Source organism: Paraburkholderia sp. CNPSo 3274 (genome assembly GCF_024206475.1).
Lineage (GTDB): Bacteria > Pseudomonadota > Gammaproteobacteria > Burkholderiales > Burkholderiaceae > Paraburkholderia.
In genome coordinates this window covers 55583-113253 of the sequence record NZ_JAMBPR010000012.1, presented here as the reverse complement: position 1 = coordinate 113253, position 57671 = coordinate 55583, and the positions used below count along the sequence as shown (strand labels likewise).

General features: G+C 65.6%; 39 protein-coding genes and 1 pseudogene (2 of these 40 running past the window's edge). 20 read left to right on the top strand and 20 right to left on the bottom strand.

Features of this window, described 5'->3' with window-relative positions:
- Window positions 1–1714, bottom strand: the 5' portion of a protein-coding gene (locus M3I54_RS10570) for a hypothetical protein (protein WP_375542123.1). It extends 245 nt beyond the left edge of the window; 1714 of the gene's 1959 nt are visible here — the first part of the coding sequence; its start codon is at window positions 1712–1714; its stop codon lies off the left edge, out of view.
- 627 nt (window positions 1715–2341) lie between these two features.
- On the opposite strand from M3I54_RS10570, the gene M3I54_RS10565 reads away from it, so the two are divergent.
- The 7 genes from M3I54_RS10565 (at window position 2342) to M3I54_RS10535 (ending at window position 12450) form a co-directional block, all read left to right on the top strand.
- Window positions 2342–3346, top strand: a complete 1005-nt coding sequence (locus tag M3I54_RS10565; protein ID WP_254335489.1) for a GlxA family transcriptional regulator — start codon at window positions 2342–2344, stop codon at window positions 3344–3346.
- Between the two features lie 89 nt (window positions 3347–3435).
- A complete protein-coding gene (locus M3I54_RS10560) occupies window positions 3436–4971 on the top strand; it encodes a mannose-1-phosphate guanylyltransferase/mannose-6-phosphate isomerase (RefSeq protein WP_254335487.1) in 1536 nt (511 codons plus the stop codon).
- 42 nt (window positions 4972–5013) lie between these two features.
- Window positions 5014–6405, top strand: a complete 1392-nt coding sequence (locus M3I54_RS10555) for an undecaprenyl-phosphate glucose phosphotransferase (RefSeq protein ID WP_254335485.1) — start codon at window positions 5014–5016, stop codon at window positions 6403–6405.
- A 62-nt stretch (window positions 6406–6467) separates the two neighbouring features.
- The gene (locus tag M3I54_RS10550) at window positions 6468–8699 is read left to right on the top strand and encodes a polysaccharide biosynthesis tyrosine autokinase (RefSeq protein ID WP_254335483.1); all 2232 of its coding nucleotides are present in this window, start codon (window positions 6468–6470) and stop codon (window positions 8697–8699) included.
- Between the two features lie 99 nt (window positions 8700–8798).
- Entirely contained in the window at window positions 8799–9917 is a 1119-nt protein-coding gene (gmd, locus tag M3I54_RS10545) for a GDP-mannose 4,6-dehydratase (RefSeq protein WP_254335472.1), read from the top strand.
- Between the two features lie 6 nt (window positions 9918–9923).
- A complete protein-coding gene (locus tag M3I54_RS10540; protein WP_254335471.1) occupies window positions 9924–10883 on the top strand; it encodes a GDP-L-fucose synthase in 960 nt (319 codons plus the stop codon).
- A gap of 178 nt (window positions 10884–11061) precedes the next feature.
- Window positions 11062–12450 carry a glycosyltransferase WbuB gene (locus M3I54_RS10535; RefSeq protein ID WP_254335470.1) on the top strand — a complete coding sequence of 463 codons (1389 nt, stop codon included), beginning with the start codon at window positions 11062–11064 and terminating at the stop codon, window positions 12448–12450.
- A gap of 58 nt (window positions 12451–12508) precedes the next feature.
- Here M3I54_RS10535 and M3I54_RS10530 read toward each other — a convergent pair whose 3' ends face one another.
- Window positions 12509–13156: a hypothetical protein gene (locus tag M3I54_RS10530; protein WP_254335468.1), complete on the bottom strand. Its 648-nt coding sequence runs from the start codon at window positions 13154–13156 to the stop codon at window positions 12509–12511.
- Window positions 13157–13385: 229 nt separating this feature from the next.
- On the opposite strand from M3I54_RS10530, the gene M3I54_RS10525 reads away from it, so the two are divergent.
- Entirely contained in the window at window positions 13386–14087 is a 702-nt protein-coding gene (locus M3I54_RS10525; RefSeq protein WP_254335466.1) for a DapH/DapD/GlmU-related protein, read from the top strand.
- 87 nt (window positions 14088–14174) lie between these two features.
- On the opposite strand, the gene M3I54_RS10520 is transcribed toward M3I54_RS10525, so the two are convergent.
- From M3I54_RS10520 to M3I54_RS10510, 3 genes are all read right to left on the bottom strand, one after another.
- Window positions 14175–15323 carry a polysaccharide biosynthesis/export family protein gene (locus M3I54_RS10520; RefSeq protein WP_254335464.1) on the bottom strand — a complete coding sequence of 383 codons (1149 nt, stop codon included), beginning with the start codon at window positions 15321–15323 and terminating at the stop codon, window positions 14175–14177.
- Between the two features lie 268 nt (window positions 15324–15591).
- Complete coding sequence (locus M3I54_RS10515; RefSeq protein ID WP_254335462.1) at window positions 15592–16821, bottom strand: glycosyltransferase; 1230 nt, start codon at window positions 16819–16821, stop codon at window positions 15592–15594.
- Window positions 16818–18215: a sulfite exporter TauE/SafE family protein gene (locus tag M3I54_RS10510; RefSeq protein ID WP_254335460.1), complete on the bottom strand. Its 1398-nt coding sequence runs from the start codon at window positions 18213–18215 to the stop codon at window positions 16818–16820. The genes M3I54_RS10515 and M3I54_RS10510 overlap by 4 nt, the downstream gene beginning before the upstream one ends.
- Window positions 18216–18528: 313 nt before the next feature.
- Between M3I54_RS10510 and M3I54_RS10505 the strand changes: the two genes are divergently transcribed.
- Window positions 18529–19692 carry an acyltransferase gene (locus M3I54_RS10505; RefSeq protein WP_254335458.1) on the top strand — a complete coding sequence of 388 codons (1164 nt, stop codon included), beginning with the start codon at window positions 18529–18531 and terminating at the stop codon, window positions 19690–19692.
- A gap of 51 nt (window positions 19693–19743) precedes the next feature.
- On the opposite strand, the gene M3I54_RS10500 is transcribed toward M3I54_RS10505, so the two are convergent.
- Window positions 19744–21042: a glycosyltransferase gene (locus tag M3I54_RS10500; protein ID WP_375542122.1), complete on the bottom strand. Its 1299-nt coding sequence runs from the start codon at window positions 21040–21042 to the stop codon at window positions 19744–19746.
- 407 nt (window positions 21043–21449) lie between these two features.
- On the opposite strand from M3I54_RS10500, the gene M3I54_RS10495 reads away from it, so the two are divergent.
- The gene (locus tag M3I54_RS10495) at window positions 21450–22697 is read left to right on the top strand and encodes an oligosaccharide flippase family protein (RefSeq protein ID WP_254335454.1); all 1248 of its coding nucleotides are present in this window, start codon (window positions 21450–21452) and stop codon (window positions 22695–22697) included.
- 54 nt (window positions 22698–22751) lie between these two features.
- Here M3I54_RS10495 and M3I54_RS45110 read toward each other — a convergent pair whose 3' ends face one another.
- Window positions 22752–23918, bottom strand: a complete 1167-nt coding sequence (locus M3I54_RS45110; RefSeq protein WP_254335452.1) for a glycosyltransferase — start codon at window positions 23916–23918, stop codon at window positions 22752–22754.
- Between the two features lie 436 nt (window positions 23919–24354).
- Between M3I54_RS45110 and M3I54_RS10485 the strand changes: the two genes are divergently transcribed.
- The gene (locus M3I54_RS10485) at window positions 24355–25293 is read left to right on the top strand and encodes a glycosyltransferase family 2 protein (protein ID WP_254335450.1); all 939 of its coding nucleotides are present in this window, start codon (window positions 24355–24357) and stop codon (window positions 25291–25293) included.
- 56 nt (window positions 25294–25349) lie between these two features.
- On the opposite strand, the gene aroG is transcribed toward M3I54_RS10485, so the two are convergent.
- The 4 genes from aroG to M3I54_RS10465 all read right to left on the bottom strand — a co-directional run bounded on the left by aroG (window position 25350) and on the right by M3I54_RS10465 (window position 33844).
- Window positions 25350–26423 carry a 3-deoxy-7-phosphoheptulonate synthase AroG gene (aroG, locus tag M3I54_RS10480; RefSeq protein WP_254335448.1) on the bottom strand — a complete coding sequence of 358 codons (1074 nt, stop codon included), beginning with the start codon at window positions 26421–26423 and terminating at the stop codon, window positions 25350–25352.
- A 414-nt stretch (window positions 26424–26837) separates the two neighbouring features.
- Window positions 26838–28304: a metalloprotease TldD gene (gene tldD, locus M3I54_RS10475; protein ID WP_254335446.1), complete on the bottom strand. Its 1467-nt coding sequence runs from the start codon at window positions 28302–28304 to the stop codon at window positions 26838–26840.
- 151 nt (window positions 28305–28455) lie between these two features.
- Window positions 28456–29283 (bottom strand): carbon-nitrogen hydrolase family protein, encoded by an 828-nt coding sequence (locus M3I54_RS10470; protein ID WP_254335444.1) that lies wholly within the window; start codon window positions 29281–29283, stop codon window positions 28456–28458.
- An 88-nt stretch (window positions 29284–29371) separates the two neighbouring features.
- Window positions 29372–33844, bottom strand: coding sequence for a YhdP family protein (locus M3I54_RS10465; protein ID WP_254335442.1), 4473 nt, complete (start codon window positions 33842–33844; stop codon window positions 29372–29374).
- A gap of 307 nt (window positions 33845–34151) precedes the next feature.
- Between M3I54_RS10465 and glnE the strand changes: the two genes are divergently transcribed.
- Complete coding sequence (glnE, locus tag M3I54_RS10460) at window positions 34152–36971, top strand: bifunctional [glutamate--ammonia ligase]-adenylyl-L-tyrosine phosphorylase/[glutamate--ammonia-ligase] adenylyltransferase (protein WP_254335440.1); 2820 nt, start codon at window positions 34152–34154, stop codon at window positions 36969–36971.
- A 57-nt stretch (window positions 36972–37028) separates the two neighbouring features.
- Here the strand turns inward: glnE and recN are convergent, their stop codons facing one another.
- Window positions 37029–38708, bottom strand: coding sequence for a DNA repair protein RecN (gene recN / locus M3I54_RS10455; RefSeq protein WP_254335436.1), 1680 nt, complete (start codon window positions 38706–38708; stop codon window positions 37029–37031).
- Between the two features lie 96 nt (window positions 38709–38804).
- The gene (locus tag M3I54_RS10450; RefSeq protein ID WP_254335435.1) at window positions 38805–39716 is read right to left on the bottom strand and encodes an NAD kinase; all 912 of its coding nucleotides are present in this window, start codon (window positions 39714–39716) and stop codon (window positions 38805–38807) included.
- Window positions 39717–39976: 260 nt separating this feature from the next.
- Between M3I54_RS10450 and hrcA the strand changes: the two genes are divergently transcribed.
- From hrcA to pabB, 7 genes are all read left to right on the top strand, one after another.
- Window positions 39977–40996, top strand: coding sequence for a heat-inducible transcriptional repressor HrcA (gene hrcA / locus M3I54_RS10445; protein WP_254335434.1), 1020 nt, complete (start codon window positions 39977–39979; stop codon window positions 40994–40996).
- A 196-nt stretch (window positions 40997–41192) separates the two neighbouring features.
- Window positions 41193–42260, top strand: a complete 1068-nt coding sequence (hemH, locus tag M3I54_RS10440; RefSeq protein ID WP_254335432.1) for a ferrochelatase — start codon at window positions 41193–41195, stop codon at window positions 42258–42260.
- 36 nt (window positions 42261–42296) lie between these two features.
- Entirely contained in the window at window positions 42297–42704 is a 408-nt protein-coding gene (locus M3I54_RS10435; protein WP_254335430.1) for an RNA-binding S4 domain-containing protein, read from the top strand.
- 550 nt (window positions 42705–43254) lie between these two features.
- Complete coding sequence (grpE, locus tag M3I54_RS10430) at window positions 43255–43857, top strand: nucleotide exchange factor GrpE (protein ID WP_254335427.1); 603 nt, start codon at window positions 43255–43257, stop codon at window positions 43855–43857.
- A 239-nt stretch (window positions 43858–44096) separates the two neighbouring features.
- Window positions 44097–46058, top strand: a complete 1962-nt coding sequence (gene dnaK, locus M3I54_RS10425; RefSeq protein ID WP_254335425.1) for a molecular chaperone DnaK — start codon at window positions 44097–44099, stop codon at window positions 46056–46058.
- 282 nt (window positions 46059–46340) lie between these two features.
- Window positions 46341–47477, top strand: a complete 1137-nt coding sequence (gene dnaJ, locus M3I54_RS10420) for a molecular chaperone DnaJ (protein ID WP_254335423.1) — start codon at window positions 46341–46343, stop codon at window positions 47475–47477.
- 54 nt (window positions 47478–47531) lie between these two features.
- Window positions 47532–49415 (top strand): aminodeoxychorismate synthase component I, encoded by a 1884-nt coding sequence (gene pabB / locus M3I54_RS10415; RefSeq protein ID WP_254335422.1) that lies wholly within the window; start codon window positions 47532–47534, stop codon window positions 49413–49415.
- Window positions 49416–49496: 81 nt separating this feature from the next.
- Here the strand turns inward: pabB and panB are convergent, their stop codons facing one another.
- The 6 genes and pseudogenes from panB to hda all read right to left on the bottom strand — a co-directional run.
- Window positions 49497–50312 carry a 3-methyl-2-oxobutanoate hydroxymethyltransferase gene (panB, locus tag M3I54_RS10410; protein ID WP_254335420.1) on the bottom strand — a complete coding sequence of 272 codons (816 nt, stop codon included), beginning with the start codon at window positions 50310–50312 and terminating at the stop codon, window positions 49497–49499.
- Window positions 50313–50379: 67 nt separating this feature from the next.
- On the bottom strand, window positions 50380–51072 hold the full coding sequence (locus M3I54_RS10405; RefSeq protein ID WP_254335418.1) for a deoxynucleoside kinase: 693 nt from the start codon (window positions 51070–51072) through the stop codon (window positions 50380–50382).
- Window positions 51069–51608, bottom strand: a complete 540-nt coding sequence (folK, locus tag M3I54_RS10400; RefSeq protein WP_254335416.1) for a 2-amino-4-hydroxy-6-hydroxymethyldihydropteridine diphosphokinase — start codon at window positions 51606–51608, stop codon at window positions 51069–51071. Before folK ends, M3I54_RS10405 begins: the two co-directional genes overlap by 4 nt.
- A 76-nt stretch (window positions 51609–51684) precedes the next feature.
- Complete coding sequence (pcnB, locus tag M3I54_RS10395) at window positions 51685–53316, bottom strand: polynucleotide adenylyltransferase PcnB (RefSeq protein ID WP_254335414.1); 1632 nt, start codon at window positions 53314–53316, stop codon at window positions 51685–51687.
- Entirely contained in the window at window positions 53313–53999 is a 687-nt protein-coding gene (locus M3I54_RS10390; protein WP_254335412.1) for an HAD family phosphatase, read from the bottom strand. Before M3I54_RS10390 ends, pcnB begins: the two co-directional genes overlap by 4 nt.
- Window positions 54000–54619: 620 nt before the next feature.
- Window positions 54620–55321: pseudogene (hda, locus tag M3I54_RS10385) on the bottom strand (DnaA regulatory inactivator Hda); the annotation flags it as partial.
- 283 nt (window positions 55322–55604) lie between these two features.
- Between hda and purM the strand changes: the two are divergent.
- Complete coding sequence (purM, locus tag M3I54_RS10380; protein WP_254335411.1) at window positions 55605–56678, top strand: phosphoribosylformylglycinamidine cyclo-ligase; 1074 nt, start codon at window positions 55605–55607, stop codon at window positions 56676–56678.
- 77 nt (window positions 56679–56755) lie between these two features.
- Here the strand turns inward: purM and kynA are convergent, their stop codons facing one another.
- Window positions 56756–57671, bottom strand: the 3' portion of a protein-coding gene (gene kynA, locus M3I54_RS10375; protein WP_254335409.1) for a tryptophan 2,3-dioxygenase. The gene runs 89 nt beyond the window's last position; only the last 916 of its 1005 coding nucleotides appear in the window; its start codon lies off the right edge, out of view; its stop codon occupies window positions 56756–56758.

Genomic DNA, 57671 nt, shown 5'->3' with positions numbered 1-57671 from the left:
AGCGCGCGTTGTCGTGGGTCCACAGCGCCGTGATCACCTTGCCGCCGCCCGGACGCGCGAAGGCATAAGCGTAGACGCCCGCGGGCGCGCCGCGCAGCGGACCGAGTGTATACGTACCGTCGACCAGCCGCGTCATGGTCGCGACCGCGAGCGCGGCCGGCTTCGGGCTGATGTTCGACGCGCCGTACATGCCCTTCGGATGCTCGAGTTCGAAGAACACGCCATAGCCAGGCGTCGTCTCCGGCATGTCCGCGCCATAGAAGATGAACGTGGTGTCCGCGCCTTCGCCGAGCAGGATCAGATGCGCGCGCGCCACGACCGCGCCCTGCGCGTAGAGCGTTTGCGCATCGGGATAGTTGGCCGCGTAGTTCGTACCGATGTCGTAACTAATACCCGTTTCGGTCACGAAGAGCGCGGCGCCCGGCTTGAGCATGTCGCGCATCGTCGTGCGCAGCTCGCGCATGGCTTCGGCCAGCGAAAGCGTGCCTTTTTCGGGCGTGCCGTACAGACGCTCGGGCGGATGCGAAGGACTCGTGCCGAAATCGTAGTAGCCGTGGATCGTCACGCCATCGAGATATTTAGCAATGCCAAGCGGTGCGAACTTCTTGAGCCACTCCGTATTGCCCTGCACGCCTGCATAGGTCGGGCCCATCACGATCGCCGACGGGTCGGTGGAGTGGATGCCCTCATAGACGGTCTTGTAGAGGTCGACGAAATGTGCGTCCGTATCTTTCCACGGCAGCCCGCCGTCCTTGTCGGGCTCCCATGTGACCTGATAGTAGTTGTGCGCCTGGCGCGGGAAGACGCGCGCACGGATGCGTGCGGACTCCGCGCCTACGCGCGACATGTAATCGCGCAACTGGGCCAATGACGAAGGCACGTAGCTATGGGTTTCCTGGCCGTTCGGACTTGCCCACCCGGGAAAGCCGTCGAGGGTGATCAACCGCATGATGTCGCCGGGCTTGAACTGGAGATCGAGCTGGGAGGCGGCAGCGTCGAACGTATTCGGACCTTTTGGCTCCATGACGTACCAGCCCCGCTTGTCGTTGGCCCAGGCAAGACCGAGGTCCGTATAGAGCGGACGCAAGCCGTCGCCGCCGCAGCAGTGCTGTCCGGGCGCGATATATGCTGAGCCTTGCCCACCGAAGCGGTGCAGGTCCTGGCGCGCGAAGGTGGCGGCGGGGAGTGCTGCGCTCACATCGGGCAGCACGCCGAACGTCGTGATGCCGGCCGGCCGCGTGCCGCGCTGGGGCAAACCCGTAGAGGGCTGCGAAGCCAGCGACGCGGAAAACGCGAAGTAGCCCGCGAGCGGCAGTGTGCAGGTGAGCGACGTGACGCGCGGGCCCGCTGCCACCGCGAAGTTGCCGCTGGCTTGCGGGCGGCTCCACGTATCCGTGATCTGCCATTGCACCTTGTCGTCGCGCGTCGCGCGCGTGGCCACATCGATACGCACGCTCTTGCCGCGCGCAAAGAGGCGTGTTCCATCGCTGCCGGGCGTATCGGCGGAGACGGGATCGTCGCTTGCGTCTGTCGCCGCACGGCCGGCGGCGCTCCTGCAAACGGGCGCGTCGGCGGCGCGGCAACTCATTGCCGGGAGCAGCACGCCGAGTACGCCGAGCGCGAGCGTTGCGGCCGGCACCCATGAAAAAGCGCGCGAGCCGCGCCCGGGGGGACGGTTCACAAGTGCGGATGCAAGGGCTGGGCGCAACGTCATTGGCAGGTTCCTCACAGCATAAAAGGGTAAGCCTAGTTGGTCGAGCAAGTCGTTTGACGCCAGCCTCCAGGCTTTTTGCGCAATTTTCCCTGGAAGCGCCGCGCGAGAGTTGTGCAGTGCTCGCGGAGCCCAATCATATAAAGCGGCTTTTTGTGAATTTTTTTATTGTGCAGCGCAAACAGGATTTAACAGGTTTAAAATGCGCTTCGGATGTTCGAAATCTGAGCACAAAGCTTCTTAAACATCATTTAATCAGACGAATGGAGTCGCGGTCTTTTATTGCCCGTTTCGCTTCCATCCCATGCGAGCGCATAGATCGGAAGGCGCCAAATGATTTTGTAGTAACAAAGGCGAAAATACCTGCCTGCAACGGTTATCCGGCACTTTTGCCGAATCGATGTAATCGAACCAATTGCCTTTCACGCAGTTTGCTTTTTGTCATTTAGCTTGGCGCCCAAGCTTCTAATCGGTCCTCGACCGGACTAAATGCGCCAATGTCTCGCCAGTTTCGGTCAGTCGTCGTTGCGGCAATTGTTCTCTGCATATGATGCACTGCACATGGAATGCTATCGAAATGCTATTACCGGGACTTTTCGCTTTGTACGGGGGATTGTTTAGGGGAAAAGCATGGCGTACGCAAGTCTGGATTTACCGTCGTTCAGCCGCCCGCATCTAGTGACCGCGGGCATCAGTCGAGAGGTGCGTCATATCGCAATTCTGCTGTTCGATGGTTGTTCGCTGCTCGGCGCCGGTATTGTGGCTGAAGTGTTTCATGTAGCGAATGAACTCTCGACAGACACCGCTCGCAGTTCACCTTACGATGTAAGCATCCTTTCGGCCGATGGCGGCAACGTAACGTGCTCGTCGTCGGTACGGGTCTGGACAGATGGACTCGATGCACGCCACTACGTCGGCTTCGACGCACTGTTCGTGGCGGGTGGAAAGGGCGCCTTCGCGGCTGCCAACGACGAGCGTCTCATTGCATGGCTGCGTCGCGTGCATGCGAATACCGGCACCATTCGTCCGATTGGTGAAGGCCGTTCGCTGCTCGAAGCGGCGAGTCTGTGCGGCCAGCGCACGCAGCACGAGTTCGGCTCGTATGCGATGCAAACGGGACGCGAGGAAGCGGGCGGCGACGCCGGCGACCGGCTCGAGTCAATGAAGAGCGCGCTCACGCTCGTCAAGCGCGACCTGGGCGTGGATGTTGCGCGCGCTGTGACCGAGCGGCTCATGCCCGATTCGGGTGGCAACCTCTTGCCGTTTCTCGGCGATGCGCTTGGCAGCGCACCGGCTGACAAAGTGCGTGCAGCGGCGCGTTGGCTGCAGGAAAACTGTCAGCGGGCCATTTCGATAGCGGACGCGGCGCAGGTCGCTGCAATGAGCGAGCGTAACTTTCTGCGCCGCTTCAAGCTGGAGATGGGCATCACGCCATCTGATTACTTACTGCATGCGCGCCTCGCGATTACCTGCAGCCTGCTCACCGATTCGGAATTGCCGGTCGACAAGATCGCGCGCCGCACCGGTATGGGCAACGGCGACCGCCTCGCCAAGATCTTCCGCAAGCGCATGATGATTTCGCCCACCGAATACCGCGAGCAAAGCCGCCGCGAGGCCGGCGTAGCTGTCTCGTAACGCCGCGGTAACAACGGTCGCACTTCGTTGCAAACGGGGTCGCTATTGGCGAGCCAAAGTGATCCTGCCCGATATGAAGGAGTCCGAAGATGAATGAAAGGTCATCGATTCATGAGGGACAAAGTCAGGCCCGTGCAGAAAGCGAGCCGGGGACAGCGCGCGAAGACACTACCCCTTGCACTCGCATCGTGCCGGTGGTGCTGGCGGGCGGCTCCGGTACGCGTTTGTGGCCGATGTCGCGCGAGCATTTCCCTAAGCAGTTAATTGGTGTGGTGGGCAGCGACACGCTGCTGCAGGCGACGGTGCACCGCCTCGACGGCTTTTCGTCAGAGTGGCAGGTCGCGAGTTCGCCAATCGTCGTATGTGGTGAAGAACACCGCTTCGTGATCGTCGATCAATTGCGTGCGTGTGGCATGGACGCGCGGCTCGTGGTCGAGCCGGCGCGGCGCGACACGGCGCCGGCGCTCACACTCGGCGCGGCGCTTGCGTGCGCGAACGGTGACGACGCGATTCTTATCGTGATGCCGTCGGACCATGCGATCGCCGACGTGGACGCCCTGCAGCGCGCGCTTGAATGCGCAGCACGCCACGCGCAGCGCGGCGCGATCGTCACGCTGGGCGTGCCGCCGCGTTCGCCCGAAACAGGGTTTGGTTACATCCGCATCGGCGAGGCGATCGCCGATGGCGCGCACCGTATCGACGGCTTTGTGGAAAAGCCCGCACCCGAACTTGCTACGCAATACATCACGCAGGGCGGCTACTGGTGGAACAGCGGCATCTTCGTGATGCGTGCGAGCGTCTGGCTCGATTCGCTGCGCGCGCTGCAGCCCGACATGCACGCAGCGTGCCTTGCCTCGTTCGTCGACGGCCAGCAAGACGGTCCCGTGTTCCGGCCGGCCACAGACGCCTTCAAGCGCGCCCCGTCCGACTCGATCGATTACGCGGTCATGGAGCGGCTATCGGGTAGCAACGGCTGGACGCCCGAGGGGGTGGTGGTCGCGCTCGACGCGGGCTGGTCCGACCTCGGCTCGTGGGACGCCGTGTGGGCCGCGATGGAAAAGGACGACGACGGCAACGTCGGACGCGGGCGTGTGGTGTTCGAGGGTGCGGTGGCGACTTACGCGCATTCCGACGGCAGGCTCGTGGCGTGCGTGGGGACTTCGAACCTCGTGGTGGTCGAAACCGCCGATGCGGTGCTCGTCGCCGACCGCTCGAAAGTGCAGGACGTGAAGGGGCTCGTTGCGCGCATCAAGGCGGAGCGCGCGCCCGAGGCGGATTCGCATCGCAAGGTGCAACGTCCGTGGGGCTTCTACGATTCGATCGATTCGGGCGAGCGCTTCCAGGTCAAACGCATCGTCGTCACGCCGGGCGCGCGACTCTCGCTGCAACTGCATCACCATCGCGCCGAGCATTGGACGGTTGTGCGCGGCACTGCGCTCGTTACGCGTGGTGAGGAATCCTTTCTTCTGACGGAAAACGAGTCCACTTACATTCCGCTCGGTGTGCGTCACCGGCTGGAAAACCCGGGCAAGGTGCCGCTCGAGATCATCGAGGTGCAGTCGGGAGCGTATTTGGGAGAGGACGACATCGTCCGTCTCGACGATACGTACGGCCGCTGCGGCTGAGGGCAGCGGCACGGCCTGCAGGGAGATAAAAAGGGAGAAAGCATGCGCGAGCTACAAAATCTGATGGCGAGAGTGCTCGACGTATCTGCCGTGATGATCGGCGCGAGCGTGGCTTCGGAGATCCGCTTCGAAGAAATCGTGCCGCGCGGCGTGAACGAAGCCTTCGTGCTGCTCGCCGCGGCGTTCGCGCTCGTGATCTTTCCGGCGTTCGAGCTTTACCAGTCGTGGCGCGGCCGCTCCAAGGCACTCCTCGCGGGCCAGGTGTCGCTTGCCTGGCTCGTTGTGCAGGGCTGCGCGCTGATCTCGATGTACTCGACGATGCATCACGTCGATCTCGTTTCGCGCTTGTGGTTTGCTTACTGGACGGCACTTGCAGGTGGCTTGCTCATCACGTGGCGCTTCCTCGCGCACGGCGTGCTTTCGCACATGCGGCGCGCGGGCATGAATCTTCATCAAGTCGCCATTGCGGGTTCCGCTTCACAATGCGACGAGATCATGCGGCGCATCGATGCGGAGCCAGGCTCCGGCTTTCGCGCGAGCGCGCTCTACAACACGATGCCGCAATCGGCGAGACCCGCGAGGGAGAAAGACGCGCCGGTGTGCGACACGATCGAGGCGTTCGCGCATTACATCCGCGAGCATGACGTGCACGAGTTGTGGCTCGCCCTTTCGCTCGCCGAAGAACGCACCGTGGTGCGGCTCGTGAGCGAGTTTCGCAACGACCTCGTGAACATCCGCTTCATTCCGGACGTGCGCTCGTTGGCCCTGTTCGACACCAGTACGGTGATCGATCTGCTCGGCGTGCCCGCCATCAACCTCGTCGCCTCGCCGCTGCCCGCGAGCGCGCAGTTCAAGAAGGCCATGTTCGACCGGGCGTTCGCAACGCTTGCGCTCGCCAGCCTCACGCCGCTCCTCATCGGCATTGCCATCGCGGTGAAGTTTTCCTCGCCTGGGCCCGTGTTGTTCAGGCAGCGCCGCAAGGGCGCCGACGGCCGCGTGTTCACGATCTACAAGTTCCGCACGATGCGCGAGCACAAGGAGGCGCCCGGCACGGTGAGCCAGGCGACGCGCCATGACCCGCGCGTGACGCGTCTCGGCGCGTTCCTGCGCCGCACGAGCCTCGATGAATTGCCGCAGTTCTACAACGTGCTGCGCGGCGACATGTCGGTGGTTGGACCCCGCCCGCATGCGCTCGAGCACGACGATCTTTATCAGAGCGTGGTGAAGGGCTACATCCACCGCTATCGCATCAAGCCCGGCATCACCGGCTGGGCGCAAGTCAACGGATTTCGCGGCGAGACCGATCACCTCGAAAAGATGGAAATGCGCGTAGCGCACGATCTGTATTACCTCGGCCATTGGTCGTTCTGGCTCGACATGCGCATCATCGCGGCCACGATCGTTCACGGGCTGGTAGGCCGCAACGCGTACTGAGCGCTGCGGCGCATTCGAGCAAGCATCACCAGCAAGCAACACCAGGTTTCGGGAGAAGCAAGATGGCGATGAATTATGACGGCGCTTACTATGGCGCGGCAGGCGCCGAGGAGCGATACCTAGGCGACTACCTGCAAACGATGGTGGCGAACTGGCGCGCCATCGCGGTCGTGACGCTCGCCGTCACGCTGCTGGGCGCGGCCTATGCATTCCTCGCCACGCCGACCTACCGTGCCGATGTGCTGTTCCACCTCGTCGACAAAGGCGACGCCAGCAAGAAGGACAGCAGCCTGCCGCCGCTCACGGGCATGTTCGACGAGAAGTCGACCGCGAACGGCGTCATCGAAATGCTGAAGTCGCGCAATGTGACCGAGGAAACGGTGCGCAAGCTGCACCTCGACATTTCGGCGCGGCCGCGCGAAATGCCCGTGATTGGCGGCATGCTTTCCGGCATCCTGGGCTCGCCCTGGGCGCAGAAGCTGCCCGGGTTCATGCGGCCGTCCGGCTATGCATGGGGCGGCGGCGACATCACGGTGTCGCGCTTCGATACGCCCGAAGCGATGTATGAGCGCGACTTCACGATCGTCGCCGGCGAAGAGCCCGGCACCTTCACGCTGCGCGACCCCGACGGCATTCCGCTTCTGCAGGGCCGCGTGGGCGAGGACGTGAGCGCCAACACTTCAGTCGGACCGATCGCGCTGCACGTGGACAGTTTGAGCGGGGCGCCCGGAACGCCTTTCCTGCTCACACGCGCCTCGACGCTCACCACCGTCGACCGGCTGGAGAATGCGCTCCAGATCCAGGAGGTCGGGCTGCAATCCGGCGTGATCCGCGCGAGTCTCGAAGGCCACAACAGCAAGACGACGGCCGCGATCCTCAACAACGTGGCGCACGAGTTCATCAAGCAGGACATCGCAAGCCGTTCGGCCGAAGCGGAACACATGCTCGCGTTCCTCGACGACCAGCTGCCGCAACTGCGCGCGCAAGTCGACGCGGCCGAGCAGAAGTACAACAAGTTCCGTAACGAGCACGGCACCGTCGATCTCGGCGAAGAAAGCCGGCTGTTGCTCCAGCAAGTGAGCGACAACAAGATCCGCCTCGAAGACCTGCGGCAGCAACGCGCGGAACTCGCGCAGCGTTTCACCGAACATCACCCGGCCGTCCAGGCGCTCGATGCGCAGATCGGCACGCTGCAGGCCGCGCAGTCGCAGCTCACGCGTAATGTGGCGCAACTGCCGGACACGGAACAGTCCGCTGTGCGTCTCTTGCGCGACGTGCATGTCAGCACGGAGCTTTACACGAGTCTCCTGAACAGCGCGCAGCAACTGCGTGTGGCGCGCGCGGGCCAGGTGGGCGACGTGCGCGTGGTCGATTTCGCCGAAGCGCCGGATGATCCGGTGCGTCCGAAGAAGCTGCTCGTGATTGCGCTCGCGATCGGGGCGGGGCTCGTGCTGGGCGTACTCGTCGCGTTCGTGCGCAAGTCGCTGTACGGCGGCGTGGAGCGTCCGGACGAACTCGAAGCCGCGCTCGGCGTGCCGGTCTTCGCCGTGGTGCCGCGCAGCCCGCAACAGCTGCGGCTGCAGCATCACGTGGCGTCGCGCCGGCGCGGGCTGCACGTGCTCGCGCAGCAGAACCCGCAGGACGTGGCGGTGGAAGGCGTGCGGAGCCTGCGCACCTCGCTGCAGCTCACGCTCAACGATGCGCGCAACAACATCGTGATGCTCACGGGCTCGCGGCCCGACATCGGCAAATCGTTCCTCTCGGTCAATCTCGCCGCGCTGGTCGCCTCGGTGAACAAGCGCGTGCTGATCGTCGATGGCGACATGCGGCGCGGCGACGTGCACTCGCACTTCGGCATCGCGCACCAGCCGGGTCTCTCCGACGTGCTGCTCGGCGCGGAGCTGGAGCGCGCGATCCAGCACGAGGTGCTGCCTGGACTCGACGTGCTGGCAAAGGGCTCGCTGCACTCGCATCCGTCTGAACTGCTGATGAGCCCGCGCTTCGAGTCGCTGCTCGAGGAACTGGGGGCGAAGTATGACCTCGTGATCGTCGATACGCCGCCGGTACTCGCGGTGACCGACTCGACGGTGATCGGACGGTACGCGGGCACGACGCTTCTCGCGATCCGCCACGGCCGCCACCCGATTTCGGAGCTCGAGGAAACGGTCAAGCGCCTGCGCATTGGCGGCGTGAATCTACGCGGCGTGCTGCTCACCGACGTGCCGAAGACTGGCGCATTCATCGGCGGCGGGTATCGCGGCGGTTACTACGGTTACGAAAGCGTTTCAGGGTAGAGCAAGGTAACAGCAGGTTGACGGTCGGTTTTCGGGCTGGCGGTCGATGATGAAAACCACCGAATCCCATTTCGCACACGCGAGGAGAGAACGATGGCAATGGCTCGTAAAGTTGCTTTGATTACCGGCATCACCGGTCAGGACGGTTCGTATCTGGCAGAACTGCTTTTGAACAAAGGCTATGAGGTGCATGGCATCAAGCGCCGCTCGTCGCTCTTCAACACGGACCGCATCGATCACCTGTATCGCGATGCACACGACTCGGAGCCCGGCATCCACCTCCATCACGGCGAAATGACGGACACCACGGCCCTGTTGCGCGTGGTCCAGGAGATCGCGCCCGACGAAGTCTACAACCTCGCCGCGCAGAGTCACGTGGCCGTGTCGTTCGACGAGCCCGAGTACACCGCGAACGCGGACGGCCTCGGTACGCTGCGCCTTCTGGAAGCGATCCGCATTCTCGGCCTCGCGAAGAAAACGCGCTTCTACCAGGCTTCGACGTCCGAGCTGTATGGGCTCGTGCAGGAAGTGCCGCAGCGCGAAACCACGCCGTTCTATCCGCGCAGCCCTTATGCGGTCGCGAAACTGTTCGCCTACTGGACCACGGTCAACTACCGCGAGGCGTACGGCATCTACGCGTGCAACGGCATTCTCTTCAACCACGAGTCGCCGCAGCGCGGCGAGACCTTCGTCACGCGCAAGATCACGCGTGCGATTGCCCGCATCGCCGTCGGATTGCAGAAGGAGGTGTATCTCGGCAACCTTTCGGCCATGCGCGACTGGGGCCATGCGCGCGATTACGTCGACATGCAGTGGCGCATGCTCCAGCAGGAAAAGCCCGAGGACTTCGTGATCGCAACGGGCGTGCAATACAGCGTGCGCGACTTCGTGCGCGCGGCGGCGACGGAACTGGGCATCACGGTGCGTTTCGAGGGCAACGGTGTCGAAGAGGTCGGCATTGTCGACCACGTCGACTCGCGCGAGATGCGGCTCGAAGCGGGTCAGGTGATCCTGCGTGTCGACCCGCGCTACTTCCGCCCGGCCGAGGTCGAGACGCTGCTTGGCGACGCCTCCAAGGCGCAGGAGAAGCTGGGCTGGAAGCCAGCCACCTCGTTCCAGGCGCTCGTCAAGGAAATGGTGCGAGCCGACTATCAGGCCGCCCGGCGCGACGCGCTCGTCACGCTGGCCGGCTTCAAGGCTCTCGAACATCACGAGTGAGATGCCATGGACAAGAACTCCCGAATCTTCGTTGCTGGCCACCGCGGCATGGTGGGCTCGGCGCTCGTGCGCGCGTTGCAGACGCACGGCTACCGTAATCTCGTCACGCGTCCTCACGGGGAGCTCGACCTCACCGATCAGGCTGCGGTCGACGCCTTTTTCAAAGGCGAGCACATCGACGCGGTGCTGCTCGCGGCCGCACGTGTGGGCGGCATCCTCGCGAATTCGACGCAGCCCGCCCAGTTCGCCTGGGATAACCTGGCGATCGAAACCAACGTGATCCGGGCGTCGTACAACGCGGGCGTGCAGCGCCTCGTGTTCTTCGGCTCGTCGTGCATTTATCCGCGCGAATGTCCGCAGCCGATCCGCGAGACTTATCTGCTCACCTCGCCGCTCGAGCCGACCAACGAGGCCTACGCGATCGCGAAGATCGCGGGCCTGAAGCTCTGCGAAGCGTACAACCGCCAGTACGGCACGCATTTCGTCTCGCTCATGCCGACCAACCTGTACGGCCCCAACGACAACTACGACCTCGGCAGCAGCCATGTGCTGCCCGCCCTGATCCGCAAGGCGCACGAGGCGCGCAGCAACGGCCAGCGCACGTTGACCGTCTGGGGTTCGGGCAGGCCGCGCCGCGAGTTCCTGCACGTCGACGATCTCGCCGATGCGACGATCTTCGTGCTGGAGCACGAGACCGGCGACGGCGTGTACAACGTCGGCGTTGGCGAGGACCTGTCGATCCACGACCTCGCGCAGCGCGTGTGCGACGTGGTGGGCTTCGAAGGCGAGCTGGTGTTCGACTCGACCAAGCCCGACGGCACGCCGCGCAAGCTGCTCGACGTGTCGCGCCTGGGCGACTTGGGCTGGCACGCGCACATCGGCCTCCAGGAGGGGCTCGCCCGCACCTACGACGACTTTCTTCAAACCCATGCCGCGCCGGCGTACGAGGCGGGCATGCGGGCTTGATGTGGCCTGAAGGGACCGATGGCTTTCAACCAATCGGCTCAAAAGGACGAAAGGGAAGAGGCGTCTGGTTGGTGGTGGGCGTCGTGCGCGGACCGGATGCACGACGCCCGCTTTTTTTCGCCCGGCGCGCGAGACGATTAAAAGTGGCACAGAGCAGTTCAGGGACGGAAGCAACGCAATGAGAATCCTGATCTACGGACTGAATTACGCGCCCGAAGTCACAGGCGTCGGCAAATACACAGCCGAAATGGCGGAACTGCTCGCGACGCACGGTCATGAGGTGCGCGTGATCTGCGCGCCGCCTTATTACCCGCAATGGCGCGTGCATGAAGGCTATCGCGCGGGGCAATACCAACGCGAAACGTTGCGCGGCGTGAGTGTCTGGCGTGCGCCGCTGTGGGTGCCTGCGCAGCAGGGCGGCTTGAAACGCATCGTGCATCTGGCGAGCTTCGCGCTCTCGTCGCTGCCGCTTCTCGCGCGGCTCGCGGCGTGGCGGCCCCAGGCCGTCATGTTGATCCTGCCAACGCTCTTTTGTGCGCCCGGCGCGCTCATGCTCGCGCGCGCCGTCGGCGCGCGCAGCTGGCTGCATATTCAGGACTTCGAAGTCGATGCGGCATTCGATCTGGGGCTTCTGCGCGGCGGCCAGGGGTCGCGTCTCGGGCGCGCGGCCCTCGCCGGCGAACGCTGGCTGCTGCGGCGCTTCGACGTCGTCTCGTCGATTTCGGCGCGCATGGTCGAGCGCGCCATCGACAAGGGTGTGGACGCCTCGCGCGCCGTGTGCCTGCCGAACTGGGTCGATACCCGGGCGATCTTCCCGCTGCCGTATCCGAGCGCGTTCCGGCGGCGCCTCGGCATCCCGCAGGACAACACCGTCGTGCTCTACTCGGGGAACATGGGGGCGAAGCAGGGCATCGAAATCCTCGCGGATGTTGCAACGGCGCTCGCCTCGCGGCCCGATATCAGCTTCGTGTTCTGCGGCGACGGCGCGGCCAGGCGAGAGCTGTTGGCGCGTTGCGAGCCGCTCTCGAACTGTCATGTGCTGCCGCTGCAGCCGTCTTCGATGCTCAACGAACTGCTGAATGTGGCCGATATCCACGTGCTGCCGCAGCGCAACGACGCCGCCGACCTCGTGATGCCCTCGAAGCTCACCGGCATGCTCGCAAGCGGCCGTGCGGTGGTCGCCATGGCGAGGCCCGGCACGAGTCTCTTCGACGTGGTCTCGGACCACGGGATCCTGGTGCCGCCCGAGGATGGCGCAGCGCTGGCCGCGGCGATCGTCGATCTGGCGGGCGACCCCGCGCGCCGCGCCGCGCTTGGCCGTGCCGCGCGGCGCTACGCGAAGCGCATGCTGTCACCGCAAGCGATCTTCGACGTGCTCGAAGCGAGGCTTGCCGGGCTCGCGGGTGAGGTTCCCGAGTCGGCGGGTCAGACGCAGGTTGAGCCGCCGACCGCGGTAAGTGGCGCTTCTTCGGCGCAGCAAGGTGCGGGTCAATCTGCGAATCAACCTGCGCGTCAAACGGGTAAAGGCGGATCGACGTTGCCGGAGGTCGAGCAGTCCGATGTGTGATCGTCAGCGCCCAAGGCCGCGACTGCGGCCTTGGGCTGTCTCGGACCGCTAGCAGAACCTACCAGGGCGACTTGTACAGATCCGAGCTGGACTGGTCCGGCGACCCGTACGGGCTGCTATACGGATTGCCATAGACCTGGGCGGTTGGAGAGGTTTGGGCAGCGCCGTAATCATAGCCGGCCGTCGAGCGACTTCCCCTCGCACCGCCACCGGCAGTGCTCCTCGTCACCGCGCTGCCGGCGCGCGACATGCCGTTAGAGCCGATCCTGCTGTGATTCGCGGCGCTCCTGCCGCCGCCGCTCGAAGCGCTGCCTCTGTCACTGCCGCCAGAGGCGCTCGCCGCGCTCGCTGCGTAATCCCCTGGCGTGACGACGTGCATGTGCTTTTCGTTCGTGAGCGCGTCTTGCGCGTCGTCTGGCGAAGCGCCGTTGCTGTTGTACGGGGTCACGCTGTATGGGTTGCCCGAAGTGCGCGGGCCGCCGAGCAGGCGCTGTTCGTCCAGTTGCTGGCGCTGCACGGCGTTGGAGAGGGTGTCGCCCTGGGTGCTCTGGCTACTCTGGCCACTCGCAGCAGCGGGGGAGCCGCCGGTGGCGGTGCCGGGCGGGGCGTTTTGTGCCAACACCGCGCACGGCCATGCGGCGCACGCGGCTTGCAGCGCGGCGGCGAACATATAGGGTGCAAGCTGATGACGATAAAAGCTGGACATGGCATTGATCCCGCGCGCCGCGAACCATGCGGCGTCAAGCCTTCATGTTGCCCACGCCGCGTCGCGCCGCTGCGCCAAAACCCCTGCCGTGTCGGCCACGCGTGCGAGGCGATGCGGTGGCCGCCCGATAATGAAATCGTGGTTTGATGCGTCCCGTTGTGCTGGCCGTCAGGGCTTGCAACCCTCAGGAAGACAATAGGGAACCGACCCGGATGGGCAAGGAGCGTTCATGACGGAAGCGGTCGAAGGTCTAGGGGCCCTCAACGGGAGCGTCGGCGCGGCCGGGCGCAGGGATGGGGCGGACGAAGCGCCGCCCGCAGGCGTCGCGCCGCCGCGCGCCGCAAATGACGCACGAACCGCGGAAATCCGCGTGATCGATTTGAGTCATGCGAGCAAGGGCAACTATGTCGCGCGCCGTGGCAAGCTCGTACAGGCCGCGTGGTATCTGGTCGAGACCTGCGTGCTCGACAATCGTCTGCTGCCGCTCTCCGCGCTGCGCGTGGGCTTGCTGCGCCTGTTCGGCGCGAAGGTCGGCGAGGGCTGCCGCCTCGTGCACCCCATGCGCGTGAAGGCGCCGTGGAATCTGGAAATGGGCGACAACTGCTGGATTGGCGTGGACGTGTGGATTTACAACCAGGCGCCTATCCGCATCGGCTCGAACGTCTGCCTTTCGCAGGGCGCGTTTCTCAGCGCCGGCTCGCACGACATGCGCACGAACATGGATCTGCACGTCGCGCCGATCGTGATCGAGGACGGTGCGTGGGTCTCGTCGAAATGCGTGGTGCAGATGGGCGTGACGATCGGACGCTCGGCGGTCGTCACGCCGCTCTCCGTCGTGCATCGTTCACTGGAAGCCGGCGGCGTGTATGGCGGCAATCCGTGCCGCTTTATCCGCTGGCGTTTTGAGGAAAGCAAGCCGCCCAAGACATAAGGCGGCGCGAGGCTGGCTCACTTCAAGCAGATTCATTCGTCGTATGAGCAGGCCCGAAGGCCTGCTCATACTCATACGAACCCCCGGCTAGAACCCGCCGTAACCCACCGCCCGGCCCGCCGCGGCCGCCTGCGTACTCGGCAGGATCAGGTTGATGACGCGGCTCCACTTCACGAGCGCTGACGCGTCGACGAACACGACATCGTTCGGCTGCAGCTCGAACTCGTCGGCCGTGGCCATGGCTTCCGGCGACGACGCGTCGAGGTGGAAGACCGTACGGTGCCCTTCCTTTTGCCCGCGCACCACATACACTTGCGAGGCGTCGCCCGAACCCTGGCTGACGCCGCCTGCGTTGCCTAGCGCGTCGTTCAGCGAGAGGTGGCCGTTATCGAACGGAAGGGGCCCAGGGTGCCCGACTTCGCCCAGCACGAACACGCGGCTTTCGTTCGCCGAATACACGCGCACGAGGTCGCCGTTCTGCAGCAGGATTTTGTCCGGGTTCACGCCTTTTTTGATCATGTCGGGAATGTTCACCATGATCGTCTTGTCGTCGCGTGTCACGCTAACCCGTGAGCGGTCGCCAGCCGCCGTGAAGCCGCCCGCGCGGTTGATCGCCTCGGGCAGTGACATCGTCATGTCGTTGAGCACCATGAGGCCAGGCGTGCGTACTTCGCCGTCCACATACACGCGCCGGCTGCGATACGACTCGATGCGCAGCGTCACCTGCGGTTTGTTCAGGTAGTAGGCGAGCTTCTTCGACACCAGGTCGCGGGCTTGCATCTCGGTGAGCCCCGCCACGTGGATCGGACCCACGTAGGCCACCTGGATCGCACCCGACGAGTCGACGGTATAGCCCGACTGCACCTGGCTCGCACTCTGATCCTGCGCGCCGTTGCTGCCACCACCGCCGTTCGTCGGCAGGTTCATCTCGGGGTGATCCCACACGACGATGCTGAGCACGTCGCCGGGCCCGAGCGTATACGGCTTGGGCGTGCCGAACAGCGTCTCGACGTTTGTCGGGACAGTCGTCGGTCTCGACGCCGCTTCCTTCGCGACCAGTTCGTTGTTGATCTCGACGAGCGCGCCTGGTGGTGGTTGATCGCCCTTTGCGCCCGTGCGCGAGGCGTCGGTCGCGGCCCTTGCCTGTGTGACGCTCGATGGCGCCGTCATGCCAGGCGAGAGCCCGCAGCCCGAAATCAGGGTCGCGGCTGCCGCCATGGTCACCATCGTCGCCATGGCCGCCCGTGCGCGGCCCGCCAATGATCTGCGCAAACTGCGTGCGTGCTGCTTCGCGGTTGCTGCAGTTGCATCCGCGGCCAAGCCGCCGGAACAATCAGGTGTGCTGTTTAACATAGTCTCGCCCCCTTACTAACAGGATTCGCACATCGCCACGAAAGTGCAACGCGGGCTCATCGTTCGACTCGTTATGACGCTTCAGCTGCGTTGCTTCGTCACCCCTGCCAATCCCTACTATTTCCGCTACCTAACGCCGCTTTTTTTCCGCTTATTCAGCCTGCTCCGCGGGTTCGCCCTGCGCCATGGCGCTCATCGGGCGCCCTGGGCGAAATCGCGCGCCAGCGTGCGACGGATGTTCCTGCAACAAGCCCAGCAGCGATCGCACCATGCCGTCCATCGCGAAGCGCGCGTCGAACGTGCGCCGCGCCTGAGCGCGCATCGTGTCGCGCGCGCGCTCGTCGAGAGCGCGCCATGAGGCGAAGTTCCGCTGCGTGCCGGCGACCGTGTCGGGCGCAACGAACCCCGCGCCGTCCTCGTCGATCTCGCGCCAGACGCCTACCTTGTCCGAGACCAGTGCGGGCAGCCCGCACGCCAGCGCCTCCGCTACGGAAACGCCGAAGTTCTCCTGGTGCGAAGGCAGCACGAACACGTCGCTAGCAAAAAACGCGCCCCACTTCAGGTTGCCCTGCAGCATGCCCGGCCAGCTGATGCGATGCGTGATGCCGTGCGACTGCGCCATCGCTTGCAGCGCGGGTTGCCAGTTGCCCTTGTCGGGCCCCGCGATCAGTAGGTGCGCATCCGGCGTTTCGCGCGCATGGTCGGCGAACGCGTGAACCAGCACGTCGCAACCCTTTTTCGGGTGCAGACGCCCGAGAAACAGCACGATGCGCTTGTTGCGCAAATGCGGCGACTCTTGCAGGAAGGCTTCGCGCAACGTGTCCGGGTCCTCGTGGGGCGCAGTGGTGCCGAACGGCACGACGCGCTCGTTGGCGCGGTACAGCCAAAACGATTCGCGCGCGAGCAGGCGTTCTTCGTCGGTCGTGAAGATCACGGCGGAGGCGTCGCGCAGCACGCGGAAATCGGCCCATGGCCAGTAAGCCCATTTCTTCAAATGCTTGACCGGATAGGTGGCTTTGAACCACGGGTCGAGCATTCCGTGCGTGTACACGTAGTACGGCACCTGGGCGTGGCGCAGCGCGCGCCACGCGCCGAAGCCGTGGTATTGCCAGAGCCCGTGCACGATCGCCGCGTCGAAGCGCCTCGCGTTCGCGCGCAGCCACGGCACGTAGCCCGCGCAGTATCCGTAGTGCCCACGGCTCGGGCCCAACGCGTGGAGCGGGAGCGGGAATTCGCGTACATAAGGCGCGTCGATCGGGTCGAGCGAGGCCACCTCGATCTGGTGATCGAGCGCCGTCATCGCGAGACCGCTCTGGCGAACGCCCTCAATCGGGCCGCCCGAACGGGGGTCGACCGTGGACACGAGATGCAGGATTTTCATCGAGGCTCCGGAGTCGCATACGTGGTGAGCGGCACCGGCGCCGCCGCGGGCGCCGTGGGTCGGAAGGCAGGCTCGCGCCCGTAGGACGGGTGCAGGCGCTGGCGCTTGCGTTGAAGGTCAATGCGGTAATGAAGCTGCGAATACAGCGCGACGATGAGTCCGAGCGCGAGGCCGTACACGAGGCCCGAGAAACGTGTGCCGAGCGGATTGCCGCCGATCGACGCGCCCGGCAGCGCGGCGAGCACGAGGAGCGCCATGCTGAGCGGCATGAGCATCGGGTGACGCGGCGCAATGCGGCGCCATCGTCTGAATGCACGGCCCGCGACGATGAGCGCGATGATCACTGCGATCGGCATGCAGCCGCCGAACACGATGCCTTCGGCGTAGAGCTGGTACACCCAGAAGTTGTGGCCCGCCACCCAGTCGCTCGTGTTGAAGTAATCGTCCTTGCTGAAGGTCTGATTCACGTACTGGTAGTAAATGGGCGAATAGCGGTAGAGGTGGCCATAACCCTTGCCGAACAGTACCGATTCCACCGATTCGGTGACCTGGTCGTACTGGTCGCGCATCTCCGCAATACGCGTGACCGTGGTCGGATCGCGGTCGGAATCCGAGTTCTGCGCGGCCGTCACGCGCTGCGTCCAGTGTTCTGTGATGGACGGGAAGAGCCAGGCCGTTCCCACGCCCAGCGCTACAACGAATGAAAGCGCGATGCCCGTGCGGAAAAACGATTTGATCAGATGGCTGATTGACGGTGAGGCGAGCCACGCCGCAAACATGGCGAGCAGAATGGTCGCGAGCAGCAGGCTGCGCGTGACACTCAGCAATTCGACGACGAGCGTCGCGAGGAACACGAGCACCATCGTTATGTTGAAGCGCCGCGCGACGATGAACTGATGCAACAGCATGGCCTGCAGCGCGAGCATGGTCGGCGAGACAATGCGGAAACGAATGTCGGCGAGCGGACCGCCGACTGCCAGCAAGCCGAAGAGGAACGTGAACACGAGGCAAAGCACGTTCGCGTAATAGAGGGCGCGCTGCATCTGCATGACGCGAAAGGGATGCCACGGGCGGCACATGGCCCAGTACCCAAGCACGAACAGCAAAAATGGCAGGATCACGCGCAGGTATTGGCCAACCGGATTGTGCTGCAGCAATTGCGCAACGAGACTGCCGACGAGGCTCGCTACGAGCGCGCCCGTCACGAACGAGCGCAGCCGCGTCGGACGCGCGAAGCGCGGGCCGATCATCGCGAGAATGAGCGCGCCTGCCAGGGCCGGCATGACGACCAGCCATTGCGCGCCGTGGCCGAACTGGGAGTCCGGTGCCTTGTAGTCGAAAGCGAGAGGCACGAGGCACACCCAGAGCCATAGTGCAGCATGTTTGTTTCGCATCGGCGTTTCTCCCGGTGCGGTGCATAGGGTCGCATACGTTGCGCAAAATACATGCGCGCCGCACGCGTTGGCTCGACTCAATATAAAACGCCGTAAGCGGCTTGCGCACGAGCGTGGCGGGAAGCGGCAGGGTTGTGGCGGCAGGAAAAAAATTCTGATTTGGCATGTGGTTTCGCCCACACACCTGGCCGAGAAGGGCGGGAACTTGGCGCACGCTGCACGGCGCCTGTGTCCATGATGGGGCCGGCAGGAGTAAGTTTTTCATCGTCTGCCTTGCGCAAGAATCCGGCATGGACGAAGCGAGGGAAGGATCATGAAGCGACTACACGGAGCGAGACAGCCGACGAAAGGGCGTTCCGTCGAGCTGGACTTCGTGCGTGGCATCGCGATCTTCGTCGTGATGGGCTACCACTTCCACACGGTGCGCACGGGCCATCCGTGGGTAAGCTTCATCGAGTACCCGCTGAAAAGCTTCGGCCACGAAGGCGTGAATCTTTTCTTCACATTAAGCGGCTTTCTCGTGGGAGGGCTGCTGCTGCGCCAATACTCGCAAACAGGCCACATCGGCGCGCGCCGCTTCATCGTGCGGCGGATCTTCAAGATCTGGCCCGCGTACTACGCACTGATTTTGTTTCACCTGCTTGCCGGCCGCCATCGGCCCGACACGTTCCTCTGGCAGAACCTCACACATATGCAGAATTACTTCGGCACCTCCATTGCGCAAACGTGGAGCCTCGCTGTCGAAGAACACTTCTATCTGTTCCTGCCCGCGCTCTTGATCCTGCTCGCGCACTTCCGGCTGCGCGCGAATGCGCTGATCGCCGTGATGGTCGGCCTCTGCGCGGTCGTCTTGAGCGCGCGTTGCATCGCGGTATCGCACGGCGATCTCGTCGGGGCGTTCAACTACACGCAGTACCGCATGGACAGCCTGCTCATCGGCGTCATACTCGCGACCGTCTACTGGATGAAGCCCGAACTCTGGCGCGTGCTTGTCGCGAAGAAGCGCTGGCTGTTCGGCGCGGTGGGGCTGCTTCTCGCCTGGCTCATCTTCGCGACGCCCGACGTCGCGCTCGACGAGAGCGTTGGCTACACGATACAGGCCGTCGGCTTTTGCGCTCTCATCATGCTCGTGCTCGAACATTCGGGCAGATTGCGCACGACATGGGTGTATCGCGCGCTCGCGTGGCTCGGCGTGTACTCGTACGGCATCTACCTCTGGCATTCGCTCGCGCTCGCGCCCGGCGACTATCTGATCCACAAGGCAAGCGCGCTCGGTGTGGCGCCGCTCGCCGCCTGGCCGGTCGTGATCGTCGCGCAGTTCGTCATTGCTTCGGTGCTGGGCTATCTCACCACGCGCGCCGTCGAGTTCCCGTTCCTGCGCCTGCGCGAGGCGATGTTCCCCGACACGCGCGGAGCCGTCCCCGCCGAGCGGCCCAACGCGAGCGCAGGGGACAACAAGATCGAAGGCGTCGCGTGACGGAGTCGAACTGATTCGTTTTGCTGGATATCGATTGGCGCTTCCGAGCGCTTACGCCATCGCGGCCTGCAGCGTGCGCTTGAACTGTTCGAGCGTGTTGCACGAAAGCAGGTGTTCGCCCGTGGTCTGCGCGGCGTTCGCGCCTGCGCGCCAGCGCTGCGCGAGCGCGTCGAGCGCGTGCGCGATGGTGGCGGGCTCGAGGTCGTCGAGCAGGGGGCCGAGTGCGCCGTCGCGGCAATACCAGCCGATCAGGCCGTCGGCGCTGGCCACCACGGGCTTGCGGAAGCGGTACGCCTGCACGAGCACGCCACTCATGCCGTAGTGCTGCTTGTAGCCGAGCCACACGGCGTCGCAAGCGGAAAAGAGTTCGCGCTCCATCTCGTCGGAGATGAACTGGTTGAAGATTACCGGTGCGCTCGCGAGTTGCGGCGCGTGGGCGTCGATGAACGCGCGTGTTTCGTCGTCCTGCTGGCCCGCGATCACGAGGCACGGCGCATCGCGCTTGTGCGCGAGCGCTTGTATCAGTTCGCGAATGCCCTTGCGTTCGCCGATCGCACCGTACACGAGCAGATAGCGTGTATGCGCGTCGAGCTTCAGCTGCTCGCGCGCGAACACGGGGTCTATACCTTCGATTTCGGGAAACGGGTCGGCCAGATAGCTGAGCGGCGCAGCACGCTGGGGCTTCGTGGCCGCGAACCAGTCGGGCAGCGTCGGGTCGATCGTGAAGAGTTCGCGCAGCCCGCGCGAGCGCATGGCGCGGCGAAACAGCGCCGCCTTGGCCATGTCGACGAAGCGCCGGCGCGGCGTGCGCAAGCCGATGCGCGCATGATGAAACGTCATGCCCATGACGATGGCGATCCACGGCGTCTCGCCGAATGGCGAGTCGAACCCCGCGAGCGTGTAGAAGAAGTAGTCGGCGTAGGGCGCGATGACGAGCCGCACGTGCATCGTTTTGCTTACCTGACGAAACGCGCGCGCATAGAAGTTGCGAAAGCGCATGTACACGCTCGCCGCGAAATGCGGGCCGGGCGGAACGGTGTGCAGGTCGAGCAGTACGAGGCGCAGATCAGGCCGCGCTTCGCGCACGATGCGCTGCGCGAGCGGATGGTCCGCGTACCCGGTATCGGTGACAACGAGGCAGCGGTGCCCGGCTTCCACGCACGCCTGCGCGATCCACTCGACGTAGCGCCAGCGGTGGCCTGTGAAGTTCGGCTCGATGATGGCGATCCAGTCGCCGCCAACCGATGCGCGCGTGCCGGGAGGCTCGGACACCTCGACGTCGCACAGTGCGGCGGCGTCCGGGGTGTTAGGGTCGGCGTTGCGATATCTGGCGATCGACACGTTTTCCATGCGGGAGGCCCGATGAGCATTATTACGAACAAAATAGCAGTGGTGCGCAAGCGGCATGCGCCAGATTGCGGGGCAGGGTGGCCGAAAAAGCCTGGGGATATGCCGACCGCCTGAATATTCGTGAAAGGCCGCCACGCGGACGCTCGCTTCATGGATGGGCGTCCCACGGATGGGCGTCCCGCGGATGGGCGTCCCGCGGATGGGCGTCCCACGGATGGGCGTCCCGCGGATGGCCGCCCCGCGGATGGCCGCCCCGTCTGATTCCACCTGGTAGATGGCGCGTCGTGGACGCTGCGGCGCGGTAAGGTCCAGAACGGGTGACGAAAACGCGTTGCCAAACATGCTTGAAGGGAACTGGGAAAAGGGGCTAAAGCTCCGACTCAGAGATCGACAACAGGAGAGGCATTTTGCGCGCAATGCGGCTGCCAGCCATACCGATCAAGGCCGGCTTCGGACCCGGCGCGGCGACCTGGGTGCTGTTGCAGCAGGTCGTCGTGCGCGGCCTCGTGGCCGTCAAGTTTCTCGTGATCGGGCGCATTCTCGGGCCATCCGCAATCGGTCTCGCGAGCGTCGCGTTGCTCGCGGTCGCGATTGCCGAAGCGCTCTCCGACACCGGACTCGCGCAAGCCGTCATACAGGGCCAGTCGGCACCAACGCGCGCCGAGGCCGGCGCCGTCTGGACCACGCTCGCCACGCGGGGCCTGCTGATCGGGGGGCTGCTCGTCGCGAGCGCGCCGCTCATGGACGCGCAATTCCACCTGGGCGGCGCCATCGGGCTCGTGCAGCTCGCCGCGCTGCTGCCGCTCTTGCGCGGGCTCGCCTCGCCCGCGTATTTCATCACGCAGCGCGAGCGCCACTTCCAGCATATTGCGGCGATCGAAATCTCGTCCTCGTGTCTCGACTGCGGCTTCGGCATTGCGCTCGCACTCGCGGGTGCGGGTCCGTACTCGCTGCTGCTCGGCATGATGATCGGCGAGGCGTTCAAGAGCGTCGTGACATGGATCGCGCTCTCGCCGCGTCCACCGATCCGGCTGCGCTGGTCGGGCATTGGTCATTACGTGGGGTTCAGCCGCTGGATCTGGGCGAGCAGCGTGATCATTCTGATCACCAACCAGTTCGACAAGGTCGTGGTGGGCAAGCTGCTCGGGCCGACGCAGCTGGGCGCCTGGCAGATGTCCTCGAAGCTCGCGCAAATGCTGCTTGCAGACGCCGCGCTCGCCATGTCGCAGTATCTGTTTCCCACGTTCGCTGCGCATCATCGTGGCGGCGCGCAGTCGGCCGCGCGGCTGTTCCGGCTGTATCTCATGGTGGCCGTGGCAGGGCTGGCGTGTGTGGTGATCGTGCTGCGCTTCGCCGCCGAGCCGCTCTTTTCGCTCGTGCTCGGCGCCGCGTGGTTGTCGGCCGTGCCGCTCTTTCGCATCTTCGTCATCAACATGGCGATCAGCGCGCTGAACTCGGTGCTCGCCTCGTATCTGCGCGCCGTTGGCGACGCGCGTGCCGTCACGGTCGCATCGCTGCTCCAGGTCGTGGCGCTCATCCTGTCCGTGCCACCTTCGTTGCACATGTGGGGTGTAACGGGCGTGGCATGGTCGATGACCTTCGGGCTGGCCTCGTGCGCGGCATGGATGCTGTATCGCGTCTCGCGGCAGAGATAAGCCGGAGTGCAGAGGGATTGAAGCGGGGATTGAAGCGGGGATTCAAGCGGGGATTCAGGCGCGCAGCGCCGCTTCGACGATCTCGGCGAGCTGATGTCCTAGCGTGGGCGAGTTGAGCTGGCAGTACACCGCATGCGCGGCGGCGGCGGCTGCGCGCATTTCTTCGGGCGGCATGGACCAGATGCGCCGCAGCGTGGCGGCAAGCGCTTCTGTGCCGCCATCGCGCCCGAAGAAAAAGCCGGTGCGGCCGTCCTCGACATAGCCCGGCTCCGGGCCCATGTGCAGCGGCAACCGGTCGTGCACGATGGGCGGCAGGCTCAACGCGAACATGTGCACGACGCTCAAGCCCGCCGAGCCCGGATAGCAGCCCACGCGGCAGCGCCGGCTGATGGTCGCGATGGCGTCGTCGTCGAACACCGCGCCATACCAGACCACGTAGCTGCGATCGCTGTACTTGCGCTTCAGGCGCTCGCCATGCTCGCCGTCGCCGATCACGTGGAGTGTGATGTCGCTGCCTTCGGCATGAAGCTGCCCGACCACGTCGATGAGCGGTTCGATCTCCGACCCTTCGCGCAGCCTGCCGATGAAGAGGACGCCGCTCTCGGCGCCCGTCTTGGTGGCGGGCTCCACACCGCGCGAGACGGTGAGTGCGTTGTTCGCGACGACGAGCTTCGCGAGCGGGCAGCCGATGGCGACGAGCGAGCGCCGCGACGCCTCGGTATAGCAGACGTAGCGCACGGCGAGCGCGACCGCGAGGCGGTAGCAGACCGTGCGCATGAGTCCCGCGGACTCGTGCCGATAGAGCCCCTGGCCGTGAATCAGCACGGGTACGCGCATCACGCGTCCTGCCAGGAGCGCGAGCCATAGCGAGAGATAGCGAACGTCTGCAAAGATCAGGACCGCATCGGGACGTTCGAAAACGATGCGGCTCAGCACGCGGCTTTGCATGCGAATACGTCGCGAGGGCAGGCCCGCGAAACTGACGATATGCGTTTCGACGAATTCGTCGCAGGCGGGCTTCTCGCGCGAAAAGCCGGTGGCCTCCACGCCCTCGGAACACGCGAACACCTTGACGGAGAAAAGACGGTTGAGCGACTCGATGACTTCGATGCGATAGCGCGCGATCAATGGCTGCACGTAGAAGACCACTGGGCGTTTGAGCCGCGCGCCGGATTCGGTTTCGCAAACCGTTGTGCCCGGAGAGATGATCTCGTGTTCCACTGGCTGGCTCCGACGTGTCGACGCAGTCATGTTGAGAGGATCTGTCCGGAGGCGGGTTAGTCGGTCATATTTGCGCAAGTCTCTTTTAGCAGTTGTAGGCGAGTCTTCACGAAAGAGGAATCCGAAAATTGCTATTGAACGCATTTCAGAGGAGGGGCTGCGCTATGGGCGATGCGTAATCGATAAAAGCGCAAAAAAGTGCAAGAAATGCGAAATTAATTCACGAAAAGAGAAGCGGTAAAAGGTTCGTCAATACGCGACCGATACAGACACCGCGCACACTGCGTCCCCCCAACGCATGCTCGTTCACAAACAGTTGGAATCAGTCGTTGAATAGATCGTTTCGGACAACTTGAATCCGGACCGACTGGCGGCGCGAGGGCCTCGTGCTAACCTCGATTCGAGTCGAAACGACCACCGGAATGCGGAGAAACCGATGACAACGCTCGCTACCGATGATCTCGCGTCTTCCTTGGCGGCCCCGAACGGCGCGAAGGCGCGCATGCGCGTCGCGGCGGTGATCGCGACCAAGGGGAGGCCTGCGGCGACTGCATGGGTCGTGCGTCTGCTCGCGCGGCAAACGGTGCGGCCGGATCAGATCATCCTTTCGGGGAGCAGCGCAGACGACATCGGACCTTACGATGCCAACGGTTTGCGCGTGAATGAAATCATCGGCACTGCGGGTTCGAGCGTGCAGCGCAATCGTGCGCTCGACGCGCTTGCGCCGGACATCGACATCGTGATTTTCCTCGACGACGACTTCGCGCCCGAGCGGCACTGGATCGAGCTTTGCGTGGAACTGTTCGAAAGCGACGCGAATCTCGTGGGCTTTTCGGGCCGCACGCTGCGAGATGGCGCGAACACGCAGCCGATCTCGTGGGAAGAAGCCGTCGAGCTCGTGGATGGCGCACAAGCCGAGGTGCTGCGGCGTCCGCCGCTGCGGCCCTGCGTTGAGTTGTATGGCTGCAACATGGCGTGCCGCGCGCAGGCTATCGCCGATCTGCGCTTCGACGAGCGTCTCGTGCTGTACGGCTGGCTGGAGGACAAGGACTTCTCGCGGCGCCTTGCGCGCCGTGGCGGGGTCGTGTACTGCGACTATCTGCTGGGCGTCCACCTCGGGCTGCGAGGCGGGCGCGTATCGGGCCGGCGCTTCGGCTATTCGCAGGTGGTCAACGCGATGTACCTGTGCAACAAGGGTGTGATGTCGCGCAAGGAAGCGACCAGCAACATCCTGCGCGCGCTAAGCATGAACTGCGTGAAGTCAGTGCGCCCGGAGGCGCATCTCGACCGGCGCGGCAGGCTCATCGGCAACGTGATCGGGATTGCCGATCTGTGCATAGGCGCCGTGCGGCCCGAGCGCGCAGCGCGCCTGTGAATTCACGCGCAGCGCGGCTTTCATGACCGCACCGCGCGCTCCGATGCGTGCCGAACTCAGTTGCCCGAACCGCGCGCAATGCGACGCTGCTTCACAGCTTGCGCGAGCCCTTCGAGCACGCCCACGCTTTCGTCCCAGCCGATGCACGCGTCGGTGATGCTCTGGCCATAGGTCAGCTCGCAGCCTTCCTTCAGGTCCTGGCGGCCCGCCACGAGGTGCGACTCCACCATCACGCCGATGATGCGCTCATCGCCCGCCGCCACCTGGCGGCCAATATCGGCGCACACCGGAATCTGGTTCTCGTGCTTCTTCGAGCTGTTCGCGTGGCTCGCGTCGATCATGAGGCGCGCGGCGAGACCCGCCTTGCCGATATCGCTGCATGCGGCGTTCACGCTTTCCGCGTCGTAGTTCGGCGTCTTGCCGCCACGCAGAATCACATGGCAGTCCTCATTGCCCGCGGTCGAGACGATGGCCGAGTGGCCGCCCTTCGTCACCGAGAGGAAATGGTGCGGCTGCGACGCGGCCTTGATCGCGTCCACGGCGATCTTCACGTTGCCGTCCGTGCCGTTCTTGAAGCCGACCGGGCACGACAACCCCGAAGCCAGCTCGCGGTGCACCTGCGATTCCGTTGTGCGTGCACCGATCGCGCCCCACGAGATCAGGTCGGCGATGTACTGCGGGCTGATCATGTCGAGGTATTCGGTGCCGGCGGGCAGGCCCAGCTCGTTGATGGAGACGAGCAGCTCGCGCGCGGTGCGCAGACCGTCGTTGATCTTGAAGCTGTTGTCGAGGAACGGGTCGTTGATGAGGCCCTTCCAGCCCACCGTCGTGCGCGGCTTCTCGAAGTACACGCGCATCACGATCTCGAGCTCGTTCTTGAAGCGCTGGCGCTCTTCCACAAGCTTCTTCGCGTAGTCGACCGCGGCCTTGGTGTCGTGAATCGAGCACGGCCCGATGATGACGATCAGGCGGTCGTCCATGCCGTGCAGGATGCGGTGCATGGCGCGGCGCGATTCGAAGATCAGCGTGGAGGCGGCTTCCGAGCAGGGGAATTCGCGGATCAGGTGAGCGGGCGGCGTGAGTTCCTTGAGTTCGCGAATGCGGACATCGTCGGTGTTGTGCGGGGGCATGGTCGTTTTCTCCTGATCCTGGGTGCGTAGCGTGCGTCGTTCAGACGGTGCTTCAAATTCGGTTAGATGAAGGTGCGGCTCGAAACTAAGGGCGAAAAAAAACCGCCAGGCTTGGCTGGCGGTTTCTCGTATGTTCGGGGTCCTGCGCGTACTATCAACCCTCTCGATCCGCCAGCGGTCTGAGATACCAAAAGAAGTAAAAATAAAACTTCGTGGCGAACATGGCGGTGTTGTCTGAACGTTCGTTACGTCGAAAGGGTGACTGCCTTTATAACCCGGTCTTCTCGTGGCTGGCAAGCGGGGCGCGGTAAAAAAGCGGACTATCTGCGCAAAAAATGACTCATGTGCAGAAAATCCGCACGGCGATGCGGAATTTCCGCACCACCGTGCATGGGATGCGCGCAGGCAAAGGTCTTAAACCGTGCCGCCCACCGTCATGCGGTCGATGCGCAGCGTCGGCTGACCTACGCCCACCGGCACGCTCTGGCCCTCCTTGCCGCACACGCCCACGCCCGAGTCCAGGCGCATGTCGTTGCCGATCATGCTCACGTACTTGAGCGATTCCGGGCCGCTGCCAATGAGCGTCGCGCCCTTCACGGGGTAGGTGATCTTGCCGTTCTCGATCATGTAGGCTTCGGAGGCCGAGAACACGAACTTGCCGTTCGTGATGTCCACCTGGCCGCCGCCGAAGTTCACGGCATACAGGCCGTTCTTCACCGAGCCCAGGATTTCCTGCGGGTCCTTGTCGCCGTTGAGCATGTACGTGTTGGTCATGCGCGGCATGGGGAGCGCTGCGTACGACTCGCGGCGCGCGTTGCCCGTCACGGGCATCTTCATGAGGCGCGCGTTGAGCGAGTCCTGAATGTAGCCCTTGAGAATGCCGTCTTCGATCAGCGTCGTGCACTGCGTGGGATTGCCCTCGTCGTCGATATTGAGCGAGCCGCGGCGGTTGGGCAGCGTGCCGTCGTCGACCACGGTCACGCCCTTCGCGGCCACCCGTTCGCCAATGCGCCCTGCGAACGCCGACGAACCCTTGCGGTTGAAGTCGCCTTCGAGGCCGTGGCCGATCGCCTCATGCAACAGCACGCCGGGCCAGCCCGGGCCGAGCACGACGGTCATCGCGCCGGCGGGCGCCGGGCGTGCTTCGAGGTTCACGAGCGCCGCGTGCACGGCGTCGTCCACGTACTTCGACAGGATGTCGTCAGTGAAATAACCGTAGTCGTAGCGGCCGCCGCCGCCGCCGTTGCCGATCTCGCGTCGGCCGTTCTGCTCGGCGATCACTGTGACCGAAACGCGCACGAGGGGGCGGATGTCGGCGGCGAGCGCGCCGTCACTGCGTGCGACGAGCACCACGTCGTACTCGCCCGCGAGCGCGGCCATGACTTGCGTGATGCGCGGATCTCGCCCACGCGCCATCTCCTCGATGCGTTCGAGCAGCTTCACTTTTTCGGTAGCGTCGAGCGAACTCAACGGGTCGGAGGGCAGGTACAGATCGCGGCCCGCAATGCCCGTGAGCGACTTCGCCACCTGGATTTTCTGCTTGCCGCCGCCGGACTTGGCGATCGAGCGCGTGGCGATGGCGGCCTGGCGGATCGCTTCGTGCGAGAGGTCGTCGGAGTACGCGAAAGCAGTGCGCTCGCCGGACACGGCGCGCACGCCCACGCCCTGGTCGATGCTGAAGCTGCCCGACTTGACGATGCCTTCCTCGAGGCTCCAGGCCTCGCTGCGCGTGGTCTGGAAGTAAAGGTCGGCGTAGTCGATGCGATGCGTGAAGATCTCGCCGAGCGTGCGCGTGAGCACTGCCTCGTCGAGGCCGTAGGGCGTGAGGAGCAAGTCCTTCGCGGTCGCCAGATTGCGGATGCCGGGTTCGATGATGTTCATGCGCTCTTTGGGATCAATCGATGAGTCTGTCAATGGAGATTCGGGCGCGGTGCTGCGAAATCAAGCGCCTTAAACGTAGAACTCGCGTGGAATTCGATGGTGTTCATTCGCGGGGTGCCCTGGGTGCGATTCATCGCGTGCCTTACGTGCGTCATGCGCAGTCGAACACGCGGTGCCGCCACGCCGGAAGGCTCGCGCGCACACTGGCGATGCGTTCGAGGTCGATGTCGCCGGCCACCACCCCAGCGCCTTCGTCGCGCACGTCGACGATCTCGCCCCACGGGTCGATCAGCATGCTATGGCCCCACGTCCGGCGGCCGTTCTCGTGCGTGCCGCCTTGCGCCGCGGCGAGCACGTAGCACTGGTTCTCGATCGCGCGGGCGCGCAGCAGGATCTGCCAATGTGCGCGCCCGGTGGTGTAAGTGAATGCTGAAGGCACGACCATCAGTGCGCAGTCTCCCATGCGCCGGTACAGCTCGGGAAAGCGCAGATCGTAGCAGACCGACAGGCCGACACGGCCAAACGGCGCCTCGAACGTGCGCACCTCGGCGCCGGGCCGGATCGTGCGCGCTTCGTCGAATGATTCGGCGCCTTTTTCGAAATTGAAGAGGTGGATCTTGTCGTAGCGCGCGCGCTCCTCGCCGCTCGGGTCGAACACGAGCGTGGTATTGAGCACGCGCGTTTCTTCAGGCGCATTCAGCGGCAAGGTGCCGCCGATTACCCACACGTCATGGCGCCTGGCCGCATCGGCGAGAAAACGCTGAATGGGGCCGTCGCCGTGCGGCTCGCGGACTGCGAGCTTGTCGCTGTCCTTGTGACCCATGAAGCAGAAATATTCGGGCAGCAACACGAGGCGCGCGCCCGCGGCGGCGGCCTCGGCGATCAACTGGTCCGCTTCGGCGAGATTGCGCTCGCGATCGGGCGTGCTGACCATCTGCAGCGCGGCGACGCGAAACGGGTCGAGTGGGGGAGCGCTCATCGGCAGATCTTGAACGGGTTCGGGGTACATGGCGCGCATACCGCGTGCCCACGGCGCAGTGCACCTGGTTGGCAACTGAGTGCGCTATTTAGTGCACTGTGGCCGGCGACTGCGCGTCCATCTTACCCTGATCGCCATGCAGCCGCTCGACGTGCGGTTTGGCCCACGGGCCCGTGATCGCGAAGTCCATCGCGAACGCGTGCTCGAGCGTTTGCGAGAGCACGACGTCGCCGATCAGCGCGCCGAGGCCGAAGAGCGGATTGATGATGGCCGCTACGACCACGCCCGCGCCCGCGCTGACCGTCGGCACCACGTGCACGCGCAGGTCCTGGGTTTCGTGCGCCAGGTCGACGCTGCCTGCCATCGTCGCGCGCCCGGGGGCGGTGACGAGCTTGAAGTCGTTGGTGCTGCCAATGCCGTTCTGGATCTGCGCGGTGGCCGTCGCGCTCGTGAAGGGCAGGCCTTCGCCGATGATGTCGCGGAAGTCCGTCGTGACGAAGCGCGCAAGGCTTTGCAGGCTCAACACGCCAAGCAGCCTCGCCACGCCCGGATCGACCTTGAGGATCTGGCCGTGATGCAGGTCGAGCGTGAGGTTGCCGCTGAGCGACGGGAAGTCGATGCGCGTGGGGCCGCCTTGCCATTCCAGGTTGCCCGAGAGCGTGCCCGTGCCGTTCTTGAGCACGTGCGGCCTGCCGGCGCGTACGAGCAGCGCGCCGGCGTCCTTGATGTCGAGATGGAAGTCGAGCGCCGTGCGGCGCGCCATTTGCATGCCGGCCGCGGCCGAGTCGTCGCCGGCGCCCGTGTCGCCCACCGCGCGCCAGTTTTCCGTAGCGGTGAGGTGCGCGTCTGGGTTGCTGATGTCGAGCTGGTCGAGCTGCCAGACCGGCACGCCGTTGTCGTCGAAGTTGTGCGCGTTCACCTGGAGGCGGCCGAGATCGCGGTCGCGCACGATGAGCTGGTTCACGACGAGGTCGATCGACGGCATGTTCTGCGCGGGCTGCGACATCGCCTGGCCGAGCAGGTCGTTTTCGGTGGCGGCGGGCACGGTGAGGCGCGCGAGCCGCGCTTCGAGCGTGCCAGGCGCGCCCGGCACGACGCCTGGCTTCCACGAGACGTGGCCCGAGACCTGGTTGGAGGCGACGTTGGCCTGCCATTCGTTGCCGCGCTCGCCGGTGCGCGACGCGCCGAGCACGACGTTCTCCCAGTGGCGCTTGAGCAGCGTGAGCGTGCCGACGTGGACCGCGAAGCGCGACGGCAGGAACTGGCCGACCGCGCCGTTGGGCGCGAGCGGTGACGAGGCTGCGGCCGGCGCGGCCGCCGTGGTTGCCGATGCCGGGCTTTGCGGCGCGGCAGCGGCGGCGGCGGCGGGGTTCTCCGCTTCCGATTCGGAGGCTGCGCCCGGCGCCGCGTCTCGAGCCATCCGCTCTGCCGCTCTTTCGGCGGCGGTTCGCGGCGGGGGAACCGCCGCCTGGACGCCGCTCGCCGCCGCGGGCGCAGGTGACGAGCCTTGGGCCTGGGCCACTGCGGTCCCGCGCAACTGCTGCACGACGGCGCGCCAGGCGTCGGCGTCGAAGGTCGGCAGATCGACGGCGGCGGTCACGCCTTCCGAGGGCAGATCTGCCGGGCGGTTCATTCCGATCGCGCCGCGCACCACTTCCGGTACGTGACCTGGATGGCGGCGCATCACGTAACGCGCGGCAAGCGGCCCGAGCGTGAATTCTGCGTGTTCGAAGGCGGTGTCGCTGGCCCTGGCATCGGTGCCGGTGGCGGATTCGGCGGGCGCGCCCGTGCCCGGCTGCAATTCGAAGTTCAGCGGCATCGGCGTGCCGGCCGCCTTGCCGAACGGCGCGGGCAGGTCGAGCGCCAGGCCGGTGAGATCGGCGTTGGCCTTCACGTCGGGCAGGCGGCCGCGCTGGCCGGCCACCGAAAGCGAGTAGGGCGCCGCGCCCGAAAGGCGTCCGATCGCCGCCGCCGCCATGCCATGCAGGTTCAGGCCGCGGGCGGCGTCGACCGCGACGTCGCCCGCCACGTTCACCGCATAGTGCCCGTCGTCGCGCATGCCGCCGCTGGCGCGCAGATCGCCGCCGAGAAAGCGCGCCGTAAGCCGGTCGACATTGGCGCTGTGGTTCGTGAAGCGCACCCGGCCGGTGAGGTTCGAGACGGGCGGCACGTTGTTGGCGGTGAGCGTGTTGTTCTCGAAGCCGATGGCGCCCGCGAGCAGCACCTTCGGCATCGGATGGCGCGGGATCGTGAGCTTGAGCGCGAGCGTGGACTGGCCTTGGGCGCGCACCTTCGCGGTGGCGTGCTTCGACAGGTAGCCGATCGAGCTGTGGTCCGCGTAGTCGAGCAGGTCCGCGAGCGGCCCGCGCCCGCTGCCCTCGATCACAATATCGGAGCCCTTGATGCCCAGCTCCTCGATGCGCCCGCTCACGTTGCGCAGCACGAAGTTGCGGTAGTGGCCGCGATCGACGTCGAAACGCAGCTTGTTCTCATGCAGCTTGAACACGCCGTCGATGCCGTCGAATGCCGGCCAGACGTTCGGCGCGCCGTTGCGCATCTTGCGCGGCGGGAACGGCGACGGGTCGAAGCGGCCGCCCGTGAACGGCGCGACGATGCGGAACTGGCCCGCGTCGGGGTCGCGCGAGTAGGGGAATTTGGTGAGGTCGCCGTGGATCTCAATCGTCGCGCCCTTCGAGCGCCCCGCTTGCAGGCCGTGACCGAGGTAGATGCGCGTTTTCTCGCTGATGGCGGTGGGCAGGTAACGCGGGATGGCCTTGACCTTGGCCTCGTCGAAGTGGGCGACGAGGTCGAGCGAGCCGCGCCCTTTGCCGGGATTCGTGTAGTGCGCGGTCATCTTCGCGCGCGCGTCGGCGTTCTCGATACCCAGGCTCGCGACATCGACGGTGAACGCCTTCATCCGGTTGCCGGGCTCGCGCTCGGCGGCCACGGCCCATTTGGCCGCGCCGTAGAGCCGGTCGAGCGTGAGGCGCGGATTGTCGAACACGCCGGGCAGCGTGATGGCGACGTTGTCCGTGTCGAGGTTGATGGTGCCGTGCGACTCGTCGGCGTCGATGTGCCCCCAGAGGTTCTCGACCCCCGGCAGGCCCGCGCGCGGGTGACCGCGCGGCGTGAGGCCCGGCCCCGGCTCCTGCGCGTTCACGCTGATACCCTGCAGGTCGCCCTTGAAGCGATAGTGGGTGACCGGCTCGACGCTCGTGGAGCGCTGCTCGGCGGCCGCTTCGCCCGACTCGGGCTTCGCGCGTTCGAGGGAGAGATCGTAGTTCGCCACCAGCCCGCGCGGGTCGAAGCGCACGAGCGCGCCCTGCACGCGCCCCGGCAGCGGCAACGCGCGCATGAACTCGGCGAGGATGCCAAGATCGATGCGGTCGCCGTGCACGCTCATGAGCTGGCCGTGCTGGAGCGTTGGCTGGCGAAAGCGCGCGTCGAGCGTCGTGAGGGCGAGCGAGCGCGTGAGCGGCGTGCCGTCGTCGAGCGGCGGTTGGCCCAGTTCCGCGTGCATGTCGCGCAGCTTGAGCGAGTAGTCGCCGGGCTGGATGCCCATGCTCCAGTGGAAGCTCGCGACCGGCATGTCGAGCAGCGGCTGCGTGGGCCGCGTGCGCAGCGATATGTTTGCGCCTTCTAGCGCGCCGCTCGCCTCGAGGATGCGCCCGTTCGAAAAGTGCGCCCAGATCGAGTTGTCGATGCGCCCCGCGTAGGTGGCGATCGGGAAGTTGATGTAGCGCGCGAGCGTGGGCAGATCGACGGGGCCAGTCGAGAGATAGGTGTCGCCCGTCCAGCTGATCGGCTTGCCGGCCTGCGCGTAGTGCGCATGCGTGAAGTGCGCGCGGAAGTCGAGCGGGCCGTGCAGCACGGTGCCCTCGGCCGGCGCCTGGAGCGCGAGGCGGTGATCGTAGCCGTCGTTGAGAATTGCCAGGCGAATGTGCGAGAGCGCGAGGTCGGGCACGTCGCGCGTGGCATCGTGCCAGCGCAGCGTGCCGCCGCGCAGCACGATGGCCTGCTGGCGCATGAGCCACGTCGTGAAGGTGGCGTTGCCGGTGTGTGTGGTAGGCACCGGCACGCCCGCCACGGTGAGCGTGCCGTCGTCCTCGCGCGCGAGGTGCACGTCGGGCTGCTCGACCACGATGCTCGAGAGCAGCGGCTCGAGCAGCACGACCGAGCGCCACGACACCGAGGCCGTGGCGTGCGGCACGTCGAGCGCGATGTCGCCGTGGCGGTCGCGAATCGTCAGATTGGTGACGTCGATGCCGGGCTGGAAGCCCGACCAGTGCGGCGCGAGCTTGCCGATGCGGAATTCGGCGTGAATCTTCGAGGAGACGAGTTGCTCGATGCGCGGACGGAAGTTGTCCACGTACGGCAGCACGACGTAGCGCAGCCCGAGCAGCAGGACCGAGACGATGAAATACAGGACGAGCGCGATGATCGCCAGTACGCGCAGCGTCTGGCGCAGGACCGGGTGATGATGGTGCGGACCCCCTGACTCGGTAGCCTGGCTGGCATGTCCAGATTGGGGTAGGCCGGCGTGATCGTTTCGCTCGGACATGCTGCGGCGGGTGGGGTATGGTAGCGTTGCGTTCTAACGACGAAATGTATCACAGAGGGCCGCCAGAACGCCCATCCGGGGAAGCCGGGATGGCCATGCGGCTCGTGACACGCATGATTTTTCGCACTGCACTGGCGGCTATGCCGGACGCATCGGCCAGGCGGACCGCGAGAGCCGGTGGGCGGTGCGTGCGTGGCGCGGGGCGAACCCTCGCGGTCGAGCCATCGGTATCGGCATCGTCACACCGGCATCGTCATCAACCCAGGCGCGCGACACGACAGCGAGCCTTCCCGGCAAGCAGCACTTCATGACCGACATCCCTCTTCTGAGTTCCAGCTATTCCCGTTATTCAGCACGTGCTTACGCCGCGCGCCCCGGATTGGCGGCGCAGGTCGAGGCGCTGGCCGCCGCGCCGCTTTCGCGCGAACGCATCGTCGCGCGGCTCGACGCGTTGAGCGGCCAACTGCTCGCCGCAGCAAACGCCGCGCCCGGCGCACCGCTCAACGACGAGCAGCTGAAGAAGGTCCTGCGCCAGTTGCGCGTGGAAGTGATCTGCGCGGTGATGGAGCGGGATCTCGGCGGCGTGGCCGACGTAGCCGAAGTGACCGGCAGCATGACCGATCTCGCCGAAGCCACGATCCAGCGCGCGCTAGCCTGCGTGAGCGCCGACCTCGAGACGCTCTTCGGCGAGCCGCGCGGCCCGGGCGGCGAGCGCCTCACGCTCGGCGTGGTGGGCATGGGCAAGTTGGGCGGGCGCGAGCTGAACGTTTCGTCAGACATCGACCTGATCTTCGTGTACGAGGACGACGGCGAAACCACGGGCGGCCAGCGCTCGCCCATCGCCACGCAGGACTTCTTCACGCGCGTGGGCAAGCGCCTGATCGCCGCGCTGAGCGACGTGACAGCCGATGGCTTCGTGTTTCGCGTCGACATGCGCCTGCGGCCGAACGGCGACTCCGGGCCGCTCGTGTGCAGCCTCGGCATGCTCGAAGAGTACTTCTACGTGCAGGGCCGCGAGTGGGAGCGTTATGCGTGGATCAAGGGGCGGCTCGTTTCCGAGGACGAGAGCGACAGCGCGCTGCGTCTTGCGCGCCAGCTCGATTCGCTCGTGAAGCCCTTTGTCTACCGGCGCTATCTGGACTTCGGCGTGATCAGCGCGATCCGCTCGCTGCACGTGCAGATTCGCCAGGAAGCGCAGCGGCGCGCCATGATGCGCCCCGACAAGGCCGACGACATCAAGCTCGGGCGCGGCGGGATTCGCGAGATCGAGTTCAGCGCCCAGGTGTTCCAGCTCATTCGCGGCGGCCAGGATGCGGGCTTTCGCGTGCGCCCAACACTTGCCGTGCTCGGCTACGCCGCCGCGCGCGGACTGATCGCGCCAGAGGTAAGCGGCGAGCTCACGCGCGCCTACAACTTTCTGCGCGACCTGGAGCATCGCCTCCAGTACCGCGACGACGCGCAAACGCACGCCATGCCCGTCGACGCCGAGGAGCGCGCCGCGCTCGCGAAGTCGATGGGCTTTGCCGACTACGCCGCGCTGATGACGACGCTCGACGGCCATCGCGACAAGGTGGAGCGCCAATTCGTGCAGATCTTCTCCGACAAGGTCGGCGGCGAGGGCGGCTGTGGCGCGTCCGAAGACGGCGCGGCGGCATGGGTCTGGAGCGGCGCGCTCATGGAAGAGGGCGCAGACGACTCGTTGCTCGAACGTCTCGCGGAACTGGGTATCGACGACCCCGCGCCGCTGCTCGCCCGCCTGCGAGGCCTCTGGCAGTCGTCGCGCTATGCGGGGCTGCCCGAGAAGAGCCGCGAGCGCTTCGACAGCGTCGCGCAACGCGCACTCGAAGCCGCGCGCACGCTCGAGCCGCGCGAGCGCCGCGGCGACACGCTCGCGCGCATGTTCGACCTGCTCGAAGCCGTGATCCGGCGTGGCGCGTATCTCGCGCTGCTCACCGAATACCCGGACGCGCTCAACCGTGTGCTCGAGGTGCTGGGCGGCTCGCGCTGGGCGGCGGGCTATCTGATCCGCCATCCGCAACTGCTCGACGAACTGCTCGACGACGAGGCGATGGCCACGCCCTTCGACTGGCCCGAGTTCTCGCGCCTGTTGCGCGCGCGCCTCGCGGCCGCCGCCGACGTCGAGCAGCAGATGGACCTGCTGCGCCACGCGCACCAGGCCGAGGTGTTTCGCATCCTGCTCAACGACCTGGCGGGGCGGCTCACGGTGGAGCACGTGAGCGACCGGCTCTCCGAGCTTGCCGACGCCGTGCTCGACGTGACCATCGAGACCGTGTGGAAGCAGTTCGCCAGGCGCCATCGCGAGGTGCCGCGCTTCGCGGCGATCGCTTACGGCAAGCTGGGCGGCAAGGAGCTGGGCTACGCGTCGGACCTCGACATCATCTTTCTGTACGAAGACGAGGACGAGCGCGCCTCGGAGATCTACGCGACCTTCGCGCGCCGCCTCATCACGTGGCTCACCACAGCCACCGGCGCGGGCACGCTGTTCGACGTCGATCTGCGCTTGCGGCCGAACGGCGAGTCGGGGCTGCTTGTGACCGACCTCGACGCGTTCCGCCGCTACCAGCTGCGCGAAGGCGACGCGGCGAACACGGCGTGGGTCTGGGAGCACCAGGCGCTCACGCGCGCGCGCTTCTCGGCCGGGGATGCTGCGATCGGCAGCGCGTTCGAGGCGATCCGCGTGCAGGTGCTGACCACGCCGCGCGACGCCGCGCCGCTCGCCAGGGAGATCGTGGAGATGCGCCAGCGCGTGGAAGACGGCCACCCGAATCGCACCGAACTCTTCGACCTGAAGCACGACCGCGGCGGCATGGTGGACATCGAGTTTCTCGTGCAGTACTGGGTGCTGCTGCACGCGGCGAAGGACCCCGAGCTGATCCGCAACACGGGCAATATCGCGCTGCTGCGCGAGGTGTCGCGCTTTGGGCTCATGAGCGAGCAGGAGGCCGAGACGATAGGCTCGGCGTACCGGCTTTATCGCAAGCTGCAGCACCAGCTGCGGCTCGACGGCATGGAGAAGGCGCGTGTCGATCCGGCGCGTGTGGAGCGCGAGCGCGAGGCCGTGCTGGCGTTGTGGCAGCGCGTATTTGGGGATCGGGGGGAGGCGTAGCGCGAGTGCGCTACGCGTCGATGGCGGGTGCGCCGGATACGTGAGGGCCAGTCTCGCTCACGCCGCCAACATTTCCTTCGCATGCCGCCTGGTCGTCGCGGTAATCTCCAGGCCGCCCAGCATGCGCGCGACTTCTTCCACCCGGCCGCCCTTGTCGAGCGGCATGACGGCCGAAACCGTGCCGCCGTTGCCGTCGCCGGACTTTGCCACCTGGAAGTGGTGATCGCCGCGCGCCGCGACTTGCGGCAAGTGCGTGACGCACAGCACCTGGCGCGCGCGCCCGACCTGGTGCAGCAAACGCCCCACCACTTCGGCCACGCCGCCGCCGATGCCCGTATCGACTTCGTCGAAGATCAGGGTGGGCGTGGGACTCGCCGCGCTCGCGATCACGGCGAGCGCGAGGCTGATGCGCGCGAGCTCGCCGCCCGAGGCGATCTTCGCGAGCGGGCGCAGCGGCACGCCGGCATGGCCCGCCACGCGGAATTCGATCTGCTCCAGACCATGCGCGCCGCCGATCGGCTCGCCGGTCGAGCTGCTGCCGAGCGCCACGAGCGCGACTTCGAAGCTGCCGCCCGCCATCGACAGTTCCTGCATGCCTTGCGTGACCGCCGCGCCGAGCGCCTTCGCCGCCTTGGCGCGCGCCTTCGAGAGCTGGCGCGCCTGCGCCAGATAGGCGTCCTGCGCCTTCTGCCCGGCGGCGCGCAGGCCGTCGAGATCGGACGCGGCGTCGAGCGCCGCGAGTTGCTGGCGGCGTGCCGCGTGTTCCTCGGGCAGCGTCTCGGCCGGGAGGCGGAACTTGCGCGCCGTCGAATGCAGCGCGTCGAGGCGCCGTTCCACCTGCGCGAGATGTTGCGGATCGAGATCGAGACGTTGCGCGTAATGCGAAAGCGAGTACGCTGCTTCCTGGATCTGGATTGCGGCTGGTTCGAGCGCGGCGAGCGCGTCGTCGAGTTCGGCGTCGACCTCGGCGAGATCGCGCAGCTTCGAGACGATCGAGTTCAACTGCGAAAGCATCGCCTCGTCCGATTCGGATAACGCCGCGAGCGCGCCTTGCACGCCTTCGATCAGGCTGGCCGAATTCGAAAGCCGCACGTGCTCCGCGTTCACTTCTTCCCATTCGCCCGGCTGCGGCGCGAGCTTGTCGAGCTCGGCGAGCTGCCACGCGAGGCGCTCGCGCTCGAGCTGCAGCTCCCGGTCGCGTGACATGGCGCTTTGCAGTGCGAGACGCGCGTCGCGCGCGTCGCGCCACGCGCGCGTGACGGTGGCGGCGAGATCCGTGAGGCCTGCGTGCGTGTCGAACAGTTCGCGCTGCGCGTCGGGGCGCATGAGCAGTTGGTGCGCATGCTGGCCGTGGATGTCGACAAGCATTTCGCCCAGTTCGCGCAGCTGCGCGAGCGTGGCGGGCGTCCCGTTGATGAAGGCGCGCGAGCGCCCGCCGCTATCCACCACGCGGCGCATCATGACGGTGTGCTCGCCGTCGCCGTTCGTGAGCGCCTGCTCGTCGAGCCAAAGCGCGGCATGCGCCGGTACATCGAACTCGGCGGTGATGTCGGCGCGGCTCTCGCCCGTGCGCACGACGCTCGCGTCGGCGCGCGTGCCGAGCGTGAGGGCGAGGGCGTCGATCAGGATCGATTTGCCCGCGCCTGTCTCGCCGGAGAACACGGTGAAGCCGCTGTGAAATTCGAGGTCGAGCGCCGCGACGATCACGAAGTCGCGAATCGAGAGATGGCGAAGCATGGCGTCTGGTTCTGCTCTTTTTTGGTTGGCTTTGATTACCGTGGGACTGCAGGCTGCATGGCAACGCACGCGCGCGCTTCACGCGAAGACGCGGGTTCAGTCCTCCGGATCGCCCTGCAGCGAGGGGTGCTCGTTCCAATGCAGCTTCTTGCGCAGCGTGCGGTAGTAGCTGTAGCCGACCGGGTGCAGGAAGGGCACGGTGTGGCGCGAGCGGCGCACCTCGATCACGTCGTTCAGCTCCAGCGCGGTGAACGACTGCATGTCGAAGTTCACGTTGACGTCGCGGCCCGCCACGATCTGGATGCTCACCTTGCAGTCGTCGGGCAACACGATCGGGCGGTTCGAGAGCGCGTGCGGCGCGATCGGCACGAGCACGATGCCTTGCAACTGCGGATGCAGGATCGGCCCCTGCGACGAGAGCGCGTAGGCGGTCGAGCCCGTGGGCGTCGCGACGATCAAACCGTCGGAGCGCTGGTTGTACATGAAGCGGCCATCCACGTTCACGCGCAGTTCGGCCATGCCCGAAAAGCCGCTACGGTTCACGACCACGTCGTTGAAGGCAAGCGCGTGGTAAATCGGGTCGCCGTCGCGCGTGATGCGCGACTCCAGCAGCGAGCGTTCCTCGCGCTCGAACGAGCCCGCGAGCAGTTGCGGCACGACCTCCTGCATCTCGGAGAACGCGATGTCAGTGATGAAGCCGAGCCGCCCGTGGTTGATGCCGATGAGCGGCGTGCGGTAGGGCGCGAGCTGGCGGCCGATACCGAGCATCGTGCCGTCGCCGCCGAGCACGACGGCCACGTCCGCGCGCGCGCCGATTTCGGCAGGCTGCAGCGCGGGATAGCCCTGCGCGCCGATTTCCTCTGCGGTCTGCGCTTCGAACACGACCTCGAAGCCGCGCTTCGAAATGGTCTGAGCGAGCGCCGTCAGCGGCTCGGCAATGCCTGGCGTATTGTTGCGCCCAACGAGCGCAACAGTCTTGAACTGGCTCTGGATCTTCTGGATCTGCATGCCGGCATTACACCATAGTCAGGTCACGAAAAGAACCTGGCGCAGACCGGGCGTGGCCTGCCAGGCCTTGCGCGCCGCGCCCTCCAGCCCGAAGCCGGTGACACGGCGATGACAACGCGCGATGTGTCGTGCGGTGCGCTATGCAATACGCCGGGTGACGGCGGCCGATACAGGCACGCCCCGCGCCGCGGGGCGGCCCGCACGGCCCGGCCTGGCGGCGCACTCGCGGCCAACCCGCCATTAGGCTAAAATTTTGAGTCATGCTAGATCCCCGCGCACAAACCCTCCTCAAGACGCTGATCGAGCGCTACATCGCCGAAGGTCAGCCGGTCGGCTCGCGCACGCTGTCGCGCTATTCCGGCCTGGAGCTGAGCCCGGCGACGATCCGCAACGTCATGTCGGACCTCGAGGAGCTGGGTCTCGTGTCCAGCCCGCATACCTCGGCCGGGCGTGTGCCCACGCCGCGCGGGTATCGCCTGTTCGTCGACACCATGCTCACCGTCGAGCCCAGCTCCGACGACGACGCGCTCACGCGCGCGGTGAAGACCACGCTGCGCCCCGGCGAGCCGCAGAAAGTCGTGGCGGCGGCCGCCAGCGTGCTCTCGAACCTCTCGCAGTTCGCGGGCGTGATCCTGACGCCCCGGCGCAGCCACGTGTTCAAGCAGATCGAGTTCATGCGCCTGTCCGACAAGCGCATCCTGCTCATCATCGTGACGCCCGAAGGCGACGTGCAGAACCGCATCATGGCGACGCAGCGCGACTTCACGCCTTCCGAACTCATCGAAGCCTCGAATTACATTAACGCGCACTTCGCTGGCCTGTCGTTCGACGAGGTGCGCCGTCGCCTGCGCGAGGAAATCGACGCGCTGCGCGGCGACATGACCACGCTCATGCACGCGGCGGTGACTGCGAGCACCGAAGAGCCCGAAAGCGGCGACACCTTGCTCATTTCCGGCGAGCGCAACCTGCTCGAAGTGGCCGACCTGTCCTCGGACATGGCGCGCCTGCGCAAACTCTTCGACGTGTTCGACCAGAAAACCAGCCTCCTGCAGTTGCTCGACGTCTCGAGTCACGCGCAGGGCGTGCAGATTTTCATTGGCGGCGAGTCACAACTCGTGCCGATCGAGGAAATGAGTGTGGTGACGGCTCCCTACGAGGTGAACGGCAAGATCGTCGGCACGCTCGGCGTGATCGGGCCGACGCGCATGGCGTACAACCGGGTGATCCCGATCGTCGACATCACCGCGCGCCTGCTCTCGCTCACGCTCAGCCAGAACTGAGCGCTGCGCCGGGCGCCGGGCACGGCCGCCTTTCCGAAGACCATCCCCGAAAGGCGTGCCACGCGCCATCGGCCGAATGGCCAACGCGCGACGAGCCGCTCCGGCGCGGGTCCGGTTTGGCCCGTCCGGACCGCCCGCTATAATGTTTGCTTCATGCAACCGTTGCTGCGCATTCGCGCGGCGCCACTGATCGCCTATGCGTTTCGACCTGGAGCGGCCTTCGCAGTCCGCCGCGGCGCATCGCGTCGCCGTGCTGCTCATCAACCTGGGCACGCCGGACGCGCCCACGCCGCGCGCCGTGCGCCGCTATCTCGCGCAGTTTCTCTCCGATCCGCGCGTGGTCGAGATTCCGGCGCCGATCTGGCAGGTCATCCTGCGCGCGCTGATCCTGCCGTTTCGCGGCCGTTCGTCGTCGAAGAAGTACGTGGCGGTCTGGACGCCCGAGGGTTCGCCGCTGCGCGGGCACACGCAGAAGCAGACCGACGGCCTGCGCCATCTGCTGCAGATCAACGACTACACGGTCCTCGTCGATTACGCGATGCGCTACGGCACGCCCGACATCCCGGCGATGCTGAACCAGCTCAAGCTGGCGGGCGCGGAACGCATTCTGCTCATGCCGATGTACCCGCAGTACTCGGCGTCGACCACGGCGACGGCGTTCGACGCGGCCTTCGCCGCGCTGCGCCGCATGCGCAACCAGCCGGAAATCCGTACGGTGCGTGGCTATCACGACCATCCGGCGTATATCGCGGCGCTTGCGGCGCAGGTGCACCAGTACTGGCATGCGCACGGTAAACCCAATTTCGCGGCGGGCGACCGGCTCGTGCTGAGTTTTCACGGCGTGCCGAGCCGTACGCTCGATCTGGGCGACCCGTACCACGACCAGTGCCAGCAGACGGCCACGCTCCTCATGCACGCGCTGGAGCTCACGCCGGTCGAATGCCGGGTGACGTTCCAGTCGCGCTTTGGGCGGGCGCAGTGGCTCCAACCTTACACGGCGCCCACGCTGCGCGAACTGGGCGCGGGCGGCGTGCGCCGTGCGGACGTGTTCTGCCCCGGTTTCACGGCAGATTGCCTTGAAACCATCGAGGAAATCGGCATGGAAGTGCGCGACGAGTTCCTGCACGGCGGCGGCAAGGAGTTTCACCGCATTGCGTGCCTGAATGCCTCGCCGGCGTGGATCGCGGCGCTAGGCGAGATCGTTGCGCAGCACCTGCAGGGCTGGCCCGTGCAAGCCGCGGCGCCGGCTGGCGCAGTGGCTTGACCAAGCGAACTGAGCGGCGCATCCGGGAAGCTTCTGATGAACTACAAGATTTCGACTGAACCTGGCGCGCGGCTGCGCATCGACAAATGGTTATGGGCGGCGCGCTTCTTCAAGACGCGTTCGCTCGCCTCGGACGCCGTGGGCAAAGGGCATGTGCGTATCGGCGGCGACGCCGTGAAGGCGTCGAAGGATGTGCGCGTGGGCGACCTCGTCGAAATCGAGATCGATCACGTGGTGTGGGAAGTGCAAGTGCTGGGGATTTGCGAGGTGCGCGGTCCCGCCAGCATCGCGCAGACGCTCTATGCGGAAACCCAGGCCGGACGAGAGAAGCGCGCCGCGGAGCAGGACCGGCGCCGGCTCTTTCGCGAACCGGCTGCCGTATTACAGGGCAGGCCGACCAAGCGCGACCGCCGCACTATCGACAAACTTTCGCGTGAGGACTGAAGAGCGCTTCCATCGTAGCGTGCACGCCCCCGTATTCCGTCGTGTTTTCGTTCACGGCGCCCGACATGCAGATGGTCGTAGTTCCGGCGATGAGTACCAGCGCGACCACCGATATGGCAAAGGTCAGTTTCACGGTACTCCCCTTGGGATCGCGGCAAAACGGCCAGTTTCGAGGCCCGGTCAGCGTTTTTATGTGCAGCACTGCCGCTAAAAAATGTGCTGACTGCGGGCCCATTCGGTGCGGTGCCGGGCTCAGGGTAAACGCGTCATGAGCAGCACCTGTTTCTGAGTGTAGGTCAGGGATGTCCCTTACTCAATTTCATTTTTGCGGCGCTGCAGTAATGGTTGTAACGGGCGGTTTCGCGGCTTTGATCTCTGCATAAAAAAGCCGCGAGAGACCCTTGAAACAAGCGATCCGGCACCCATGTGCTGTCGCAATGTACCAAGCCTCTGTCGCACCGGCGCAACGGTCGTCGGCGTAGCAGAGAGGGCCGCGCAATGGCGCCCGAAGCTATGTTCCCTTTTTCACTATTCAACGACGTTCAGCGACATGGAAAACACGCAAGAGAACCCGACGAGCCAGAACCCCACGCCCGCGGACGAGGCGTCGCAAGCAGCCCAGCCCCAAACGGCTGACGCGGTCGAGCAGGCAGCCAAAGGCGGCGTGGACCAGAATGCTGCGGCGCTTGCCGAGGCCGCACTGGCCGAAGCGCAGCTTAACGAAGCCCGAGCGAAGGTCGCCGAATTGCAGGACGCCTTCGTCCGCGCCAAGGCCGAGACGGAGAACGTGCGCCGCCGCGCGCAGGAAGACGTCGCCAAGGCGCACAAGTTCGCAATCGAAAACTTCGCCGAGCATCTGCTGCCGGTGATGGACAGCCTCGAAGCCGCGCTCAGCCATAACTCGGACGATCTCGCCAAGGTCAACGAAGGCGTCGAGCTCACGCTCAGGCAACTGACCGGCGCGCTCGAGAAGGGCAAGGTCCTCGCCATCAACCCCGTTGGCGAGAAGTTTGACCCGCACCGTCACCAGGCCATCTCGATGGTGCCGTCCGAGCAGGAAGCGAACACGGTGGTCAGCGTGCTGCAAAAGGGCTATGTGATTGCCGACCGCGTGCTGCGTCCGGCGCTCGTGACTGTTTCGGCACCGAAGTAAGAAAAATGTAAGCAGCGCGAGGGCCTGAAGGGACCCAAAAGGCCCCGCGATTGAAAAAAATGATGGAACGCATAGCCCCAACCCCTTGAAATCGCCGTAACGGCACTTATTTGGGCAGCAGTTCCGTATTGAAGTGGACGCCAGCCGCGCACAAGGGAAACGCGGCTCGAGCAGGCAGTTACCTGCGCAGCGCGAAAGCGGCGTCCGCACAGCGACCAAAATCTGGAGATTTGACAAAAATGGGCAAAATCATTGGTATTGACCTCGGCACCACCAATTCGTGCGTGGCGCTGATGGAAGGCAATCAGGTCAAGGTGATCGAGAACTCGGAAGGCGCCCGTACGACGCCGTCCATCATCGCCTACATGGACGACAACGAAGTCCTGGTCGGCGCACCGGCCAAGCGCCAGTCGGTCACCAACCCGCGCAACACGCTGTACGCAGTCAAGCGCCTGATCGGCCGCCGCTTCGAAGAGAAGGAAGTGCAGAAGGACATCGGCTTGATGCCCTACAAGATCGTCAAGCACGACAACGGCGACGCCTGGGTCGAAGCGCATGGCTCGAAGCTCGCGCCGTCGCAGGTCTCGGCTGAAGTGCTGCGCAAGATGAAGAAGACCGCTGAAGATTACCTTGGCGAGCCGGTCACCGAAGCCGTGATCACGGTTCCCGCGTATTTCAACGACAGCCAGCGTCAGGCAACGAAGGACGCCGGCCGTATCGCCGGTCTGGAAGTCAAGCGCATCATCAACGAGCCGACGGCAGCCGCACTCGCGTTCGGTCTGGACAAGGCCGAAAAGGGTGACCGCAAGATTGCCGTGTTCGACCTGGGCGGCGGCACGTTCGACATCTCGATCATCGAAATCGCCGATGTCGACGGCGAAATGCAGTTCGAAGTGCTCTCGACCAACGGCGACACGTTCCTCGGCGGCGAAGACTTCGACCAGCGCATCATCGATTACATCATCGGCGAGTTCAAGAAAGAGCAGGGCGTCGACCTTTCGAAGGACGTGCTCGCGCTGCAACGCCTGAAGGAAGCGGCTGAAAAGGCCAAGATTGAGCTGTCGTCGGGCCAGCAGACCGAAATCAACCTGCCGTACATCACGGCGGACGCATCGGGTCCGAAGCACTTGAACCTGAAGATCACGCGCGCCAAGCTGGAAGCGCTGGTCGAAGACCTGATCGAGCGCACCATTGAGCCGTGCCGCGTGGCGATCAAGGACGCAGGCGTGAAGGTCGGCGACATCGACGACGTGATTCTCGTCGGCGGCCAGACGCGTATGCCGAAGGTGCAGGAAAAGGTGAAGGAGTTCTTCGGCAAGGACCCGCGCCGTGACGTGAACCCGGACGAAGCCGTGGCCGTTGGCGCCGCGATCCAGGGCCAGGTTCTGTCGGGCGACCGCAAGGACGTGCTGCTCCTCGACGTGACCCCGCTCTCGCTCGGTATCGAGACGCTCGGCGGCGTGATGACGAAGATGATCAACAAGAACACCACGATCCCGACCAAGCACGCACAGGTCTACTCGACGGCGGACGACAGCCAGTCGGCCGTGACGATCAAGGTGTTCCAGGGCGAGCGCGAAATGGCGGCGGGCAACAAGCTGCTGGGCGAGTTCAATCTTGAAGGCATTCCGCCCGCACCGCGCGGCGTGCCGCAGATCGAAGTGAGCTTCGACATCGACGCGAACGGTATTCTGCACGTCGGTGCGAAGGACAAGGCGACCGGCAAGGAAAACCGCATCACGATCAAGGCGAACTCGGGTCTGTCCGAAGCCGAAATCGAAAAGATGGTGAAGGACGCAGAAGCGAACGCGGAAGAAGATCACCGTCTGCGCGAGATTGCCGATGCGCGCAACCAGGGCGATGCGCTGGTTCACAGCACGAAGAAGGCCGTGGCCGAGTACGGCGACAAGATCGAAGCCAGCGAGAAGGAAGCGATCGAGGCCGCACTGAAGGACCTCGAAGAAACGCTGAAGAGCTCGTCGGCCGACAAGGCGACGATCGAGGCGAAGGTCGAGACGCTTTCGACCGCGTCGCAGAAGCTCGGCGAAAAGATGTACGCCGACATGCAGGCGCAGCAGGCAGGCGCGGCGGGTGCAGCCGGTGCGGGTGCGGCAGGTGGTGCCGGTGCTGCCGAGCAAGGCGCGCAGAACAACGCCGACGACGTGGTCGACGCCGAGTTCAAGGAAGTCAAGAAGGACTGAGTCGGTTCGTGGCCGTCATGACCGTTTTGCCTGATCAGCGAACGGTCGTGGCGCTACGAAAGCGGCCGCATCGGTTACGATGCGTGTCAGCATTGCAGCGCCTGGCGAGCCATCTGGCTCTCCGGGCACATTTGTTTTATGGAGGCCGTTCTCTTTCAGGGGCCGCCGCGGCGTGAGAAGCGCTCGTGCGGATGTTCAAAGGAACGGCAAACGGGTCACGAGATCCAGCATTCAAGAGGAGCCGGCGCGCGCCGTGAAGCGCGAGGCCGGCGTTGAACCGATATGGCGAAACGGGATTACTACGAGGTTCTGGGCGTCGCGAAGAACGCGAGCGACGACGAAATCAAGAAGGCGTATCGCAAGCTCGCGATGAAGTATCACCCCGACCGCAATCCGGACAACAAGGATGCGGAAGAGCATTTCAAGGAGGCCAAAGAGGCCTACGAAATGCTGTCGGACTCGCAAAAGCGCGCGGCTTACGACCAGTACGGCCACGCCGGTGTCGATCCGAACATGGGTGGTGCCGGCGCGCAGGGTTTCGGCGGTTTCGCGGACGCTTTCGGCGACATCTTCGGCGATATCTTCGGCCAGGCCGCGGGCGGCGGCCGCGGTGGCCAGCGCAGCGGCCCGCAGGTGTATCGCGGCGCGGACTTGCGCTACAGCATGGAAATCTCGCTGGAGCAGGCGGCGCACGGCTACGAGACGCAAATCCGCGTGCCGGGCTGGAGCGGCTGTGAAGTCTGTCACGGCTCGGGCGCGAAGCCCGGCACGAAGCCCGAAACCTGCCCGACCTGCCATGGTTCGGGTTCGGTGCGCATGTCGCAAGGCTTCTTCAGCATCCAGCAGACCTGCCCGAAGTGCCACGGCACGGGTTCCTACATTCCCGAGCCGTGCACGAACTGCCACGGCGCGGGGAAGGTTAAGGAAACCAAGACGCTCGAAGTGAAGATTCCGGCGGGCATCGACGACGGCATGCGCATCCGCTCGGCCGGCAACGGCGAGCCGGGCATCAACGGCGGGCCGTCGGGCGATCTGTACGTCGAGATCCACATCAAGCAGCACGCGGTGTTCGAGCGCGACGGCGACGATCTGCACTGCCAGATGCCGATTCCGTTCACCACGGCGGCGCTGGGCGGCGAGATCGAAGTGCCGACGCTGGCGGGCCGCGCGAGCTTCACGGTGCCTGAAGGCACGCAGTCGGGCAAGACGTTCCGTCTGCGCGGCAAGGGCATCAAGGGCCTGCGTTCGAGCATCGCCGGCGATCTGTATGTGCATGTCCAGGTGGAAACGCCGGTCAAGCTCACCGATCACCAGCGCGAGATGCTGCAGCAGTTCGAGAAGTCGCTCGTGGAAGGCGGGTCGCGGCACAGCCCGCAAAGCAAGAGCTGGTTCGACCGCGTGAAGAGCTTCTTCGACTGACGCGCTTTCCGCCGTCGCCGTGCAGTAGCAGGTAAATAGCAGGTAGTTAGCGCAATGGCAGTCAATCCAGGCGGCGCGGTGTTCGCGCTGCTCGACGACGGCGACTCGACGGCGTCGAGCCGCTCGAGCCGCCTCTACACGGAGTTCGCGCGCGAGCTTGCATGCGAGCGCGCGGCGGATCTCGACGCGGTGTGCGCGCAAGTGAACGCCGAACTGGGCAACGGACTTCACGCCCTCGTGACTGGCGACTACGAGTTCGGGCGCACGCTCGAATTCGCAAAGCGCGACACGACCTCATTCATCGAAACGCAGCACGGCCAAGCCGCGCTGCGTTTTTTATTGTTCGAACGCTGCGAAAAGCTCTCGCGCGAGGAAACCGATGCGTGGCTCGCGGCGCAGGAGGGCGGTGAAGCGCCTGCGCCAGCAGGCGTGGCGGGCGTGACGATCGGTGTCGATCGCGCGCGCTTCGAGCGGGACATTGCCGCCGTGCAAGCTGCCCTGCGCGCGGGCGACTCGTATCAGATCAACTACACCTACCGGCTCGGCTTCGAGGCGTACGGTTCGCCTCTCGCGCTCTACAGGCGCTTGCGCGAGCGTCAGCGCGTGCGTTACGGCGCGCTGATCGCGTTGCCGGGCGACCGCTGGGTGCTCTCGTGCTCGCCGGAGCTGTTCGTGGAGAAGCACGGCAAAACGTTGCGCGCGAAACCCATGAAGGGCACGGCCGCGCGTTTCGCCGAAGCGGAGCAAGACGCCGCCGCCGCGCATTTTCTCGCCAACGATCCGAAGAACCGCGCCGAAAACGTGATGATCGTCGACTTGCTGCGCAACGACCTCTCGCGCGTCGCGCAGACCGGCTCGGTGCGCGTACCGGCGCTCTTCAGCGTCGAGCCTTACCGTTCCGTCTGGCAGATGACCTCGACCGTCGAAGCGACGCTGCGCGAAGGCACGACGTTCGCCGCCGCCATGCGCGCGCTCTTTCCGTGCGGCTCGATCACGGGTGCGCCCAAGCACCGGACGATGGAGCTGATCGAAGCGCTCGAGCATGCGCCGCGCGGGCTTTACACGGGCACGATAGGCTGGATCGAAGCGCCGTCGGCGGGCGAGACTTGCGGCGACTTCTGCCTCTCAGTCGTGATCCGCACGTTGACGCTCGATGCGCCCTCCGGGGGCGCGGGAGCCACGCGGCGCGGCGAAATGGGCGTAGGCGCGGGCATCGTGCTCGACAGCGTGGCCGCCGATGAATACGAGGAGTGCCGCTTGAAAGCCCGCTTTCTGACCGATGCCGACCCGGGCATCGAATGCTTCGAAACGATGTACGCGACGCGTGCTGGCGGCGTGCGCCACGCAGAGCGTCACCTCGCGCGGCTCGCGGCGAGCGCGGCGTGGCTCGGTTTCCCGTGCGACGTTGAAGCGTTGCGAACGCGCATCGACGAAATCTGCGCCACGTTTGCAGACGATAACGCGCCACACCGTGTGCGAGTCGCGCTCGGCAAGCGCGGAGCGGCGACGCTCACCAGCGCGCCGCTCGCTGCGCTCGCGCACGACACCGTGGGCGTGCTGCTCGCGCCGGATCACGGCTTTGCGCCGGTCGAATCCGCCGACGCGCTGTTGCTGCGCAAGACCACGCGCCGCGCCGAATTCGATCGCGCATGGCGCGAGGCCGAAGCGCAGGGCGGCTTCGACATGCTGTTCTTCAACGAGCGCGGCGAGCTGACCGAAGGCGGACGCTCGAACGTGTTCGTGAAGCTCGACGGCAAGTGGTTCACGCCGCCGCTTGCCTCGGGCGTGCTGCCGGGCGTGATGCGCGGCGTGCTGCTCGACGACGAAGCGTTCGGTGCACACGAGCGCGTGCTCACGCGCGACGACGTGCTCAACGCCGAAGCCCTGATGCTGTCGAACGCGCTGCGCGGCGCGGTGCCGGCACGCTTGATTCGATGAAGCGGCCGTAGCGCACCAGATAAACAAAGCGCGCTCCAAACGGAGCGCGCTTTTTTCATTCTGCGAAGCAAAATCGCCGGATCAGAACACGTGCTCGGGCCCCGGGAACGCGCCTTCCTTCACGGCCTGCACATACGCGCGCACGGCCGATTCGATATCGGGCTGCCCGGCCATGAAATCCTTTACGAAGCGCGGCCGCTTGCCGGGGAAAATGCCGAGCATGTCGTGCAGCACGAGCACCTGACCTGAACAGTCCACGCCCGCGCCAATGCCGATGGTCGGAATGCGCAACTGCTTCGTGACTTCCGCGCCGAGCGCCGCAGGCACGGCCTCGATCACCACGAGCTGCGCGCCCGCCTCCTGCAGCGCGAGCGCATCGCGAATCATCTGCGTCGCCGCCGCATCGCTTTTGCCCTGCACCTTGAAGCCGCCGAACGCATGCACCGACTGCGGCGTGAGGCCGATGTGCGCGCACACGGGCACGGCGCGCTCCACCAGCATCTTCACCGTGGGCGCGAGCCATTCGCCGCCCTCGATCTTCACCATCTGCGCGCCGGCGCGCATGAGCTTCACGGAGTTCGCAAACGCGTCCTCGGCCGTGCCGAAGGTGCCGAACGGCAAGTCGGCGATGATCAGCGCCCTGGTTTGCGCGCGCGCCACGCACGCCGTGTGATACGCGATGTCGTCGATGGTGACGGGCAGCGTCGTGGTGTGCCCCTGGAGCACGTTGCCGAGCGAGTCGCCGATCAGCACCGTATCGACGCCCGCGCGGTCGCACAGCGCCGAGAAGCTCGCGTCATAGCACGTCAGCATCGCGATGCGCTCGCCGGCGTCGCGCATGGCCTGGAGTTTGGGCACGGTGACCGCGCTGCGGCTCGTTTCCTGCAGGTAAGTCATGGGGAAATCCGTTGGGAAGGGGAAAAACGAAGAGGGGCTGCGCCGCTTGATCGCGCCGATGAAACGGTTATAGCGACGTGCCCTTGACGAAGGATTCCTTGCGGCCGCGCATCGTCTCGATACGTTCGGTGACGAGCGCCAGGTCCGCATCGGAATCGAGCAGATTCAGATGCTCCACGCCGACGGTGAGCACCGGCGCATGATCGTAATGATAGAAAAAATCGTTGTAGCTGTCGCAGAGCGCACGCAGGAATGCGCTCGAGATAGACAGCTCGCGCGGTACCGCCCGCTTCTGGATGCGCGCGTAGAGCGCCTCGGGGCTTGCCTGCAAATAGACGACGAGGTCGGGCGCGGGCGCGGATGACGTGAGACGCGAGGCGAGCGCACGGTACAGCGGCAGTTCGTCTTCAGCGAGTGTGAGGCGCGCGAACAGATCGTTGCGTTCGGCAAGGAAATTCGTCACGAGCGGCACGCCAGTTGCGCGGCGCGCGGCCACGTCGCGCGAAAGCTGCTCGCGCTGCAAGGCGATATGCAGCTGCGCCGCGAGCGCGTGCGACGAGGGCGCGGTGTCGCGATACACGCGCTCCAGAAACGGATTGTCTGCGTTCGATTCGAACAGCGTGTGCATCGACCAGCGTTCGGCGAGACGCGTCGCGAGCGTGGTCTTGCCCGCGCCGATCGGCCCTTCGATCACGATGTACTGAAGCGCGGCTGGCCGCGCGGCGCGCGCGCTGACGACGGGCAGGGGTGTCGTGCTCATCGGCAGTTGCCGGAGGGCGGCGTGTCAGGCGCGCTCGCCGCGCCCATGCACTGGCACAGCGGCTTGACCTTCTCGATGCGCTGGTCGGCCACGGCGGTGAGGAATGCGCTGGTGGGCCCCTGGCCCGGAATCACGAGTTCGGGATCGATCTCGACGAGCGGCACGAGTACGAACGCGCGGCCCGTCATGCGCGGATGTGGCACGACGAGGTCGGTTTCGTCGATGGTGGCGTCGCCGTAAAGCAGGATGTCGATGTCGAGCGTGCGAGGCGCGTTGCGAAAGGGACGCTCCCGGCCGAAGTGATGCTCCACGCGCTGGCACAGGGCGAGCAGCGCGTGAACGTCGAGACTCGTCTCGATCTTCACGACGCAGTTGTAATAGTCGTCGCCGCCCGCGTCGATGGGCGCGGTGCGGTACAGACTCGATTTAGCGACGACGGTGAGGGTGTGCTGTTGTGCCAGGCACACCACCGCGTCTTTGAGGGTCTGGCGCGCATCCCCCAGATTCGCGCCAACTCCCAGCCAGGCAACCGTCATGGCTTCACTTCCTGCGACTTTTGTTGCGGTTCGACACGTGTGCGCCGCGGTTTGCCGGCCGCGACGCCGCACGGCGTCAGTCCTCGTGCGGACCGGCGTGGCCGTCATAGTCTGCACTGCTGGCTTCCTGCTCGTCACCGGCTGCACCGGCTTCCGACTCAGCACCTTCGCCCGTTCTGCGGCTCTTCGCGCCGCCGCGGCGGCGGCGTTTGCGCGGCGAGCGTTCCTTGCCGCCCTGCGCGAGAAGGGCCTCGCGCGCGGCGATGTCGCCGGAAATGAAGTCGGTCCACCATTGGCCGACCTCGGCGTCCAGCTCGCCCGATTCGCAGCGCAGCAGGAGGAAATCATACCCCGCTCTAAATCTTTGGTGTTCCAGCAGCTTGATCGCGCCGCGGCCACGTTTTTCGAGGCGCAGCTGCAGGCCCCAGATTTCGCGCATGTCAGACGAGAAGCGGCGATGAATCGCCAGTTTTTCCGTTTGCGCGTCGATCACGTCGTCCATCGCGCGATGCAGCGCCGGCATGGGCAATTCGCCCTCGGCCGTGTATTGCTGCCAGCGTTGCTGCACGTCGTGCCACAGCAGGGTGGCGAACAGGAAACCCGGCGATACCGGCTTGCCCGCGCGCACGCGCGCGTCGGTGTTCGAAAGCGCGAGCGTGATGAAGCGCTCCCCCTGCGGCTGCTCGAGGACCACGTCGAGGAGCGGCAGGAGGCCGTGATGCAGCCCTTCCTTGCGCAGCCACCTGAGGCACTCGAGCGCGTGGCCCGAGAGCAGCAGCTTGAGCATCTCGTCGAAAAGACGCGCCGCCGGCACGTTGTTGATGAGGTCCGCGAGCTTCGTGATCGGGTCGCGCGTGTGCTCTTCGATCTCGAAGCCGAGCTTTGCCGCGAAACGCACCACGCGCATCATGCGTACCGGGTCTTCGCGGTAACGCGTGGCGGGGTCGCCGATCATGCGCAACAGGCGCGCGCGCATGTCGGCCATCCCGTTGTGATAGTCGAGCACCGTCTGCGTGGCCGGGTCGTAGTACATCGCGTTGATCGTGAAGTCGCGGCGCGTGGCGTCTTCGTGCTGCTCGCCCCAGACGTTGTCGCGCAGCACGCGGCCGCTCGCATCGATGTGGTGCGTCTTGCGGTCGAGTTCGTCGCGGCGCATGCGCTTTGGCGGCGCTGCAGCGGGCGCGGCCTCGGCGGCTGGTGCATCGACCAGCGCGCGGAACGTCGAGACCTCGATGATTTCCTGCCCGAACTGCACGTGCACGATCTGGAAGCGCCGGCCGATGATGCGCGCGCGGCGGAACAGCTTCTGCACCTGGTCGGGCGTGGCGTCGGTGGCGACGTCGAAGTCCTTGGGCGCCACGCCGAGCAGCAGGTCGCGCACCGCGCCGCCCACGATGAACGCCCGGAAGCCCGCTTGCTGCAGACCTTCGGTCACGCGCACGGCGTTGCGCGAGATGAGCGCGGGATTGATGCCGTGGACGTCGGCGGAAAGGATGACGGGCGTGGCCGGGTCGGGCGCGCCTTTGTCAGCGCGCGGCTTCGACGTCTTCTGCGCGCTGGCCGGCTTGCGGCGCGCGCGGGTGCTGCCGGCGACGGCGGCCGCGCCTTCATGCGAGGCCGTGTGCGGATCGGCGGCGGGGGCTTCGGTGTCTTGCGCCGCTTCGGCGTCGTCCTGGCCGAACAGCTTGCGGATGAGTTTCTTGATCACTGGGCTTGGAACAAATCGAGAATGCGCCAGCCCGCTTGTTGCGCGTGAGCGCGCAGGGTGTCGTCGGGGTTGGTGGCGATCGGGTCGGTGACTTTTTCGAGCAGCGGAATGTCGTTGTGCGAGTCGCTGTAGAAGTAGCTGTGCTCGAAGTCCGACCAGCGCTTGCCGAGCGAGGCGAGCCATTGCTCGACGCGCACGATCTTGCCTTCGCGGTAGCTCGGCGTGCCCGTGGGGCGCCCGGTGAAGGCCGATGCCGGATGGCCGTCCACGGTTTCGACTTCGCACGCGATCAGCTTGTCCACGCCGAACACCTCGGCGATGGGCGCCGTGATGAATTCGTTGGTGGCCGTGACCACGCAGCAGAGGTCGCCCGCTTCCTTGTGCTTTTTCACGAGCTCGACCGCGCTCGGCAGGATGGTCGGCTTGATCACCTCGTGCATGTACTGGTCGTGCCACGCCTTGAGCTGCGCGCGCGAATATTTCGCGAGCGGCGTGAGCATGGCGAGGAGGTACGCATGGATGTCGAGCTTGCCGGCCTTGTAGTCGGCGTAGAAGCGGTCGTTTTGCTCCGCAAAGCGTTCGCCGTCGACAATGCCGAGCTTCACCATGAAGCGGCCCCATTCGTGGTCGCTGTCGGTGGGGATCAGGGTGTGATCGAGGTCAAAAAGTGCAAGGTTAGCCATGGGCGCTCATTTTACTTGAAGCGGGAGACGCCGTTGCCGCCGCCGACGGGCGGCGTCGACGCGGCGGGGTCCGCGGGGGATTCAGGGCCTGGAGGCGCATCGTTCTGGGCGGCCTCTTTGCTGTCTTGCGATTGCGACGCATCGGGCGTTGACGGTGTCTGTCCCGGTGTCCCGGCTGTGTTCGCCTCTGGTGCGGCGATTGCCGCCGGCGGATCGAGATCGCCGCGCAGTTCGCCACTCATCTCGTTGCTCACGTCGGCATCGACTTCGCCCTTGAGTTCGGTGCCCAGTTCCTTGTGAACGACGTGACGGTATTTTGCCCCCAATTCGCTTTCGACGTTGTCGGTCGGTTTGTCGAAGGGCACGGGCGCCGGCGCACGCGTCTGCAAGGCCGGTGCTTTCGGCGCCTCGTAGGGCTGGGCGTCGTCGGGCTCGGCGGCAGGTGCTTGCGGCTCGCTGGAGAAGAGCGCCGGCGGTGCCGACGGGTCGTCGCCTTCGGCGGGTGGCGTTTGCGCCGCCGCGTTGCCGCTAGCCGGGTCTTCGTCCGCCTCGCTCGCGTCGTCCGTTTCTGCCAGCTCGTCGGCGAAAAGCTCGTCGTCCGCCGGCAATGCACTTGCTACGCTCACCAGATCGCCCACGCCCTTCGCGAGCATCGCGCGCAACAGCGGCAGCGTCACCGCGCGCTTCTGTTCGAGCGAGAAGCGGTCGAGCGCGTCGAGCAAGGCCATCAGGCTCGGCATGTCGCGCCGGAAATGCGTGAGCAGGTAGGCGGGCACGTCGTCGGCGAGCGCAATGCCGCGCTCGCGCGCCGCGAGCTTGAGGATGGCCGCCTTGCCTTCGTCGGAGAGCGGCGCGAGGTGGAACACGAGGCCCCAGCCGAGGCGCGTGCGCAGGTCCTCGCGCACGGCGAGACCCATGGGCGGCGCGTTGCCCGTCGCGACGAGCGCGCAGGCGGGGTACGAGCGCACCTCGTTGAACAGGTTGAAGAGCGCGATCTGCTGCGCGCCCGAGAGCGAATCACAGTCGTCCACCGCGTAGATCGTCACGCGCGGATCGAACGTGAACGCCGCCAGCGCGCTTTGCGGGCCCAGATAGCGCACGTGGCCCGGCGGCGCTTCGTCGGCGAGCGCGTGCAGCAGGTGGCTGCGCCCGTTGCCGGGTTCGCCCCAGACATAGAACGTGCGATCGGCGATCGGGCCCGCCATGAGCGCCGCGTCCAGACCGCGCAGGCGCGCGACCAGCTCGGCGTTGGCGCCGATATGGAAGTTGTCGAAGGTCGATGGCGGCGGGGTGCCGAGATCGAGCGTTAACTGTCGCTGCACGGTGTGTCTGGACGGAATCGGTTCTAGTAAAGCGTGCTCTCGTGAGAACTGCGGAGATCACTGGGCCGCAACCGCCGCAGCACGATGCCGAGGGCGAGCGCGATCCCGGTCCAGATAGCGGCCCGACGCTGGCACGGTGCGAAATACGGTGTGTTGTGCGGCAAAACTCGGTTTCCGGTTGTGGGGCGCAGGCGAGGCGCGTTCCAAATCTCGCTCCACCCGCGGCGGCGGGGCGCCGTCAATCGGTTAAAATCGCATTTTACCGACCTTCTGGCGCTTCCCCATGAATCAACCGAAATCCGGCCCCGCTAATCAGGCACAGTCGCAGGACCAAGGCCTCTCCTACCGCGACGCGGGCGTGGACATCGACGCGGGTGACGCGCTCGTCGACCGCATCAAGCCCTTTGCGAAGAAGACCCTGCGCGACGGCGTGATGGGCGGCATCGGCGGATTCGGCGCGCTCTTCGAAGTGCCGAAGAAATACAAGGAGCCCGTGCTCGTTTCGGGCACCGACGGCGTGGGCACCAAGCTGCGTCTCGCATTTCATCTGAACAAACACGACACGGTCGGCCAGGATCTCGTCGCGATGAGCGTGAACGACATCCTCGTGCAGGGCGCCGAGCCGCTGTTCTTCCTCGACTACTTCGCCTGCGGCAAGCTGGATGTCGATACGGCGGCCACGGTCGTGAAGGGCATCGCGCAAGGCTGCGAGCTGTCGGGCTGCGCGCTGATCGGCGGTGAAACGGCCGAAATGCCGGGCATGTATCCCGACGGCGAATACGATCTCGCCGGTTTCGCGGTGGGCGCGGTCGAAAAGAGCAAGATCATCGACGGCAGCACGATCGCCCCGGGCGACGTGGTGCTGGGTCTCGCTTCGAGCGGCATCCACTCGAACGGCTTCTCGCTCGTGCGCAAGATCATCGAGCGCGCGCAACCGGACCTCGCGGCCGACTTCGACGGCCGTTCGCTCGCCGACGCGCTGATGGCGCCCACGCGCATCTACGTGAAGCCGCTGCTCAAGCTGATGGAAACCATCACGGTGAAGGGCATGGCGCACATCACGGGCGGCGGCCTCGTCGAGAACATTCCGCGCGTGCTGCGCGAAGGCCTCACGGCCGAACTGGATCACGCGGCATGGCCGCTGCCGCCGCTCTTCACGTGGCTGCAAAAGCACGGCGGCGTGGCCGATGCGGAAATGCACCGCGTGTTCAACTGCGGCATCGGCATGGCCGTGGTCGTGGCGGCGGATCAGGCCGATGCGGCGGCTTCCCTGCTGGCCGCCGCGGGCGAGCAGGTGTGGAAGATCGGCGTGGTGCGCGCAAGCAAGGAAGGCGAAGCGCAGACCGTGGTGGTCTAAGCCTCACGCGTTCCCGCGCAAAAAAATGCCCGCCATTCATCATGGCGGGCATTTTGTTTTCAGCGCGGCAATTCGCGTTACAGCACCGTGCGCACGTGCCACAGCTCCGGAAAGAGCACGACGTCGAGCATCTTGCGCAGATACGGTGCGCCATTCGTGCCGCCCGTGCCCTGCTTGAAGCCGATGATGCGCTCGACCGTCGTCACGTGGCGGAAGCGCCATTGACGGAACGCGTCTTCGAGATCGACGAGCTCTTCGGCCATCTCGTACAAATCCCAGTACTCCGAAGGATTGCGGTACACCTCCAGCCACGCCGCCTCGACCGTGGCGTCGTGTTCGGTCGCCAGGGACCAGTCGCGGTTCAGGCGTTCGGGCGCGATCGCAAAGCCGCGCCGCGCGAGCAGGCGTATGACTTCGTCGTAGAACGAGGGCGCCTCGAGCGTCGCTTTCACCTGCTCGAAAATCTCGCCCCGATGCTCGTGCGGCTTGAGCATCTGCCCGTTCTTGTTGCCGAGCAGGAACTCGATCTGCCGGTATTGATACGACTGGAAGCCCGACGAGGCGCCAAGATATGGCCGCATGGCCGTGTACTCGGAGGGCGTGAGCGTCGAGAGAACGCTCCACGCCTGCACGAGCTGCTCCATGATGCGCGAGACGCGCGCGAGCTGCTTGAACGCGGGCGGCAGTGCGTCGCGATGCACGTTGGCGAGCGCTGCGCGCAACTCGTAGAGCGCGAGCTTCATCCACAGCTCGCTCGTTTGATGCTGCACGATGAACAGCATCTCGTTGTGGTCGGGCGAGAGCGGATGCTGTGCGTTGAGTACGGCATCGAGCGCGAGGTAGTCGCCGTAGCTCATCGACTTCGAAAAGTCGAGCTGCGCGTCGTGCCAGCCTTCGCCTTGTGCCGCTTGTGCCGCTTGTGCCGCTTGTACCGCTTGTACCGCTTGTACCGCTTGTACCGCTTGTACCGCCGGCGCGGCGGCGCCGTGTCCG

Coding starts and splice junctions, on each gene's coding strand:
- M3I54_RS10565 (WP_254335489.1), top strand. CDS start 2,342: ATGGCGTACGCAAGTCTGGATTTACCGTCGTTCAGCCGCCCGCATCTA.
- M3I54_RS10560 (WP_254335487.1), top strand. CDS start 3,436: ATGAATGAAAGGTCATCGATTCATGAGGGACAAAGTCAGGCCCGTGCA.
- M3I54_RS10555 (WP_254335485.1), top strand. CDS start 5,014: ATGCGCGAGCTACAAAATCTGATGGCGAGAGTGCTCGACGTATCTGCC.
- M3I54_RS10550 (WP_254335483.1), top strand. CDS start 6,468: ATGGCGATGAATTATGACGGCGCTTACTATGGCGCGGCAGGCGCCGAG.
- gmd (WP_254335472.1), top strand. CDS start 8,799: ATGGCTCGTAAAGTTGCTTTGATTACCGGCATCACCGGTCAGGACGGT.
- M3I54_RS10540 (WP_254335471.1), top strand. CDS start 9,924: ATGGACAAGAACTCCCGAATCTTCGTTGCTGGCCACCGCGGCATGGTG.
- M3I54_RS10535 (WP_254335470.1), top strand. CDS start 11,062: ATGAGAATCCTGATCTACGGACTGAATTACGCGCCCGAAGTCACAGGC.
- M3I54_RS10530 (WP_254335468.1), bottom strand. CDS start 13,156: ATGTCCAGCTTTTATCGTCATCAGCTTGCACCCTATATGTTCGCCGCC.
- M3I54_RS10525 (WP_254335466.1), top strand. CDS start 13,386: ATGACGGAAGCGGTCGAAGGTCTAGGGGCCCTCAACGGGAGCGTCGGC.
- M3I54_RS10520 (WP_254335464.1), bottom strand. CDS start 15,323: ATGGCGACGATGGTGACCATGGCGGCAGCCGCGACCCTGATTTCGGGC.
- M3I54_RS10515 (WP_254335462.1), bottom strand. CDS start 16,821: ATGAAAATCCTGCATCTCGTGTCCACGGTCGACCCCCGTTCGGGCGGC.
- M3I54_RS10510 (WP_254335460.1), bottom strand. CDS start 18,215: ATGCGAAACAAACATGCTGCACTATGGCTCTGGGTGTGCCTCGTGCCT.
- M3I54_RS10505 (WP_254335458.1), top strand. CDS start 18,529: ATGAAGCGACTACACGGAGCGAGACAGCCGACGAAAGGGCGTTCCGTC.
- M3I54_RS10500 (WP_375542122.1), bottom strand. CDS start 21,042: ATGGAAAACGTGTCGATCGCCAGATATCGCAACGCCGACCCTAACACC.
- M3I54_RS10485 (WP_254335450.1), top strand. CDS start 24,355: ATGACAACGCTCGCTACCGATGATCTCGCGTCTTCCTTGGCGGCCCCG.
- aroG (WP_254335448.1), bottom strand. CDS start 26,423: ATGCCCCCGCACAACACCGACGATGTCCGCATTCGCGAACTCAAGGAA.
- tldD (WP_254335446.1), bottom strand. CDS start 28,304: ATGAACATCATCGAACCCGGCATCCGCAATCTGGCGACCGCGAAGGAC.
- M3I54_RS10470 (WP_254335444.1), bottom strand. CDS start 29,283: ATGAGCGCTCCCCCACTCGACCCGTTTCGCGTCGCCGCGCTGCAGATG.
- M3I54_RS10465 (WP_254335442.1), bottom strand. CDS start 33,844: ATGTCCGAGCGAAACGATCACGCCGGCCTACCCCAATCTGGACATGCC.
- glnE (WP_254335440.1), top strand. CDS start 34,152: ATGACCGACATCCCTCTTCTGAGTTCCAGCTATTCCCGTTATTCAGCA.
- recN (WP_254335436.1), bottom strand. CDS start 38,708: ATGCTTCGCCATCTCTCGATTCGCGACTTCGTGATCGTCGCGGCGCTC.
- M3I54_RS10450 (WP_254335435.1), bottom strand. CDS start 39,716: ATGCAGATCCAGAAGATCCAGAGCCAGTTCAAGACTGTTGCGCTCGTT.
- hrcA (WP_254335434.1), top strand. CDS start 39,977: ATGCTAGATCCCCGCGCACAAACCCTCCTCAAGACGCTGATCGAGCGC.
- hemH (WP_254335432.1), top strand. CDS start 41,193: ATGCGTTTCGACCTGGAGCGGCCTTCGCAGTCCGCCGCGGCGCATCGC.
- M3I54_RS10435 (WP_254335430.1), top strand. CDS start 42,297: ATGAACTACAAGATTTCGACTGAACCTGGCGCGCGGCTGCGCATCGAC.
- grpE (WP_254335427.1), top strand. CDS start 43,255: ATGGAAAACACGCAAGAGAACCCGACGAGCCAGAACCCCACGCCCGCG.
- dnaK (WP_254335425.1), top strand. CDS start 44,097: ATGGGCAAAATCATTGGTATTGACCTCGGCACCACCAATTCGTGCGTG.
- dnaJ (WP_254335423.1), top strand. CDS start 46,341: ATGGCGAAACGGGATTACTACGAGGTTCTGGGCGTCGCGAAGAACGCG.
- pabB (WP_254335422.1), top strand. CDS start 47,532: ATGGCAGTCAATCCAGGCGGCGCGGTGTTCGCGCTGCTCGACGACGGC.
- panB (WP_254335420.1), bottom strand. CDS start 50,312: ATGACTTACCTGCAGGAAACGAGCCGCAGCGCGGTCACCGTGCCCAAA.
- M3I54_RS10405 (WP_254335418.1), bottom strand. CDS start 51,072: ATGAGCACGACACCCCTGCCCGTCGTCAGCGCGCGCGCCGCGCGGCCA.
- folK (WP_254335416.1), bottom strand. CDS start 51,608: ATGACGGTTGCCTGGCTGGGAGTTGGCGCGAATCTGGGGGATGCGCGC.
- M3I54_RS10390 (WP_254335412.1), bottom strand. CDS start 53,999: ATGGCTAACCTTGCACTTTTTGACCTCGATCACACCCTGATCCCCACC.
- purM (WP_254335411.1), top strand. CDS start 55,605: ATGAATCAACCGAAATCCGGCCCCGCTAATCAGGCACAGTCGCAGGAC.